Genomic DNA, 55,159 nt, shown 5'->3' with positions numbered 1-55,159 from the left:
CGCGGACTCCTTTCCATGGATCGTTTAGAGACCGGGAGGGTACGCAAGTTCAGCCGCCTTCGTGACGATTCAGCTTGTCCTGTTCGACCTCGACACGCAGGATATTGAATCCGCCATCGTAATAGCCACGGCTTTGCGCCATCTCCCGCGCCTCGTGCGTGCTGAGGAAGTGCCAGGCCAGCGTCTGGTCATCGGTCAGGGAAACGTCGTCCGCGAACGGGTAGAGATAACCGTCTGGAGTCTTGACGATATAGGCGTGCATGCGTCCTCCTTTTGCTGGGCCGCCAGCTTTCCGGCCGGAACAGGCGCCGGCCGGTTGCGCTGGTTTCAGTGTAGTCCAGCCCGCGCAAGGATGCATGCACGGCAATCATGGCATGACTTCCACGTACTCGTACACCTCGCAATTGGCGATCGCGTCGCGCAGCGCAAGCGGCGCGCGGGCAAACCAGCCGCGCGGATCGCGACGGTCGATTTCCTCACCCAGGAACTTGAGCAGCTCGCATACGGGTTCCACCACATTGCGGCGGTAGCCTTCGTCCTTTCTGACATACGCAACATGCAGATTTTTCATACAGTTGCCGCGGCAGAAGGAATAGGCGTCGCAGGATCGGCAAGGCATGTCCGGATGCGGCTGCAGGGGGCTGCGCGCGAGCCAGTTTTCGGTCACGCTGCCGTGCTGCATGCCGGTGTCGTCGGTCATGTCCGGGCAGGGGAAAATCGAACCGTCCGGCAGCACATTGAGGATATGCGTCGACGCGCGGCATTGCGCGTGCCCGGAGCATTGCTCGATGGCGCGCGACGGCAGCACCTTGTTGCGCACGATGCCCATGATCGGGATGAAGGGGTACAGGGTGTCGTTGCTCGCGAAGAAGCGATCCACCAGTTGCGTGAGCACACGCTTTTTCTTCTCCATCGCTTGCGCCGCATACGCGCCATCGCTCTGCACGAACTGCCAGTACACGTAGTCGAAGGATTGCAGCAGTTCGTCCAGTTCTTCGAAGCTGGTGTCCTCGCTGCCCCAGGTCACGCGCGCAGTTAACGAGCCGCCAAGCTTGCCGCGGATGCTTTCGACGCGGTTGATGACGCGGCGGTACACGCCCTTGCCGCGAAAACCGTCGGTGATCTGCTCGCCGCCGTCCACCGACACCAGCACGTTGGACAGCTTCGCCAGCAGGTGATCGGGCAAACGGTGCAGCAGCGTGCCGTTGGTCTGGAGCTGGAAGCGGAAGTGCGGATAACGCTGCATCACCTGCTCCATGAATTCGACATTGAGCGTCGGTTCGCCGCCGTAGAAGGTGACGTACTTCTCATGCTGGTCAAGGTGGGTGCGGATGAAGTTGTCGAGCGCCTCCAGCGAATAGCTGGGCTTGCCCTGCGAATTGACCACCGAACTCTCGGAGCAGTAGGTGCATTTGAGATTGCAGCGCAGCGTGGTGAAGAGGTTCAGCTCGACACGGTTGCCGATGATGGGATGAATGGACGGCAACAAGGAAAGCGGAGAAACGATATCGTTCATATTGTTATGCGATGGGGATGATGCGCGGAATGCGCTAAAAAAGCAGATCTCGCCGGCCGCTTGCAGCGGCGGCGAGTATTACGCGAGGAAGATCAGTTTCATTAGTGCAGGCTCATGAACTTGAGCGGATCCACGCGCCACCTGTCGGGCGATTCGTGGCTCATGATCCGGTCGCCGCCGCCCATGCCGAACGGCCGCGAAAGATCGACCTCTTCCGGCCGGATGTAGGTGTTCGACCGCGTGCTGAAGAAGACGTTGACCTTGGGTTTCAGCAGGTCGGTTTCGTGCGGCTCGACGACCACGCCGAGGCGGCCGGACTGCAGCCTGACCAGGGTGCCGACAGGGTAGATGCCGACGCAATGCATGAAGGCCTGCACCGTCTGCGGATTGAATTCGTTCTTGCTCCACTCGAAGATCTTGCGCAGCGCCTCGGCCGCAGGGATCGCCTTGTGGTAGCAGCGGTCGGACGTGAGCGCGTCGTACACATCGACCAGCGCGGTCATCTGCGCCAGCATGCTGATGCTTTCGCCCGGCAGCTGCTTGGTGTAACCGCTGCCGTCCATGCGTTCATGGTGATGCAGCGTGATGTCGAGCGGAATCTCGCCGACGGACCCGGAACGCAGGAGGATGTCGTAACCATCCTGCGGATGGCGCTTGATGATGGCGTATTCCTCTTCCGTCAGCTTTCCCGGCTTGTTGAGTATCTCGTCCGGCACCAGGGCCTTGCCGACGTCGTGCAGCAAGCCGCCGAGGCCCGCCTGGTGCATCGTTTCCGCATCCATGCCGAGGGAGCGGCAGAAGGCGACGACCAGCGTGCAGACGGTGACGGAATGCAGGAAGGTGTAATCGTCCTTGCTCTTGATGCGCAGCAGTCCGATCAGGGCGCCAGGGTTGCGCAGGATGGATTCCGTGATCTCCTGCACCACCGGCTCGACCTGGTCGAGCTCCACCGCGCGTCCGAGGCGCACATCGCGCATCGCATCGCGCACGATGCGGTGTGCACGATGCTTCACCTGCGCGGCACGGTTGAGCTCTTCTCTCACGGAGATGCGCAGCCGGCTGGTGGAAGGCTGGCTGGCGAGGGATTGCAGTTCGGCTTCGATCACCGCCTGCGCCTGCTCGGCCGTCGGCGCATCGCTGACATCGAGCCCCCTTGCGGTATCGATATAGATTTCGCGCAAGCCCGCAGCCGCAATCTTTTCCAGCAGGGACTCGGACGAAACGAGCCCCCGGTTGGTCAGGAAGGGATGGTTGATCCACGAGCAATTGAAATCATGGACGAACATGCCGACCTTGAGCTGGTCCACTCGGATTTTCTTGATCATGGCAGGCGAACGGAACGCGCGGAAAGGCAATGATGCCGCAAAGCAAATTGCGCAGCCTTGATCTAATACAAGCAAGTCCATCTTGCCTGCATGAAACACCGATCCCGCTCCGCAAAAGTACGTAGGCGGCTATGCCGGCAACCAGGCCTCGAATACCAGCTCGCCGTCGTCGCCTGCGGCGATACCGGCATCGCCGCCGTGCACGCGCAGGATTTCACGCGCGATGAACAGTTCCAGGCCGAGGTCGGCGGGAGGATTGCCGTCGGGGTTGGCCGCCGCGATGGCCAGTTGCGCAAGGGGATCGAACATCGTGCGCAATGTGTCGGGCGACATGGCCTGCCCCTTGCACGTCATCCGGAAGATGATCCGGTCGCCCGCCCTGGATGCATGGAAGAGGATGGGCGCCCCGCGCGCCCTGTTGCGCGCCGCGCTTCCCAGCAGATTGCGCAGCGCCTGGCGCAGGCGCGCGCCGTCGGCAACGCCGTCGAGGCTGCCCGGCTGCGCGAAACGGAATTCGCAGTGCGGATGCTCTGCACGCATGTCCTCCAGCGCCTCATGGCAGGCAGTGCCGAGATCGACCGGCTTCTTCGCGACCGACATGCTCTTGCCCAGGCGCGAGCGCGCGAAGTCGAGCACATCCCGGATCATGCCTTCCATGGTTCGGGCACAGCGGTTTACGCGGGCGACAGCCTCCAGCTTGTGCTCGGGCGGCGCATCGTCGCTCGCAAGGTATTGGCATGTCATGTCGATGGCGGTCAGCGGCGTGCGCAGGTCGTGGCCGAGCATGCCCAGGAACAGGGAGCGTGTGCGTTCCACCTGGATTGCATATTGCGCAATCGCCTCGCTGACAGCGAAGTCGACCGCATCATGGAAACGCCGCCACTCGTCGAAGGCATGTCCATCCTCCGGATTCCACATGGAAGGAACCACTGCACGCAGCAAACGCAGTGCTTCGCCGACCTGCTGGACGTCGAAGTCCGGCGTCGCACGCAGCACGGTTCTTATGGTGACGGCGGAGGAAGAGGTGGACTGGCCGGCGCCGGACTCGATGTCGGCAGCGACAGCCATCAGGATCTGCTTTGCCTGGCCCTCAAGCGGCAGCATGGCAGGAAGGGCCGCGTGTTTCCACTCGGTGATGATCCGATCGATATTGTCGATGATGAAGGTCGGCAGTCTCATCATGTCCCTGCAAGGCTGGCCATGGGGAAAGCAGCGGCCATTGTACCGCCGTTTCCATGCGTGCATCGTCGCCTTTCAGCTAAGCAACCGCAGCGAATTCACCAATGATTGCCCATGCTCAAAGCGGTAACAGCGATGCCCTGCAACATACGCGCATGACCATACGGCAAAGAGGAAAATGTCTGCGAATCCGATGACCTGGATCAACACCGCCCGTGCAATCGCGCTGGCGTCCTTGCTCACTACAGTGCATGCGCATGCTTTCAACTTTGAAGATGTCGCTTCAAAGGCCCGGCGCCTGGCCGCGACCTCTTATGCGAAACCGGAAAAGAATGTCTCGAAAGCACTGGCGAACCTCGATTACGACCAGTACCGGGATATCCGTTTCGACCCTTCCCGGTCCTGGTGGCGCAATGCGAAGCTGCCGTTCGAACTCGCCTTTTTCCACCAGGGACGGACCTTCGATACGCCGGTGAAAGTACACGAAATCGTGGGCAGGAACGTGCAGGAGATCCGCTTCGATCCGAAGTCCTTCCATTACGGCGCCAACGACCTCCAGCCCAGGGACCTGGCCGGCCTCGGTTTCGCCGGCTTCCGCGTGCACTATCCGGTGAACACGACGAAGTACAAGGATGAGGTGCTGGTCTTCCTCGGCGCGAGCTATTTCCGCGCGGTGGGCAAGGGCCAGTTGTATGGGCTCTCGGCACGCGGGCTGGCCGTGGACACGGCGTTGAGTTCAGGCGAGGAATTCCCCCAGTTCACTGAGTTCTGGGTGGAACGCCCCTCCTCCATATCGAAGGAACTCACCATCTACGCCCTGCTCAATTCGCCGCGCGTGGCGGGCGCCTATCGCTTCACGCTGCGGCCGGGCGTCGATACCGCGGTGGATGTGAAGGCGCAACTCTACCTGCGCGAAAACGTGTCCAAACTGGGCATCGCGCCGCTCACCAGCATGTATTTCTTCGGCGAGAACCAGCGCGCGCCGATCGAGGATTACCGTCCGGAAGTACACGATTCCGACGGTTTGGCGATCCAGTCGGGAACCGGCGAGTGGATCTGGCGTCCATTGGTGAACCCCAGGCGGTTGCTGATGACCTCGTATGCGCTGAACAATCCGGCGGGATTCGGATTGATGCAACGGGATCGCCAGTTCAACAGTTACGAAGACCTCGAAGCGCGTTATGAAATGCGCCCCAGCGCCTGGGTTGAGCCGAAGGGGCAGTGGGGTGCCGGACGGGTGGAGCTGATCCAGATCCCGACGCCGGACGAAACCAACGACAACATCGTTGCCTTCTGGGTACCCGACAACCCGCCGCGCCCCGGCGAGCCTTTCGATGTCGAATACCGGTTGCTGTGGCAGAAGGATGCGGAAAAGCGTCCGCCCTCGTCATGGACGGTGCAGACGCGCCGCGGTCATGGCTGGGTGAAAAAGCCGGACGACAGCATTGCGCTGTCGGTCGATTTCGAAGGGCCGGCGCTGAAGAAACTCGCGGCCGGCGACAAGGTCGATGCGGTGGTCAGCGCCGACGCCAACGGGAAGATCATGGAGACGAATACCATCCGCAACGATGCGACGGGCGGATGGCGCATGACTGTCCGGCTGCGCCGCACCGACGAAAAGAAACCGGTGGAGTTGCGCGGTTACCTCAACAGCAACAACAACACCTTATCGGAAACGTGGAGCTATATCCTTCCCCCGGAGTAAGACAAAGATCGTCGTCCGACGCGCCTGCCGGCGACTACCTCGACCGGTTGCCGCTGACCGAAGCGCAACGGCGCGAGATCGAACTGCGCATGGCGGCCCATGCCGAGGAACCGATGACGGGCTTGCATCATGCCCTTGCCGGAAGACTGGCCGACCGCGGCAACCCGGCTTTCGGTTCGATCACGCGGAGACTGCAACTGGCGTTCGACCGCCGCAGCACCGAACCGCAACCTGCAGGCAACGTCCGCCGCCTCGACATCGAACGGCGCAGGCATGTCCGCATGCAATTCACGCCGCCCCTCAATCGCGCACCGATGGCGCCGCATCCGTGGGGGGAACTCAATCCCATCCTTCGCTGGTCAGAAAAGCGCATGCGCCGGCGCAACGAATGGCAGGAGCGCCGCGACGACGATGCACACCGCAAACCGTGGCCGGCGGACATGCCGCTGCCCGATCCGGACGACGGCATCGATGGTCCCGATCCGCGCGGACACTGGCGCTACCTCGGTAATGTCCGCCGCATCATCCTGCTTGCGCTGATGCTGTCGCAGACAGCGGTAGCCACGTGGTTCATGGGCAAGGTATTGCCGTACCAGGGCGAGGCCAAACTGGAAATGCTGCTGCTCGCGCTGTTCGCCATCCTGTTCTGCTGGGTATCTGCGGGATTCTGGACGGCAATGGCGGGATTCCTCGTCCTGCTGCGCGGCAGGGACCGGTATGGCATCGCGCGGAAGGTGGACGACGCGGCGCCCATCCCCGACAAGGCGCGCACGGCAATCGTCATGCCGATCTGCAATGAAGACGTACCGCGCGTCATGGCAGGCTTGCGTGCCACCTATGAATCCATGGCGCGCAGCGGCGATCTCGCGCATTTCGATTTCTTCGTGTTGAGCGACAGCAGCGACAGCGACGTGCGCGCGGCGGAGCTGTCCGCCTGGGCCTCGCTGTGCCGCGCAGTGGACGGCTTCGGCCGCATCTTCTACCGTCACCGCAAGCGCCGCGTGAAACGCAAGAGCGGCAACATCGACGACTTCTGCCGGCGCTGGGGAAAAAACTACCGCTACATGATCGTGCTCGACGCCGACAGCGTGATGAGCGGGACCTGCATCACGCGCCTGGTGCGTCTGATGGAAGCGAACCCGGGTGCCGGCATCATCCAGACCGCACCGGTCGCAGCGGGACGCGAAACCCTGTATGCGCGCATCCAGCAATTCGCCACGCGCGTCTACGGCCCGCTGTTCACCGCCGGCCTGCACTACTGGCAACTGGGCGAATCGCATTACTGGGGCCATAACGCGATCATCCGCGTTGCGCCCTTCATGCACCATTGCGCGCTTGCTCCCCTGCCCGGCCGCGGATCGCTGGCCGGCGACATCCTGTCGCACGACTTCGTCGAAGCGGCGCTGATGCGGCGTGCCGGCTGGGCGGTGTGGATTGCCTACGACCTGGAGGGCAGCTACGAAGAAATGCCGCCCAATCTCCTCGACGAGCTCAAGCGCGACCGCCGCTGGTGCCATGGCAACCTCATGAACTTCCGCCTGTTCACCGCGCGCGGCATGCATCCCGTCCATCGCGCCGTCTTCGTGACCGGTGTCATGGCCTACCTGTCCGCGCCGCTGTGGTGCCTGTTCCTCGCGCTCTCGACCGGCATGCTGGCCATGCACGCGCTGACCGAACCGCAATACTTCACGCAGCCGCGCCAGTTGTTTCCCATCTGGCCGCAATGGCATCCGGACAAGGCGATCGCGCTGTTCTCCGCGACCGCGACCCTGCTGTTCCTGCCCAAACTGCTGAGCGTGCTGCTGGTCTGGGCGCACGGTGCGCAGCAGTTCGGCGGCAAGCTGCGCGTGCTGGGCGGCATGCTGCTGGAAGTGCTGTTCTCCATGCTGCTGGCGCCGGTGCGCATGCTGTTCCACACCTGGTTTGTCGCTGCCGCCTTCCTTGGCTGGGAAATCCACTGGAAGTCGCCGCCGCGCGGCGATTCCGAAACCGGCTGGCGCGAAGCCCTGGCCAAGCACGGATGGCACATGGCGCTCGGGGTGGCGTGGGCGGCAGGCGTCTACCTGCTCAATCCCTCCTTCCTGCCCTGGCTGCTGCCGATCGCAGGCGGACTGGCGTTGTCAGGGCCGCTCTCGGTGCTGTCGAGCCGGGTCTCGCTGGGAAGGCGTTTGCGGAAGGCGAAGCTGTTCGCGATACCGGAAGAACTGGCGCCTCCGGCGGAACTGAAGGCAACCGCGGCGCATCATGCGGAAGCGGAAGCGGCTGCCGATTTTTCCCGCGCTGCCGTCGATCCCGTGCTCAATGCGCTTGCATGCGCAGCTGGCAGGCCGCGCTCGCGCGCGGATGCATCGATTGCGGTGACGCCCGCGCTCGTGCGCGGCGGACCGGCGATCCTCGGCAATGCGCAGAAGAACGCGCTGCTCGACGACCCGTACTCCCTGTCGCAGCTGCACCTGCGCGTCTGGTCCTCTTCCGGATTGCCGCAACGCTGGATCAGTGATGATGATGCATGCCGGGCAGGTGCAGCGGGTGGTGCAGGTCCTTGAAGCTCTTGTCGTGCTCGAGCAGGTGGATCACCGCCTTGACGATCGCATACATGACGGCGCGTTCGCGGTTAGGATGATCGGCGAAGTGGACGATCACCGGCCCTGACTTGACCGAACTGCAGCGGGATTCTCCCGCCTCCTTGTGAAAGCTCAGCGGAATGCCGTACTGGGTCAGCAGCGCGCCGCAGGCATTCCAGTCCCTCGTCCATTGCGGCACCGGCTCGGTGTTGATCCAGAGTGTGCCCGCATTCTCGCAGTACTCCTCCACTTCATGTCCGAGCAGCTGCGCCAGGTGGCGCTCCTTGGCCACACAGCTGCGGAAATATTCTTCATCGCTCATGCGCATGGAATTTCCCCTCGGCAACCTATCGTTCCGGATATGATTAAGAATAGCACCGGGCTGCGGTACGACAACCCGGGTTGAGCTTTCCTTTATGACAACGATCCCGGATAATCTGTTCCCACCATGAACACGCTTTCTCCCGATCCCGTCGAAGACCGCATCTACGTGCTGCGCACGCGCTGGGAGCGTTACGTCGCCGAAGGACGGTTCGAACAGTTCATCGAATTTGCGGTGGCCGTCAACAGCCTGACCGAATACTTCAACCGCCTGCGCCTGCCCGGCCTGGTGCGCTTGTGCGAGGGACTCGAGAACGCGGCGCTGGCGAAGCTGGGAGACCAGGAAACGCACCCTGTCCCGCAACAGGACATCCAGTCCTTGCAGCGCCAGGTCGATACGTTGCTCGGTGCCGTGGCGAGCTCGCGCCCTTCCGCCGCCGGCCGGCGCTCGGACGAACCGCCTTCCACGGCGGATATCGACTGGATCAAGCCGCGTGCGATCTGGATGGTGACCGCGCCCGAAAAGCGCGAGATGGCCGATGCGCTGACCCGCCAGCTCAAGTTCTTCGGCTTCAAGATCTTTGCGCTCGACTGGGATGCGCTGCGCCTTCCCGAAGACATGCCGCTGGCGGTGCTGTTCATTCCCGCCGCCGACGAACCGGGTGAAGTGCAGTTCGATTGCATCGCCGCCATCCGCAAGAGCTGTCCGGCGAGCCAGCTGTTCTATCTCGGCGTGCAATCGGCGATCGAGCCGATCGTCGAACTCATGCGCGCCGGCATCGACGTCACCATTCCCGCCGAAGACCAGCCCGCCATGGTGCTCAATTGCGTGCTCGACCTCGTGCAAAGCAACGAGCAGGAACAATACCGCGTGCTGGTGGTCGAGGATTCCCGCGTCGCGGTGGCGCTGATCCAGCGCACGCTCGCGCAGCACGACATCGACTGCCATGCGATCAACGATCCGGCCAGGCTGCTCGAAGCGCTCGAATCGTACAAGCCCGACCTCGTGCTGATGGACATGCACATGCCGCGCTTCAACGGCGTGGAAGCGACGCGCGTGCTGCGGCAGATGGCCGCCTACAGCGCGCTGCCCATCGTCTACCTGTCCGGCGAATCGGATGTCGGCATGCAGGTGGAGGCGCTGCGGCTCGGCGGCGACCAGTTCCTGGTGAAGCCCTTCAACCCGGTATTGCTGGCGGCGGTGGTCAAGACGCGGATCGAACGCTTCCGCGAAACGCGGCGCTCGACACGCCTCGACGGCCTGACCGGCCTGCTCAACCACACGTCGGCCAAATCGCGCCTGCAAGCGATGGTGCGGGAAACCGAAACACAGGGTGCGCTCACCGTGGCGATGATCGACATCGATCATTTCAAATCGATCAACGACACCTACGGCCACCCGGTCGGCGATCAGGTGATCCGGGGCCTGGCGTGGCTGCTCAAGGGGCGACTGCGCTCGGTGGATTTGATCGGGCGCTATGGCGGAGAGGAATTCATCATCGCGCTGCCCGGCGTAGACCTGGCACGCGCCATGCCGGTCATCGACCGCATCCGCCGCGACTTCTCGGCACTGCCGCATGCGCATCCAGAGGGCGCCCTGCACGCGACCTTCAGTGCCGGTGTTGCGGCCTTCCCGAGCATCCACCACACTGCCCCCGGCCTGACCGAGGCGGCCGACCAGGCGTTGCTGCAAGCGAAGCGCCTGGGGCGCAATCGCGTCGAGACGGCAGATTAGGCTGCGACCAGCCGCCAGAGCGAAGTCACTTCCGCAGATCGTGCGGCATGCAGTGGATCGCTTGCGTCGGCGGCCTTCGGATGCCTCGGCCGAGCATCCAGCTTCCCGATCACCTTCAATCCCGCCTTGTCGATCCAGCCCTGCAACTCGTCGCGCGTGCGCAACCCGAGATGTTCGGCAAAGTCGGAAAGAATCAGCCATCCCTCGCCGCCCGGCGCAAGATGCGCCGCCAGTCCATCGAGGAAGCCGCGCAGCATCCGGCTGTCGGGGTCGTAGACCGCGTATTCGATGGGGGAACTCGGCCGTGCCGGCAACCAGGGCGGATTGCAGACGACAAGCGGCGCCCGCCCCTGCGGGAACAGGTCTGCTGTGACCAGTTCCACCTGCGCCGAGAGACCAAGACGGTCGATATTTTCTCGTGCACAGGCCAGCGCCCGGGGATCCTGGTCGGTCGCGACAACGCGCTCCACGCCCCTTTTCGCCAGCACGGCGGAAAGCACGCCCGTTCCCATACCGATATCGAATGCCAGCGCCATCGACGGCAGCGGCGCCTTCGCCACCAGGTCGACATATTCGCCACGCACCGGCGAGAACACGCCGTACCAGGGATGGATCTTCGCGCCGAGCGCGGGAATGTCGACGCCCTTCTTGCGCCATTCGTGCGCGCCGACCAGCCCCTGCAGCTCGCGCAGCGAGGCCACGTAGGGTTCATGCGCCGGGCCGTAGGCTTCTTCGCACGCCTGCTGCACGTCGGGCGCGCGCCGCAGCGGAACAACATGGCCGGCATCGAAAGGCAGCAGCACCATGCCGAGGATGCGGGCGCGCTGCGCCTGCGCCTTGCGATGCAGATGGAATGCCTCGGCGGGGGTGGCCGGCGCGGCCTTGCCGGTTTTCGGTTTGCGGTCGGTGCGTCGCGCCAGTGCCTGCAGCAACTGCCGCGCATTCTGGAAATCGCCGCGCCACAACAGGGCCGTGCCTTCGCACGCCATGCGGTAGGCGGCATCGGCCGTGGTTCGATCATCGGCGATGGCAACGCGTTTGGGCGGCGGAACGGCGGCTTCGGAGCGCCAGCGGGCGGAGCGTTCCTGGCCTGCCTCGCTCCAGTGAATGACAGGGTATGCGCTCATCGTAGGGAATGGGTTGGATGCAAGAAACCGGCCGCGCATGCCGCGCGTCCGGGGATGGCGCATTCTATCTCACGCGGTCTTTAACGCCGGGTTGTCTTCGCCTTCCACCACGCGCACATTCCCCGCGGTCATCGGCTTGCCGCATTCCGAACATTGCTGGCCCGGCCGGGAAAGCTTGCCGCACTCGGTATGCAGCAGCCGGACCGGCGGCGCATCTTCCCGCGGCAACCATTCGTCCCCCCATCGCATCAGTTCCAGCACGACGGGGAACAGGGCGACGCCGGCAGGCGACAACTCGTACTTGAATCGCACCGGCCGCTCTTGGTAGGGACTCTTTGCGACGAGCCCCCCCTCGACCAGCCTGCCAAGGCGGTTGGTCAGGATGTTGGTCGCCGCGCCGGTCTGCTTCTGCAATTCGTCGAAGCGATGCGCGCCACGGAACAGCGCGCGCAGCACGAGCAGCACCCATTCGTCGCCGATCAGCTTCACGGAACGGACGATCGGGCAGGTCAGCGGTGCGCAGTACTTTTCGGGTTTGTCGGGCTTGTCCATGATTTTCATTGTACTTACTTGCAAAATAAAAGTCACTGGTTTATGATGAATCCGTAGCTTGCATTTTGCAAGTCACTAGCCGGTTCCGGGCAGTGGTTTGCGTAGTGACAAGTTTTCAGGTTGCGGCACCGGTTTTGCCGCCTTTAATTTCTTTGGAGAATACAAATGAACGCCAAACTGTCCAGCATCGCCATTGCCCTGATCGCCACCACCGCCAGCGCGTTTGCGGCGGATCCGGTCCTTACCCGTGCGCAGGTACGCGCCCAAGTCGAGCAAGCCTACGCCCGCGGCGAACTGAATCGCCAGAGCGAATTCGTGGAGCACGCCACCACCGCATCGACAGCGCCGCGCGCCCAGGTCCGCGTCGAACTCGATCGAGCCCATGCGCAAGGCCAGTCGGTGACGCAGCACGCGGAATTTGTCGAACACACCGGCACGACGGGCGGAAAATCCCGCGCCGACGTACGCGCCGAGCTGGAACAGGCCTACGCCCACGGGCAAGTCGGCAACCAGTCCGAATTCGTCGAGCACACCCATGTCGCGACCGGGAAATCGCGTGAAGAAGCGATCCGCGCAGCGGAATCCGTCCGCCCCGGCACCTCGTCCGGCAGCTGATCTGCCATTGCGGCCCGCCTGCCTGTCTCACCCATATCTGCCCAATATGGGTTTGGCCCGCCGTCCCGTGCGGGCTTTTTTTCGCACTCCGTGCCCGCATACATGCGCTTTGCTCCGCGATCCGTGCATTTCGTCGCATTGCCGTGGCAGCGTGCCGGGGTCGGCATTATCGTGGAGCCATCTTGACAAGGAGATCGGCATGAAAGAATCCACGACACAAGGACGCAGCAAGGGCCTTGCCTTCCCGATGATCCTCATCCTGGCCGGAGTGGTCATGTTCCTCACCAGGAACGGGCTGGTTGACCGCCAACTGGTGCTGCAGTTGCTGCCACTGGTGCCGGTTGCCATCGGCGGTTCGCTGCTGTTCTCGCGCTTGCATCGCAGGGCCGGCTAGGACCGGGCATGGACACCGAGATCGTCCTGTTCGTACGGGAGCAGGTTGCCGACACGATGCTGCAGGAGGCGCTTGCCGAAGCGTTCGGCATTGCGCCTGACGCCGGGGACAAGCCGCTCGTCGTCCGCTACGCACAGGGATTTGCCGTCGGGGTCAGCATTCCATGCGACGACAAAGTACCGGTGGAGTATGCCGCGAACATGCTGTCGGAGCGGCTGGACACGGCGGTCCTGCTCGAGTCATGCGCCGGGGCGCAATGGCTCCTGTTCGCGCCGGGCGCCCCTGATCCGCTTGAAGTACAGGTGGTGGAGTTGCGGCATGGACTGGACGTCGCCATGCCCATGCGCGCAGGAAAGCTGCCGGCAGATGCGGCATATGCGTAAGTGAGCTATCGCTTCTGTCCGAAGTAGCGGCCGCCTGTTTCCTGGTGCCGCCGCTCGGCAATCGCCCACAGTTTGTTGCCGCGCGCGTTACGGTCGTCGAAGGCGCGCTTCTTCTCGACAGCACTCGCCTCATCCTCTTCCAGGGCATCGGCAATATCTCTCTTCAGCGCCTCGCGGAACGTACCTGAAGACAGGCACTTGGCATCCTTGCCGACCACGATAGTCATGGCATTGCCGCTGCGCGTGAAGCCGCATTCGGCGAACGCGATCGCAGGCAAAAGCAGCAGGATGGCAATGAGGTGTTTGTGCATTGGCATTCCAAAAAGGCAAGGCATGCCAAAGCATGAAGCTTGACTTCGCTTCAGAAGGCGGCCCCGCTACCATGAGAGACGATGTCCCTGTTAGGTCGGAAGCTTTGCGTCCCGGCCTTTCGACCGGTTTGCCCTGCGGTGGATTGATAGACCCAGTATAGCAGCAAGCGGCAATTTTTGTATCCGCACGGCAACTTTTTGAGAATCCGCTGATTTTCCGCAAACCCTGCACCGGCCGGCAATTTTGTTTACCATTGAAAAGCACGAGTGTTCGCATTTCTCAATCAGACAAGAAAGCCCATGACAACCCACCCATTTGACCAGGCGCTCGCCCTGGAGGCGGAAAGCGACGACCTGTATCGCGGCCATACGTCCGAACATTACTGGAACATGATCTCACCGTTCGGCGGCACCACGGTCGCCACGCTGCTGCAGGCGATCCTGTCGCACCCGCGCCGGCTGGGCGATCCACTGGCCATGACGGTCAACTTCGCGGGGCCGCTCCAGAAAGGCGGGTTCCGCATTCGGGTGCATCCGGTGCGCACCGGCCGGTCGACGCAGCACTGGCAGATGGAAATCCGCCAAGGCGATGATGCCGAGCCGGCGATTACCGGCACCGCGGTGTTTGCGGTGCGGCGCGACGCCTGGTCCGACACCGAATCAACGATGCCTCCGGCCGCGGCGCCGGAAGAGCGCGACCGCTACGCATCGCCGGCCAACGTCCCTTTCCTCCAGATGTACGACGTGCGCTATGTCAACCGTGATCCGCTCGCAGGAGGAAGCGACAGCGACACGCAATGCTGGATCAGCGACGTGCCGCCGCGCGGGCTGGACTTCCCGTCCATCGCCGCGCATTGCGACACCTTCATTCCCCGCCTGTTCGTGCGCAAGGGCGGTCCGACGCCGATCTCGACGGTGACGCTCACGATCAACTTCCATGCGGACAGCGAGGCGCTGCAGAAGGTAGAGGGACACCACACTTTTGCAACGGCAAAGGCGAACGCCTTCAACGGCGGGTATTACGACCAGGAGGGAAAGGTCTGGTCCAGGAACGGCATCCTGCTGGCGACCACGCACCAGATGGTGTGGTACCGGGACCAGTCGTTATAGTCTTCAGCGCTTGGCGGTCTGGCCGTAATACATTTCCGCCTGCTGAACGGGCATCGGCTGTCCCGGCGGACGTGGGTGGCGAGCGACGGCACGGGTGATCACCGGAGAGTTGGCGTCCATCGTCTTGACGGACGCCACGAGGCTGTCACGGAAAGCATTGCGGAACTCTTCCGACTTGAAGCATTTGTTGTCGGACTTCTTGCTGACCACAATCATCATTTCACTGCTGTTGCTGACGAATCCGCATTCGGCCCAGCCGAGAGCGGGTATGAGGAGGAGAGCGGCGATGGCGTACTTCAACATGATTCGGCGTTTTGCAAACAGGGCACGCCGCGATGCTGCGAGACTCCGCTTCAGGAGGCGGCTCCGCTACCATGAGAGTTTCTCTTTTAGGCCGGAAGCTTTGCGTCCCGGTCTTTCGACCGGTTTGCCCTGTATGGGTTATTGTGCGAGCCAGTATAGCAATGGAGCGCAATGCGTGCAGGGAGGCCGCCACCCTCGCCTCGCGATTCCTTGACCCGTATCAGGGAGTCGCGAATCAGTCCTTCAACAGACGCTGTACGGCGCACCAGTCGGGCACCAGTTTCTTCAGCCGGTACAACCTCTGCCGGTACTTGCCTTCCGCTCCGGATGAACAATCGAGACCTTCGAATGCATGCGCGATGCGCTCGATCTCGGCACGGTCGTCATCGCTCGCGACGAGGATCAGGCGACGCCTGCCGCGCGCATAATCCGCCCGGATGTCAACCAGCAGGCAATGCCCGAGATTCGCGGATGCAAGGTCGATCAGCAGGGCCTCCGGCAGCGACAGGCCGAAGCGCGCCGCAAGCGCGATACGCGCGTTCACGACGAGCGGCACCTTGAATGCATGCTGTGCAAGCTGCTGCTGCACTTCCAGTGCCCAGCGGGAGGGCGACGGACGCGATGCCAGTTTTTCCAGCCGCATGGCGGCCTCGCTGCATCCCTGCAGCGCAGCCTTGTGCAGCCAGTAGAGAGCGAGCACGTCCCTGCTCGCATCGCCTTTGCGGGTACGCCAGACCAGCATGCCGAGTTCGCGTTGCGCGACGTGGTAACCGGCGGATGCCGCCTTGCAAAGATAGGCATGTGCCTGCGACAGGCTGCGTTGCGAAAATTCGGCCTTTTGATAAATCCGCGAAATCGCGTACCACGCCTTCTCGATGCCCTGGTCGGCCGCAAGGGTCAGCCAGCGAATGGCCTCCTTGTAGTTGGCGATGCCATCGATGGCGTCACTGCGCTTGCCATCGATATCCATGCGTGCAAGCAGCAGTCCCAGCGACAGCTGCGAATCCCGGTCGCCGGCCGATGCGGCACACTCAAGAAAGCGCATCGCCTCACGCTTGTCGCCATCGGCGCTCAACATCAGCGCGTGCGCTGTGCGCGCGAGCAGGCGTACCTCTTCCGGCGACAGCGGTGGCGCGGCATGCGCGAATTGCAAAGCGGTATTCACGGTCAGCCGGCGCGTTGCACGAGTTCACGTGCCAATGGAAGAGACCAGCGCAGGAACGCGGCGTAATCCGCGACCGCCCACGCGCGCTCGGCGAGCGCATATCGCGCAGCAAGGATGCCGGCATCGGCCGCGCTTGCCGCCCATTCGAGCGGCGATGCCGATGCCTTGCGCGCACCGCGCGCGGCAGGATCGGCAACAGAAAGTTCCCTGGCTCCGGATTGCTGGGCAAGCAGCCATTGCGCATCGGGCATGTTTGCCTGTGCCGCTGCCTGCAAGGCACGCATGGCCTTGTCATGCCACGCCGTACGCAATGCCGCGTCATCCATCACCAGGCGCGCGAGCGTCAGCCCCGCTTGCATTACACCCGCATCGAATGCCTTCTCATACCACGGCAGCACGGCGCCGGCAGAGGCAATATTGCGCACCGTCTCATAGGGGATATGCTCGCCGATCAGCCGCCACGCATCCGCAATATCGCGCCGTGCGGCACGGTCGAGCCAGTGCAGTGCCGACATCGGGTTCCGGGGCAGGCCGCTGCCGCCGAACAGGTAGTGCCTACCGAGTGTCAGTTGCGCTGCGGCGTCGCCGGCGCGCGCCGCCCGGATCACCGGCAATAAGTCACGAGTTGCCATGCTTGCTCTTGGTTGAATGGTGATGCGGCGCAGAGTGCGCACCGCTTGAAAGAGTAGCTAGCGTAGCGATTTGGCAACTTTCGCTGTATTCGTAATTTCACGTAGCTCGCACACTGGCGAAATGCAGCGAAATTTTCTTTTGTCCGTCGAATGGTTTGATGGCGAAAACAAAATTTGCGGAGCGTCGCAATTCCCCCACATGCGCGTTGTGAAAAGGCGACGCAGATACCGACTGTCATTGGCGTTTTGACTATTGCGAGGAAATCAACTTACCAAGCCTCTGGATTGATGCACCGCGCTGCCTCTATCGTTCGATGCATCCGCGCAAGTGGATATGCATACTGGTTTCCCCCTCTCAACTCAAGGACTCAAGAATGAAGAAATCGCTACTCGCGCTTGCCGTGATCGGCAGCTTTGCCGGAACCGCTTCGGCCCAGACCAACGTGAGCATCTACGGTGTGGTTGACGCCGGCATCGTCTTGGAAAAAGGCGGCGCCGCCGGTTCCGTTTCCAAACTGACGAGCGGTGTTGCTTCCGCTTCGCGCATCGGCTTCCGCGGTACGGAAGACCTGGGTGGCGGCCTGTCCGCGAACTTCGTGCTGGAGAACGGCTTCAATGAAGACACCGGCGCGCTGACCGGCGGCCTGCTGTTCGGCCGTCAGGCATACGTCGGACTGAAGGGTGGCTTCGGCGCGACCAACTTCGGCCGCCAGTACACCCCGCATTACCTGGTTTCCGCCGCAGCCGACCCGTTCGGCAACGGCATGGCCGGCCGCTTCACCAACCTGATGGCCAACTCCGGCACCCGCATGGACAACACCGTCAAGTACACCTCCCCGTCCATGGGCGGCTTCACGGGTGAACTGGCTTACGGCTTCGGCGAAGTTGCAGGCAACAACTCCGGCAGCCGTGCAATCGGCGCTTCGCTGAACTACGGCGCAGGCCCGCTGAAGGTCGGCCTCGGCTACCACAAGCTGAACAACGCAGCGGCAACCGACAGCGCGAAGAACACCGTCATCGGCGGCACCTACGACTTCGGCGTCGCCAAGGCTCACCTCGCCTACGGCAAGAACAAGGGCACGGGCACCGTCGACAACAACGACCTGCTGGTCGGCGCAACCGTTCCTTTCGGCCCGCACAAGCTGCTGGCTTCGTTCATCCGCAAGGATGACGACTCCGCGCTGAACCGCGACGCCAACCAGTGGGCGCTGGGCTACTCCTACGCGCTGTCCAAGCGTACCGACTTCTACACCGCCTACGCCCGCATCAACAACAAGCGTGGCGCGACCTTCACCGTCGGTAACAACACCGAAGCCGGTTCCGGCAACAAGGCGTTCAACCTCGGCGTTCGCCACACCTTCTGATGAAGGCCTGCCTGTTCCCGCTGCCTGAACGCAGGGGGAACGGCATCAAGCATTGCATTTGTGCCGCTGCATCCCTCCGGCAGCGGCACTGGTAGTCCCAAGGTGTTGTCTCTACCATATCGCAAGATATGGCTTTGCCCGCGCGCTGCAGCGGGCTTTTTTTCGTCTGTACAATTGCAGCGTTTTGTTTGACGAACTTATCCCAGGTTAAGGAAATCCCGTGCTGCTTTCATTAGCATGGGCCGCGCAGTGTCATCGACAACTTCAGGAGGTGAGCAGTGCAGCATTACTACGTCAACAAGCTGGCCATGCCGAACGGCGAACATGAGGTGCACGTCCCGCGCTGCACCTACCTGCCCGAGGGAGACAACGGGATCTACGTGGGTTCCTTCACCCGATGCAGCGAGGCCGTCGAGGCCGCCAAGGCGCACTTCGACAAGGTGACCGGATGCAGGGTGTGCTGCGGCCCCGGCCACACCAGCTGATCTTTTTCCGTCTGACTTAACCGAATCGCATGTCTGCGACGAAGGGATTGTTTTGCCTTTCGTTGCCGAAGGTCGAGGCCGGACCATGTCCGGGCACGAAGGTGACGTCGTCGCCGAGCGGCCAGAGCTTGTTGCGGATGGAGTCGATCAAGGTGTCGTAATCGCCGCGCGGGAAGTCGGTTCTGCCGATCGATCCCTGGAACAGCACGTCCCCCACCAGCGCAAGGCGGACATCGCGCTGGAAGAACACGACATGCCCCGGCGTATGTCCCGGGCAGTGCAGCACTTCCAGCGTCTGCGCGCCGAAAGTCACGATGTCGCCGTCATTGAGCCAGCGGTCGGGCTCGAAGGCGTCGGCGTGCGGGAAGCCGACACGGCGGCAAGCCTCGGCCAGTTGGTCGATCCAGAACTTGTCCTCGATATGCGGGCCCTCGATCGGCACGCCGAATTCCTTGCGCACGAGGTCGGCCGCCGCGCAGTGATCCATGTGGCCATGCGTGAGAAATACCTTTTCCAGCGTCACGTCCAGCTGCTTGAGCGCGTCGCGCAGGCGCGGCACTTCGCCGCCCGGATCAACCAGTGCGGCGTGCCTGGTCTGTTCACAGACCAGGATGCTGCAGTTCTGCTGATAGGGAGTGACGGGGACGATGGCGCATTTCATGGCAGGAAAATCCGTGGGTGAAAGCCAGAAAGTATGCCACGCTCAAGCGCGGCCTTCGCGAAAACGCCGTATCGCCGCGTCGACCATGCCTTCCGGGCTGCCAGTGCCGGCGCGTTCGCTGCGCAGGAAACTCGCATCGTTGCCCGCATTCGCGGCCTGCCGGATGTGCTCCAGCGCAGACAGGCCGCCGAGCGATGCGGCGTAGGGCTCGATCAGGCGTAGCGTGGCGTGCACGTCGTCACGGATGACCACGGCTTCATGGCTCTTCGGATGCACCATGGCGCCGTCGAGGCCGAAACGGCAGGCCTGGAAGCGGTTGTAGTTGTACACGAGGTAATCGTCTTCGGCGGGCACCGGTTCCGTCCCTTCCATGAGATAGCAGCATAGTGCCTGCAGGTAGCCGGCGAGCGCCGCGGCGCGGTCCACCGTCAGCGGCGTGTCGCAGACACGCAGTTCGATCGTGCCGAATTCGGGCTTGGGCCGGATATCCCAATAGAAGTCCTTCATGCTTTTCACAATGCCGGTGTCTTCCATCCGTGTGAAGTAGTCGCGCTCAAAATCTTCCCATCGCAACAGGAAAGGCGCCCGTCCGCTCAACGGGAAAGCGAATACCGAATTCAGCCGCGCCGAGTTGAACAGTGTGTCGCTCCCCTGGACGTAGGGCGACGATGCCGAGAGCGCGATGAAATGCGGGATGTAGCGGTTCAGCGAATGCAACAGCAGCAAGGCGTCGTCGCCGGACGGGCAACCGATATGGATATGCTGGCCGAAAATAGTGAACTGTTTTGCGAGGTAGCCGTAGAGACCGGAAACCTGCTTGAAGCGCGGCTTGGAAAAAATCCTGCGCTCCGCCCAGCGCTGGAACGGATGCGTACCGCCGCCGCAGACGCCGACGTTCAGCATGTCGCCCGCCTGCACCAGGCAGTCGCGGATGCTGTGCAACTGCGCCAGCAATCCGGCGTGGTCCGATTGCACATCGGTCGACACCTCGATCATGCTTTCCGTGATCTCGGGCACAACATTGCCTGGAAATCGTTTGCGTCCGAGCAGATGCAGCATGTCCGGGCTGGCATCGACGAGGTCGAAGTCGCTCAGGCTGACAAGCTGCAGTTCGAGTTCGACACCGAGCGTCAGCGGACGGGATGACTTGAAGGCTTCCAGCGGCATCATTCCTCCTTGCCGGACGTTTCGCCCGCCAGCTTCAACGCCCATTGCGTGAGCAGCGGGCCGGCGATCGCAAGAAACAGCGTGGCGGCAGCGAGCGGCGCAAGCTGGTCCATCAGGTCGATGCCCATCGCGCGCGTCCGTACCAGCATGGCCAGCACCAGCACCGACATCGGCGACAGTGCAAGCGCGGAGAGCAGGCCCTTGCGCCAGGTTGTCCCGCTGGCACGCGCGAACAGCGTCACACCAGCGATTTTCGCAGCGAGACGCACGCCGAGGACAGCAAATGCAATTCCTATGCCGGCCGCAATGCGCGGCCACGCAAGGGTCGCACCGATGAACACGAACAGCAGCACGGTGAGCATGTCGCCGAGTGCGCCAAAGTTGCGCTGCGCCTGTCCCAGCGTCACGCGCCGGTGACGTGTGACGAAGCCGAAAGTCAGCGCCGCCAGCACGGGCGACATCCTGAGTGCCTGCGACAACGCGCAGAGCAGTATCACCGCCACGGCGAAAGCCAGGGTCGCATCGCCGCCGAGCGTGTCCAGACGGCGCAGCAGGCCTGGGACCGCGATTCCGAACACCACGCCGAGTCCACCCGACACAAGCAGCAGGACAATGCTGTTCGACACCGCGCCCAGCAGGCTGCCGGAATGCTGGAAGGTCCACAGTCCCACAATGATGTTGAACACGAATACGGCGAGAACGCAATTCAGTGCCGACAGGTGCAATGCGCGCTCGGTGACCTGTCCCGAGCTGCGCTGTTCGTTGACGACCCGCAGGATTTCGGCGGGCGAACTCGCCATGGCGAGCGACGCCAGCAGCATCGCGGGCAACGGTGCCATGCCGGCGATCTCGGCGACGGCAAACACGGCAGCGAAGGTCGCTGCCGCTTCAACCAGTCCGCTCGCGCCTATCCATGGGTTGGCGCGCAGCCAGCGCAGGTTGATCCGGTATCCGAACTCGAACAGGATGAGGCCAAAGGCGATATTGGCGAGCAGCATGGCGGCGCTTTCGCCGGGCAAGGGCAGCAGGCCCGCCTGCGCATGGGACAGCAAGAAGCCTGTCAATGCATAAATGGTGATGCGGGGCAGCCCCACAGTTCGGTGGACCAGTTCGCCCAGTACCCAAGCCAGCGCAATCGAAAACGGCCAGACGAGGTCGGCGATGCCTGTCAGGAATTCCGGCATGCATGCTCCTATATTTTTGGCAAATCCCGCGCGGAATGGTTATTACTGTTGGGACGGCGCGGAAAAAAAACGGCCCGTGTGGGATAAGCCAGACGGGCCGAATAGGGAAATCAGATTGACTCTGTCTCGGCTACGAAAGCGTGACTTTCGTTCTGCTCGCGGCTGAGATATGTCATCTTGCACCACAACACTTAGGGGAAACTTAAGAATCGGCGAAATATGCCTTGTCAGGCTGTCATCGCCTCGGGCTCTGCGACATCCGTGTCCTTCGGCAACGGGAAGCTGACCGTGACAGCCAGGCCGCCCAGTTCCGCCTGGCCCAGTTCCACAGTGGCCTCGTGCCGTTCTGCGATCGCCTTCACGATGGCCAGTCCCAGGCCGCTGCCGCTCGGACTGGTACCGGGAACGCGGTAGAAGCGGTCGAAGATGCGAGCGCGGTTTTCCTCGGGAATGCCCGATCCCGAGTCCTGGATGGTCAGGCGTGCGGCCGTGCCATCGGCCACGAGATCGATGCGCACGCGGCCATGCTCCGGCGCATAGCGGACGGCATTGTCGAGCAGGTTGCGCACCAGGATGCGCAGGCCTTCGGCATCGCCCTTGATCTCGGAATGCGCGTAGGCGCCGTATTCGAGCTGGATGTGCCGCGCCAGCGCGATCGGCGCGACATCGCCCGCTGCCTGTTCGATGCAGGCGGTCAGCGGGATCAGGCTCATTTCCGCCGCCTCGGACAAGGGATCCTGACGCGCCAGGGCCAGCAGTTGTTCGACCAGGCGCGATGCGCGATCGACGCCGCCCTGCAGCCTGCCCACCGCCTGCACGCGAGCCAATTCATCCTTTGCGCGCGCAAGCGTCTGCACCTGCAGCTTCAATGCGGTCAGCGGCGAACGCAATTCGTGCGCGGCGTCGGCGACGAAGCGTTGTTGCGCGTGCAGCGCCTGGGCCGTGCGGACGAGCAGCGAATTCAGTTCCGCCACCAGCAGCGACACTTCCTTCGGAACGCCCCTGGCATCGACCGGATCGAGCGAATCGGCAGTGCGCGTGGCAAGGTCGCGGCCGATGCGGTTGAGCGGCGACAGTGCGGCGCTGACCACCCACCAGGCGGCGGCGAACAGCAGCAGCGACACGGGGATGGACGGCCACAGCGAATGGATGGCAAGGGAGATCGCGCGGTCGCGGCGTGTGTCGACCTTTTGCGCGACCTGGATCACGCGCGTGCCGTTCTGCACGTTGTAGATGCGCCATTCGCCGTTGTCGAGATTGACGTTGGAATAGCCGAGCTCGCCGCGTTCGGGCAGGTTGCGGTAGGTGCGCGACTGGTAGACGCGCACACCGTCGTCGGTCCAGATCTGGATCACGAAGTCGAAGCCGGCCATGTCGCCGCCGCTGGAGGACTTGTACCACGATGGCTGCTGGTAGGCGCTGTCCTGCAGCGCCAGCGCAATCTGTTCCATGTGGTAGTCGAACAGGTCGTTGGCTTCCTGCATGGCGGCGCGGAAGGAGGCGGCGAACTGCACCGCGGTCGCCACCAGGATGGCGGCGCCGAGCAGGATCAGCAGGCGGATGCGGAGGGAGCGCATGTTACGTTTTTTCCACCATGTAGCCGAGTCCGCGCACATTCACAATGAATTGCGTGCCGAGTTTCTTGCGCAGGCCGTGGATGTACACCTCGACTGCATTGCTTTCCACGTCGCCGGTCCAGCCATACAGGCGCTCTTCGAGCTGCGCGCGCGAGAGGATTGCGCCGGGCCGCGTAACGAGCGCCTCCAGCACCGCCCATTCGCGCGATGACAGCATCACCTGCTTGTCGGCGGCGAGCACCTGGCGCGTGGCGATGTTGACGATCACGTCGCCGCGGCGGTAGACCGGCTCGGCGCCGCCCTTGGCGCGGCGGATGAGCGCGTTCAGGCGCGCGATGAGCTCTTCCAGGTCGAACGGCTTGATGAGGTAGTCGTCGGCGCCGCTGTTCAATCCCTGCACGCGCTCGGCCACCGTGTCGCGCGCGGTGATGACCATGACCGGCAGGCGGTCGCCGCGCGCGCGCAGGTTGCGCAGCACATCGATGCCGTCGATGCGCGGCAGGCCGAGGTCGAGCAGCATCGCTTCGTATGCGTGCGCGGCGAGCGCCTTTTCGGCGTCGCGGCCGTCCTTCACCCAATCGGTGGCCAGGCCTTCGCCTTCCAGCGCGATCTGGATGTTTTCGCCGATCATGATGTCGTCTTCTACGAGCAGTACCTTCATTGGGAACAGGATGGGGAATTGCGGGATTCCCCGATTGTAGGCGTGCGAACGACCCTGCGGCAATCCTTGCAGAAATATCCTCGAAAACAAAAGGCCCGCATCTTTCGATGCGGGCCTTGCTCTCGTCTCCTTGACTCTTCCCTGGCGGGAAGAATTTTCGCTGCCGGTCAGCGTCCGCCGAAACGGCCGTAACGGTCGCGCCGCTCGCGCTCGGCGCGCTGGCGGTCGGTCATGCGGCTGCGGAAAAGACGGATCATGGCATCGCCGTTGCGCGGCTTGTCGCTGGCGCTGCCGGATTGGCGTGCGGGTGAAATCGATTTGTCTGACATGCTCTACTCCTCCGGTTGACGGCAGTCGTGGCGATGAATGCGGCATGACTGCGATTGACGCGAAGAATGTTCCCACATAAAACTTAGGCCAACCTTAAGATGGCCCGCGATGTTCAGACATGTTGAGATTTTTCCTGTTTGCTCTCTCATGAATATGTGATGCAGTGACGCGATTCTTGCGATTTCTCAACACAAATTATCCGATATTAGCTCAAGGAAATGCGTTGCCGGGTATCGGTCAACTTTACATGGCGGAGGGCTCGGATTTTGGAATTTCTATAATCCGGAACGGCGGCCTGTCCGTGAAGGTACGTTGCAGCAGCGGCTTGGCAACGTTGTACACAGGAATGTTGTTCGCCGTCTTCCCTTCCGGACAACCGCGATGCGCGTGCCCATGCAACACTGCATTGACGGGATAACGGAGCAAGGGATCTTCCAGCCTGCTCGATCCGAGGAAGGGAAAGATTTCGATCGGTTCGCCCTGCACGGTCGCTGCGATCGGCGAATAGTGCAGCAGCGCGATGCGCTGTGTCGTGCGCAGCTTGGCCAGCGCCGCCTCCAGCTTGAGCGCCTCCTGGATCGCCTCGTTGACGAACTGCTTGATCGCCACCTCGCCCCAGGGGCCGAGCGAACCGCGCCCGAATCCGCCGCAGAATCCCTTGGCGCCCGCAATGCCCACGCCGTGGATTTCGCACGGTTCGCCGTCGAGCACACGCACGCCTGCTTCACCGAGGATGCGGCGCACCTGGTCCTGCTGCCCAGACTCATAGTCATGGTTGCCGAGCACGGCAACGATGGGAATACGCGCGACGGAGAGATCGTCCGCCAGGACTTTCGCCTCTTCCGGCAAACCATAGTCGGTGAGGTCGCCGCACAGCAGCAGCGCGTCCGCCGACTCCGCCGCCTGTGAAAAGAAATTGCGCAGGCTGCCTGCCGATTCCTTCTTGCAATGAATGTCGCCTACCGCTGCAAACCGAATAGTTTCCTGTGAGACCACCGTGCGCTCCTTTCAGGCAGATTGTTCCTTTCGCTTCTCGCTACCTGTAAAGACCGTGACTTTGTGGCATAAGTTTTGCTGATTCTTTGTGTCATCACTGTGTCGATTGGGAACCATCATGGATGCCGCCATCTCGATCCTGCGCGCCGCTGAAAACCCCGAGCCTGAGGTCAAGGCGTTCTATCGCCGGGTGCTCGACATCCTGAACGATTCCGGCGTGCCCTTCCTTGTCGGCGGCGCGTATGCATTCAACCGCTATACCGGTATCAACCGCCATACGCGCGATCTCGACATTTTCATCCGCCGCGCCGACTTCGACAAAATCAGCGAGGCCTTGCGGCAGCAGGGACACAAAACCGAGCTGACCTTTCCGCACTGGCTGGGCAAGGTGCGCTTCGACGACGTCTATATCGATCTGATCTTCAGTTCGGGCAACGGCATCGCAGAAGTTGACGATCTCTGGTTCGAATACGCGGTCGATTCCAACGTGCACGGCGTGGATGTGAAGATCTGCCCGGCGGAGGAAATGATCTGGTCCAAGGCCTTCATCATGGAACGCGAGCGTTTCGACGGCGCCGACATCATCCACCTGCTCCATGCCTGTGGCGACAAGTTCGACTGGCCGCGCCTGTTCCGCCGCTTCGGGCCGCACTGGCGCGTGCTGCTGAGCCATCTGGTGCTGTTCGGCTTCGCTTATCCTTCCGCGCGCCATCTCGTTCCCGCGGCGGTGATGGATGAACTGGTCGAACGCTTGCGGCAGGAAACGCACTCGCCCTCGCCAGAACACAGCATCTGCCTCGGCACATTGCTGTCGCGCGAGCAGTACCTGAAGGACATCGAACAGGAAGGCTTGCAGGACGGGCGGATTGCCCCGCTGGGCAACATGACGCCCGAGGACATGGCGCTCTGGACGGAGGCGATCCAGGAGCACCACAAGCCGCATTGATTACAGGAGATCGCGCAACCGGTAGTAGAGCACGCCGAGCGCGACCGCCGGCTGGCGTATCCATCCGCCGCGCGGAAACGGCGCATGGCGGATGCGTCCCAGCAGGTCGAATCGCTCCGCATGGCCGGCAACGGCTTCGGCGACCATCCTTCCCGCCATGCCTGCGAGCGCGAGGCCGTGGCCTGAAAAACCTTGCAGGTAGTAGATGTTGTGCTCCAGCCGCCCGAAGTCGGGCGCATGGTTGATCGTGACGTCGACGAATCCGCCCCAAGCGTAGGGCACGCCGAGATCGGCGAGCTGCGGGAACACGGCGAGCATGCGCGCGCGCACCTGTTCGACAAGATTGCGCGGCGTCGCGCCGCTGAAGGCATCCGCCCCGCCGAACAGCAGCCGGTCGTCGCCGGTGAGGCGAAAATAATCGAGCACGAAATTGGTATCGGACACCGCGGCGCGACGGCGGATAAGCGCATCGGCGCGTTCCTTCGACATCGGTTCGGTGGCAATGATGCAGGTGCCGACAGGGATGATGCGGCGCATGAGTTCCGGTGCGATGCTGCCGCCGAACTGGTCAAGGTAGACATTCCCGGCGAGCACGGCGAAGCGGCATTCGACTTCGCCGCCTGCCGTCTTCACGACGGGGCGTGGGCCGCGGCGAATGGCGGTCACCGCCGAATCCTCGAACATGCGCACGCCGGCGGCGCATGCTGCTTCCGCGAGGCCGAGGCAATACTTCAGCGGATGCAGATGGCCCGCATGCGGATCGAAGGCGCCGGCGTGGAATTGTTCGCTGGCGATCCACTCGCGGATTTCGGCCGTTCCTATCCATTGCATCGGATAGCCGTAGGCGCAGGCGAGATGGTCGACGAAGGCATCCAGGTCGCGCGCCTTGCGCGGCGAGGTCGCCAGCGTCATGCAGCCGGGCGTGTAGTCGCAGTCGATGCCGCAGTGCGCGATGCGTTCCTGCAGCAGCTGGACGGCTTCGATGGAAATGTCCCAGGCACGATGCGCATCTTCGCGCGGCAGCTGCCGTTCCATCGCGGTCTGCCCCGCATAACCGGGCAGCACCTGGCCGCCATTCCTGCCCGAGGCGCCCGAACCGATGCGGCGCGCCTCCAGCAGGGCGACCGAGAAGCCGCGCTGCGCCAGTTCGAGTGCGCTCGACAATCCGGCATAGCCGCCGCCGACGACACAGATATCCGCATGCACATGCCCCTGCAACGGACAACGCGCGGTCGGCCGCACCACACTCGCCTCATGGTAGGAGTTGTCGTTGAGTCCGGATTCTTTCTTCAGCAGCACGGGGAGTCACGGTGTGGGTCGGCGCCGGCGGCGCGGTCCTGCGTCAGGTGACGCGGAAGTTCTTGGCCAGCACGCCCAGCTCATCCATGCCGGACACGATCTCGTCGCGGATGATGCGCTGCATGTGCTGCGGGCGCCAGTTGCGTCCGGCGAGTTCGTGGATGGACAGCATGGCATCGTCGCAGGGATGGTAGGCGTAATGCACGGTCGGGCGGGATACAACTTGGACAAATGAACGACCGGGCGGTTGCACCGGCGCTGTTGCCATGCAGCGAAAGGAAATGCTGCCGCGAAGAATGGCTATCGCCTGTTGCCGTCTTCGGCCTTCTCGGCGGCCGGCTTGAGGAAATCGAAATCGAGCAATACCTCGGCCGGCTTCGCTTCCTCCAGGAGAGACTGCGGAATTTCGAGCGCGGCAACGGGCAGTTCGGGGATCGGTGCGAGATTCCCTTCGGCCGCCTGTGCGTCGGGATTGTCCAAGTCGAAGTCCACTTCGCCCGGCGCCGCCTCCAGCGCGGCAGGCGGGATTTCCTCGACTAGCGCGAGGCCGGGCAAGGGCGCGGAAGGCGGCTCGTCCTCGACCCGTTCAAGCACAAGCCCCGGCTCCGGAGCGGCCGGCGGCTCCGCCTGCACGGCATAAAGCGGGTTGGCGGGGGCGATCTCGCGGCCGAGTTCCGCTGCCTGCCGCCAGTCCTCGCCTTCTCCCTTTGTCATGCGATGCAGTTCGCGGGCAAGCGCATCGAAGCTTGGCAGGTCCTTGCGGCCGGCATAGATCGACAGCAGCTTCACGCGCACCGGATGACGGTCCGGCTGCCTGTCCAGGGCTTCCTTGAGGATGTCCTCGGCCTGCACGTCGCGGCCGTAGGCGATGTAGACATCGGCTTCTGCCAGCGGATCGACTTCGTGCGTGTGTCCGATAGCGGTGGGGAGGAGCATGCCGGTGGCAAGTGCCGTGGTGGCCGTGTCGCCTGCGCCGGTTGCCGTTGCCTTGTCTCCATGCGCATCGTTGCGGATGCCTGACTCGATGGCCTGCTTCGCTTTGCGGCGGCGGCTGGTGTAGATGCCTGCGGCGCCGAGCAAGGCCGCCAGCAGGGCGGCACCGGGAATCAGGTAATCCGTTTCCTCCTCGGGCGGTGGAGCAACGGGCTTCGGCGCTGCGGGAGCGGCTTTCGCGGGCGACGGAACGGCCGGCTGCTCCTGGGCGGCCGGCTTTGCCTCTGCAAAAGGGGCAGCCACCGGTAGCGCAGCGGGCGCTTCCGGCTGCGGTGCAGGCTTTGCCGGTGCCATGCCGGCTTCATTCTGCTTCTGCAGTTCCGCCAGCAGGGTATTGGTGACTTCCAGCAGCTTGTGGAGATCGTTGACTTTCTGCTCGAGCGCCTTGACGCGCGCGTTGGCATCGGCCACCTGCTTTTCCATGGTGGCGTAATCTTCCAGCGCGATGACGGCGGCCTTGTCGTCGGTGGCCGATACGGCAGTGACGCCGGTCAGCGTCAATCGCGGTTTTGTGGAAGCGGCCGGTGCTGCAGCCGGCTTGCTGCCCGATGGCTTTGGCGCGGCCGGCGGCGATGCGGGCTTGCGTGCCGGCGCGGGGGAAGCGCTTGGCGCAGCCACTGCCATCTGCGCACTATCGGCGGCAGGATCAAGGAGGAAGACATATTCGCGCACCACGCGTCCGCTGCTGCTGCCCAGCTCCAGCAGCATGTCGACAAAGGGTTCGTTGACCGGCTGCGTGGAGGTGACGTGGACGAACTGCCGCCCGCCGCGCTGCTCCACGGCGAAGCGCAGGGACATCAGCACGGGGTTGAATTCGATGTTGGCCCGGCGGTAGGCATCGACGCTCGCCAGCTTGACGGTGAGCGGGCCATCGTCCTGCCCTGCCGCCGAGATCAGTTCGATGTCCGCACGCAGCGGCTGGCCGAGGGAAGAGAGGACGGCAAGGTCGCCCCACCCCGCTGCATGTGCTTGTGAAAACAGCATCGCCGTCGCGACCGCCGCACTGAGTTTCTTGAGTTGAAACGCGATCGGTTTCGGTCGGTATGGCGAAAACATCAACGGCCTGCGAGGTGATTGGACGAATTATGCTAAGACGCGGCATGTACCGCGTCAATCATTCGTCCGGCTCACTGCAACAGCCCTTGTTCCATTGACATCAAACGCACGCGCGGGCGTCCGCTTCAGTGCTGACGTTTTGCCATCGTCACGCCCGGGACGAGAACTGGTCGAAAGCGGCGAGCGCATTGGCGGAGTACATCAGCGAGGGGCCGCCGCCCATGTACACCGCCATGGCCAGTGTCTCTTCGAGCTCGGCCTTTGTCGCGCCGAGCCTGACGAGCGCCTGCGCATGGAAACCGATGCAGCCGTCGCAGCGTGCCGCCACGCCGAGCGCCAATGCGATCAACTCCTTGGTCTTCTTGTCGAGCGCACCGTCGGCGGTCGCCGCGCGCGCCATGTCATTGAAGGCCGTCATCAGGCCCTGCTGGTCCTTGCGCAGGACAGCGAGGTGGGACGATATCGTTCTGGTCAGTTCCTGGTAATCGACCGTCGCGCTGCTCATGTCATTTCTCCTTGAGTGATGGGACGTGTCGATGCTAGGCGCGGCAACCGCATTTGTCTGTAACCGAGGTTACAGAACATCCTGCGCGCCGGGGCCGCACTTCTCTTCAGGGCGCAGGCCGGCCGCTCTCCGTCCGGGGAAGGCTGCGGTCCTTCGCAAAGCTTCCTTCATCGAAGCTGACTTCCAGGTCTTCCGCCGTGCCGGCGCCGCCCTGCCGCGTGAACAGTGCGAGCGCATAGTCCTTCAGCATTGCCTCGCGTTCTTCTTCGTTCAGGTCCCGCCAGGGCTTGCCGCGATGCTGCGCGACCACTTCCTCGACGGAAAATTCGACCGAAGTTTCAATGCCGTCTCCACGAATCCAAGCTTTGATGCCGTCCATGCTCAACCCTCCTTGCCAGGTGTTGGACACCCTATGCAAGCGAAAGACATGCCGGCCTGCGTCAACGCTCCCAGTGCACGCGCAGCAGCCGATGCGACTCGCCGAAATGGAATTTCAGGTTGCCCTGGTAGGTGCTGCGCAAGGTTTCGCCGATCGCGCGCGCGAGGCGCACATCGTTGGTATCGATCAGCAGCCTGCTGCCGTCGGCACGAACCGAGACGATCCGTTTTCCCGGTTGCCCAGTGATTTCGCATTCTTCAAACCTGCGCACCAGGTCGATGATTTCGTCATGATGTTCCAGCGCGAATGCGCCGGCAATGGAGACACAAGCCGCGGGCAGGGTTTCGTCTTCGAAACGGTGCCGTTCAGGATGGATAGCTGACAAAGGCGGGCGCCGTGATTTCATCATATCTCCCTGAAGGACATCGTTCACCGGTCAATGCATGTGCCGCAAACGCAGCTGGGGCGACTGCGGCCGCCGGCGTGGAAGTCCGCCGCCGGCGGCGCGTTCGTCCTGCTGCCGCACTGTCGAATCCGAGAGGCAGGAGGCGGCAATCTGGAACCATGCCTCGGTGGACAGCAGCTGGCGCGCGGCCGGAAACAGTTCGTCCTCTTCCAGAGACAGCCGTGCCATCACCTGGCGGCAATAGAGTTCGATGGCCGAGACCAGGGCGATGACGTCGGCGCAGCTTCCGGCGACGGCACGCTCCATCTGGCTGCACACGTGCAGCAGGATGCGCATGGCATCGGTGCACAGCGCATCGAGGCGGTCCAGCAGGCCGGCGAGGTCGGACGGCGTCCGGCGCAGGGCCGGAATCACGTACAGCTCCACTTTCCGCTGGTGACAATACTTGTCGACCTTCATCAGTTTGTGGAGGACGCGTTCAAGCCATACCCGGTCCACGCCGTCGGCGCATAACCAGGATGCATTGTGCAGGTACTGTTCCAGCTTGCCGAGGATGCGGCGCGTGTTCTGCTGCTCGCTGGACAGGACCACCATGGAATAGGTGGTGGTCAGCATGTTCGAATTTCCTATGAATGCAAATATTGCGTGGTGCCCTGCCATCCGGCAGAAACAAGTGGTCGGAGAGTACAACAAGGCCCTTGCCAAAGCACCAACGCTGCTTGACCCGGGTCAACGAAATCGAAGGCCTTGCTGGACTATTTGAAGAAGGTGTTTCGCTGTGGAAAGCGTTTGATTCCGGTCAACGAATCGGAGGGGGAAATGAAGGGAAAAATGCAGGCGCCGCCGGCGGGCGGCAGCCTGCACCGGAGGATGCGCTAAACCAGCCCGAGGATGCGGCCGATCTCGGCGATATAGCGGCTGTCCTGCAGCACTTCGCTTTCGACGCGCGCCGTCATGTCCTGCAGCGTGCCGCGCACGGTGTGCAGTTTTTCCTTTACCAGCACATGTTCGCCGTCGCCGGCGGCGAGGAGTTGTTTCAGGTGGTCGATTTCCTGGCGCAGAGCTTGCACGTCGGGACGGTCGGCGGGCGCGCTGGCGAGTTCCTGCTCCATGGCTGCCACCAGGCTGCGAACCCGGTCGAGGCTGAAATTTTCATTCGTGGTCATGGCTGCTGGTCCTTGATGATGGGTCATGCATTCATTGTAGCCCCGGCGCGGATTTCCGGTAACCACCATTTGCGATTCTTTCCGTCCAGCCTCTTTGCATCTTTGAAGAATGGACTATGTTGATAGGTGAAAGGAGCCTCTCATGAAATCAGTACATCCATCCTCGCCTTCCTTCCAGCCGGGAAGGCATCTGGAGGTCCTGGACGAGCCTGTGCATGATGCGTCGCGCGATGCTGAAAGAATGGCATCGCCGGCGGTGTGCACGGAATGCGGCGCCGTGTACGGCGAGGGCCACTGGAGCTGGACGTCGGCGCCGTCGCATGCGCTGCAGATGCGCTGTCCGGCCTGCCGCCGCATCGCCGAAGGACGTCCGGCGGCGCATGTCACGGTATCGGGACAGTTCGCGCAGGAGCATGCGAACGAGGTCACGCATCTCGTGCGCGATGTGGAACAGCGGGAAAAGACGGCGCATCCCCTGCGGCGGATCATGTCCATCGAGCCCAACGGCGATGAGCTGGAGGTATCCACGACAGATGTCCGGCTGGCGCAGGATATCTGCAATGCGCTGCTGGACACCTATGACGGGAAGCTGAACGTGGATTACGACGAGGGAGAGCGGTTGTTGCGGGTGAAGTGGGTGACGTAAAGGTTACTCCCCTCTCCCGCCTGCGGGAGAAGGGAGTATCTCTTCGATTCAGCTATCGTCCTACTTCAACGCATCCGTAGACTTCACCTGCTGCCTTAACGCGAACTTCTGGATCTTGCCGGTCGAGGTCTTCGGCAGTTCGCCGAACATCACCGTACGCGGCACCTTGAAGCCTGCGAGATGCTGCTTGCAGTGCGCAATGATTTCCTCTGCCTTCACATCCGCTCCCGGTTTCACCTCGACGAAGGCACACGGCGTCTCGCCCCATTTCGCATCGGGCTTCGCCACCACGGCCGCGGCCATGATCGCCGGATGGCGGTACAGCACGTCTTCGACCTCGATGCTGGAAATGTTTTCGCCGCCGGAAATGATGATGTCCTTGCTGCGGTCCTTGATCTTCACGTAGCCGTCCGGGTTCATCACCGCCAGGTCGCCGGTATGGAACCAGCCGCCGGCGAAGGCTTCTTTGGTGGCCTTCTCGTTCTTCAGGTAACCCTTCATGGTGATGTTCCCGCGGAACATGATCTCGCCCATGGTCTCGCCATCCGCCGGCACCGGCTGCATCGTGTCCGGGTCCATCACCGTGATGCCCTGCTGCAGGTGGTAGCGGACGCCCTGGCGCGCGTTCAGGCTTGCGCGATCGCCGATGTCGAGGCCGTCCCAGGATTCATGCTTCACGCATACCGATGCCGGACCATAGACTTCGGTCAGGCCGTACACATGGGTGATGTCGAAACCCATTTTCTCCATGCCTTCGATCATCGAGGCCGGCGGGGCGGCGCCGGCGACCATCGCCTTGACGGTGTGGTTGATGCCGGTCTTCAGTTCCTGCGGAGCGGCCAGCAGCAAGCTGTGCACGATGGGCGCGCCGCAGTAGTGCGTCACCTTGTGCTCGCGGATCAGGTTGAGGATGGCGGGGGCTTCGACACGGCGCAGGCAGACATTGACGCCGGCGCGCGCGGCGATCGTCCACGGGAAGCACCAGCCGTTGCAGTGGAACATGGGCAGCGTCCACAGGTAGACCGGGTGCTTGGGCAGGTCCCATTCGAGGATGTTGGACACGGCGTTGAGCAGCGCGCCGCGATGATGATAGACCACGCCCTTGGGATTGCCGGTGGTGCCGGAGGTGTAGTTCAGGCAGATGGCCTGCCATTCGTCGGCGGGCAGTTGCCATTCGTAGCCGGCGTCGCCGCCGGAAATGAAGGATTCGTATTCGATGGTGCCGATGCGGTCGCCGCTGCCGATGTATTCGGGATCGTCGACATCGATCACCAGCGGCTTGCGGGTGGAGAGTGCCAGCGCCTTTTCCATCACGCCGGAAAACTCGCGATCGACGATGACAACCTTGGCCTCGCCATGGTCGAGCATGAAGGCGATCGACTCGGGATCGAGGCGGGTATTGAGGGAGTTGAGCACCCCGCCCGTCATCGGCACGCCGAAGTGCGCTTCGACCATGGGAGGCGTATTGGGCAGCATGACGGCGACGGTGTCGCCCAGGCCGACACCCGACTTCGACAGGGCGGAAGCAAGCTGCTTGCAGCGCGCGTAGGTGGTGGCCCAGTTGCGACGGATATTGCCGTGGACGACCGCGAGGCGCTCAGGGTACACAGCCGCTGCGCGTTCAATGAAGGTCAGCGGCGACAATGAGGTGTAGTTGGCTGGGTTGCGTTCGAGACCGCTGTCGTACATGTGGGGCATGGCTGTCTTCTCCAGGTTGAACTGCATATCAGGTTGGCGAAGCATACCGATGTTCTTTTGCCAAGACCATACCGTAAAGTTACGACATCGATAGCAGCGAATTTCTGTATGGAAAATGCGGCGCGAGGATGACGCGCCGCATTGTTCCGCTTATTTCTTCACCAGCGCGCAACGTGATTGGGCAAGGGGCTGGAAGGCCTCCGTCGCCGGGATCACGGCCTGCACGTTGTAGTAGTCCCACGGCGTCTTCGACTCTTCCGGCTTCTTCACGCGCAGCAGGTACATGTCGTGCACCATGCGGCCGTCGTCGCGGATGCTGCCGTTGGTGGCGAAGAAATCGTTGACCGGCGTCTTCTTCATCTGCGCCATCACCTTCGTCGTGTCGTCGCTGTTGATTGTCTTCACTGACTTCAGGTAATGCATGACCGCCGAGTACATGCCCGCCTGCACCATCGTCGGCATGCGCTTCTGCTTTTCAAAGAAACGTTTCGACCATGCGCGGGTGGCGTCATTCAGGTTCCAGTAGAAGCCCTCGGTGAGGTACATGCCCTGCGTCGCCTTCAGGCCAAGGGTGTGGATGTCGCTGATGAACATCAGCAAACCGGCCAGCGACTGCTTCGGCGTCAGGCCGAATTCGGCCGCCTGCTTGATGGCATTGATGGTGTCGCTGCCCGCGTTGGCCAGGCCGACGACCTGCGCCTTCGACGTTTGCGCGCTCACCAGGAAGGAGGAGAAGTCCGAGCTCGGGAACGGATGGCGCACCGCGCCCACCACGTTGCCGCCATTGGCCTTGATGACTTCGGATGCATCCTTCTCCAGCGAGACGCCGAAGGCATAGTCGGCGGTCAGGAAGAACCAGCTCTTGCCGCCCTGCTTCACCACGGCGCGCGCGGTGCCGTTCGATACGGCATAGGTATCGTAGGTCCAGTGCACCGTCACGTCGTTACAGTCTTCGTTGGTGATGCGGGTCGACGCCGCGCCGGAGATCAGCGCGATGCGATTCTTTTCCTTTGCGATCTTCATGACGGCGAGCGCAGTCGATGTGGTGACCAGTTCGCTGATCGCATCGATCTTTTCGGTATCGAACCATTCGCGGGCGCGATTGGCCGCGATGTCGCCCTTGTTCTGGTGGTCGGCGGAAACGATCTCTACCTTGAAGGATGGCTTCTCCGATGCCATGAAGTCTTCGACGGCCATGCGCGCCGCGAGCACCGCGCCGCTGCCGGCGATGTCGGAATAGGTGCCGGACAGGTCGGTCAGCACACCGATCTTGACGAGGTTGTCCGATACCTGGGCGGATGCGGGTGCAGCCAGGGCGGCGCAGCAGGCGGCGGCCAGGGCGGTCTTGCGTGCAAGGCGAATCATGTTTGTCTCCTGTTTATCCGCTTTTCTTGGCGGGGAGTCTGGATCTTAGGAAGGAAGCATTGCGCAAGTTTTTCGCAAATGTATCGAATCGTAACGGGGCGCTTTTTCGTCCCCTGTGCCATGATTACAATCGACCTGAACAGTTACGGGGACAACCATGGCCGCACAAGCAGACGACATCTTTGGCGATCTAGAGAACCGGATGGCCATGCTGCAGGCCGGTCTCGACCTGATCGACCAGGGATTTACACTCTTCGACCACGACCTGCGGCTGGTCGCCGGTAACCGCGCCTTTGCGACGCTGCTCGAATTCCCCGACGAACTGATGCGCATCGGCACGCCCTTTGAAGCCTTCATGCGGTACAACGCCGAACGCGGCGAGTATGGTTCCGGCGACGTGGAGACCCTGGTGCGCGAGCGCGTCGATGCCGCGCGCCGCTTCCAGCCCCATTACGCGGAACGCGAGCGGCCCTGCGGCCAGATCATCGCCATCCGCGGCGTGCCGCTGCCGCACCGCGGCTTCGTCACCCTGTACACGGACATCACCGAGCAGCGCAAGGCAGAACGGCTGATCCGCGAGCGCAACGCCGACCTCGAACAGCGCGTCCTCGAACGCACGCGCGAGCTGCGCCGAAGCGAGGAGCGGCTGCGCCTGATCACCGACGCCATTCCGGCATTGATCGCCTACATCGACAAGGACGAGGTCTACCGCTTCGCCAACCGGGGCTACCTGGAGTGGTTCCGGCGCGAACCGCACGAACTGGTGGGCTGCAGGGTCGCGACCGTCATCAGTCCGGCACTGTATGCCGAGGTCAATCCCTACCTGCGCCGCGCGCTCGCGGGCGAGGCGGTGAGTTACGAATACGCGATGCCGGTGGATGGCGAAACCCGGCATGCCCGCAGCGAGATGGTGCCGGAGGTGGACAACGATGGCGAGGTCCAGGGCGTCTTCGTGCTGTCGGCCGACATCACGGAACAGAAGCGCACGCAGGCGACGCTGATGCAGGCGCAGAAGATGGAGGCGGTCGGTCAGCTCGCCGGGGGCATCGCGCATGACCTGAACAACATGCTGACGGTCGTGCTCGGCAATTTGTCGGCACTGGAAGAACGCACGCGCGGCAGCAGCGAATCGCAGGAACTGGTGGAACCGGCGCTGCTCGCGACCCGCCGCGGCGCTGCGCTGATCAAGCGGCTGCTGACCTTTTCCCGCCAGCAGCCGCTGGAGCCGCGGCCTGTGGATGTGGCGGAGCTGATCAATGAATTCAGGACGCTGCTGCGCCGTTCTCTGCCGGAAAACATCGCACTCTCGCTCGAATTGCGGGACGGCCTCGCGCATGCGATGACCGATCCGCACCAGCTGGAGAGCGCCCTGCTCAACCTCTGTCTCAACGCGCGCGATGCAATGACCTCGGGCGGCACGCTGACGCTGTCCACCCAGCTCATGACCGTGGACACGGGCGAAGCGGCGGCACTTGGCATGCATGCCGGACGTTATGTCGGCATCACCGTCGCCGACACCGGCCACGGCATGGACAGCCAGACGCTGATGCGGGCCTGCGAGCCCTATTTCACGACCAAGCGCTTCGGCAGCGGCAGCGGGCTGGGCCTGGCCATGGTGTACGGCTTTGCGCAGCAGTCCGGCGGTGCGCTGCGCATCCGGAGCGCGCCGGGAGAAGGCGCCGTCGTCACACTGCTGCTGCCCGCCACGGACAAGGCTCCCGCGCCACAGTCCGAACCGGATTACATTTCATCTCGCACCAAGACCTCACCGCTGGTGCTGCTCGTAGAAGACGATGCCGACGTGCGGCAGGTAGTGCGGCGGCAACTGCTCGACCTTGGTTACATGGTGGTCGAGGCGGCCGACGGGCGTGAAGCGCTCGACATGCTGGCCCAGATCGACGAAATCCGCTTCGTGATCTCCGACGTGGTGATGCCCGGCGGCCTGGACGGCCCGGCGCTGGCGCGCAACGTGCGGGCGACGCGGCCGGACATCGGCATCCTCCTCATCAGCGGCTATGACCACGGAAGCGCCGGCGCGGATGAGTTTCCGCTGCTGGACAAGCCCTTCACCAAGCCCGACCTTGCCGCGGCGCTTGCAGGTTGCATCACATGACCGCTCAGGACAACGACCGCCTGATCGTCGTGGTCGAGGACGATTACCTTGTCGCGCGCACGCTGCAGACCACGTTGCGCGACTTCGGCTTCATCGCGGAGTGGTGCCGTACCGGCGCGGAACTGATGCGGCTGATGCAGGTGCGCACGCCGGCGCTGTGCATCATCGACCTCGGCCTGCCGGACGGCGACGGCCTCGACCTGGTGCGGCGGCTGCAGTCCGAACAGCGCTGCGGCATCCTGATCGTCACCGGCCGCGGCTTTCTCACCGACCGCGTGATCGGGCTGGAACTCGGCGCCGATGACTACATGACCAAGCCTTTCGAGCCGCGCGAACTGGTGGCGCGCGTACGCAGCATCCTGCGGCGTACCGGCCGGACGGCCCCGTCGGAATCGCATGCGTCGAGGGTGGCGGTGCGCCGAGCCCGCTTCGCCGAATGGCAGTTCGAGCCGGCCAACCTCACGCTGACCGGCAAGGACGGCAAGAGCGAGGAATTGAGCGCGGCCGAGGCGCGCCTGCTTACGCTCTTCCTGGAAAACCCGAACCGCATCCTCGACCGCGAGCGCCTCGCCGGCAGCCGCGACATCTCGCCCTTCGACCGCAGCATCGACGTGCGCGTCTCGCGCCTGCGCAAGCGGCTGTGCGACTCGCCCAGCCACCCGGTGCTGATCAAGACGGTGTATGGCGCGGGCTACCTGTTCGCAAGCCGCGTGGAGTGGGATGAAGGCTGAAGCAGGCCGCCGAAAAGGTTACTCCTTGGGCAACAACAGGATCGCCCGTCGCGCGGTTTCAATACGGAATTGGATTTCCGCGCGGAACCAATTCCAAACCCGTTGGTCTACCGCCAATGCAATGAATTTGCATACTTTCGACAACACGGGTGATGACATGAAGTGGTTTTATGAATGGCGCCTGAAGCGGGTTCGCTCAGAGATTTCGGCACTCGAAAATGCCACCAAGATAAAATTGCAGGATGACTACACGGGCCATTCCAGGCTCCGTGTGCTGCAAAAGGTGGAAGCCAACCTGCAGAAGCGCCTGGGCAAGTATGGCGACAAGCCGGCAAGGAAAGAACTGGCCGAAGCGCCGGGCGATCTCAAGCAGTCGACCTGACACCGACCGCAAGGCCACGGGTACGGGATGAGGGGCAGGCACGTTGTGCCTGCCTCTTTTTTCATCACACTGGAGCGAGACCCATCATGATATTGAAAGCGTTCAAACTGCTGTTCCTGCTGGCGGCGACCGTTGCCACGGTCGCTTTCGCCGCCGATGCCCCGAGCCAGGAAGCGCCGGACGCGCTGGTCAAGCGCATCACCGCGGACGTGATGGAGACGGCAAGGACCGACAAGGAGATCAAGGCCGGCAACCGCAAGCGCATCCTGCAGGTGGTCGAGGAAAAGATCCTGCCGCACGTGGACCTGGAGCGCACCGTCGCAATGGCCGTCGGCCGCCACTGGCGCGAGGCGACGCCGCAGCAGCGCCGGCAGCTGACCGACGAGTTCCGCACCATGCTGGTCCGCACCTATGCCGGCGCGCTGTCGCTGGTGGGCGACCAGAAGCTGGTGTACATGCCCCTGCGCGCGTCTCCGGACGATACGGACGTCACCGTGCGCTTCGAGGTCCGGCAATTGCGCGGGCGCGATCCCGTGCAGGTCAGCTACCGGCTGTACAAGGCGGCGGACGGCTGGAAGGTGTATGACGTGAATGTGCTCGGAGTATGGCTGGTCGAGACTTACAAGAGCAGCTTCAACAACGAGATCGCCAGGAACGGGATCGACGGGCTGATCCGCACGCTGTCCGACAGGAACCGGGAACTGGCGGCACGCTCGACCAGCTGATTCCGCCTGGCTCGTCCGATCGCAGCAGGGGCGCTTCAGCACGGATCCAATGCAGAACAGCGCTGCTCCCTGCCATGCAGCGTTTTGCGAAGGGAAATACGCTCGCGAAATGCCGTAGTCACACGCGAACGGAACCACATGCTGCGTACCGCCTCTATAATCTGGCGCAAGTACGCACGCATGTTGCGCGCCGGAAGAACCTTGCCACGCGAAATCGATCGCATGCAACCACACCGCCACCCGCTCATCCTGCCTCGGCCGTTCCAGGAGCGCCTGGAGGCCGCCGTCAACGAATTCGTCCACGCCGACAAGCAATTCGATGCAGACTTCTCGTCGCCGCAGGGCGAACCCGCGTTCACCGCCCCGGATTCCGTCTCATGGCAGATCTTCAAGAACCCGCTCTCGCTGTTCGTCGGCGGCGTGACCGCGGTCATCCTGGAACTGGCGGAGCCGCGCGTGCGGGCGGGCGTGTGGGGACATACGACGTTCCGCGACGACCCGCTGCAGCGCATCCGGCGCACCGGCCTGTCGGCCATGATGACGGTCTACGGCGCGCGCAGCCGCACCGAGAAAATGATCGCCCGGGTCGGCGCCATGCACGCACGCGTGAGCGGCACGACGGAGGACGGGATGCCCTACCGCGCGGATGATCCGGAACTGCTGAACTGGGTGCAGGCGACAGCACGCTTCGGCTTCCTCGAAGCCTACGACACCTGGGTGCATTCGCTGGACGAGATCGCGCGCAGCCGCTTTCATCATGAGGGCATCGAGTCCGCCCGCCTGTACGGCGCCCACGGCGCGCCCGCCACGGAACAGGAAATGGAACTGTTTTTCATGGCCATGCGCGACCGCCTTGAACCATCCAGCGTGATCTTCGAATTCCTCGACATCGTGCGCAGCGTCAACCTGTTGCCGCGTTCCATGGGCGGCATCCAGGAGTTGCTGGTGAAGGCGTCCATCGACATCCTGCCGGAGTGGGTGCGTGAGCGGCTGGAGCTTGGCGACGCGTGGGACCTGCGGCCGTGGCAGCGGCTTGCCTTGAAGCGGGCAGGCGCGGCGATCGACCGCATCCCGCTGCGCTCCGCGCCGGCGGCACAGGCTTGCCGGCGGCTCGGCCTGCCGGAAGATTATCTTTACATGGCGCGATGAGTTTTTCGGCCGGATCGATAATCCGGGCATGGCTGCGCTTCATCCGTGCAATTCCAATTGATGCACATTGAGCGACAGGCGGAAAACGGAAACCTTTTGCCACGCGCATCCGTCGCACCTGCTCCTCCTCTCCGTACGGACATCCCATGACGCATGACGACGACCGCCGCGTGCTGCTGAAGTGGCTCGGCGCCGCGGCTGCCTATGGCCTTGCCGGCTCGCCATCCTTTGCCGCGAGCGAACCAGCCGTCCCGCTCGACGTCCCCTACGTGCCGACGCCGCAAGGCGTGGTGAACCGCATGCTCGCCCTTGCCAAGGTCGGCAAGGGCGACCTGTTCAAGACCGACCTGTCGCAGGCCACCGTCGTCACGCTCTACCTGCTGACCAGAATCAACAAGCAGTTGCGCCCGCAACTGTGGAAGCAGCTCAAGCCCGGCACGCGCGTGGTATCGCATGCCTTCGACATGGGCGACGAATAGCCGCCGGAGAAGACCGAAATAGTCCTCGGCAGCATCATCTATTACTGGACCATCACCGACGAGCAGAAGCGGGCTGTGTCCTGACGCATCCTGCGGTCATCCGGGCGCCACTGTGCTTTTTTGGCTCTTTTCATGCCAAAATGGACAGATGAAAACCATCCTCGTTCTCGCCCTCGAAGGCATGATGGACTCCTGTCTCGCCATCACGCTCGACACCATCCGCGCCGCGCAGGCGATACAGTCGCGCGGCGGCAAAGGCGGCGCAGTGCGACTGCTTGTCGCCGGCCACCGGAAAACCATTCGCGGCAGCGGCGGCATGCGACTCGACGTGGACATGACGTTTTCCAAGGCGATGGCAGGCGCGGTACGCCCCGACTGGATCGTGATTCCCGGCCTCGGCCTGACTTCGGATGAAGCCATCACCGCGCGCTTCGCGCAGAAGGACGCAATGGCCGCGATGGACCTGCTGAAGCAGGCTCCGCGCGGAACGCACATCGGCGCGTCCTGCTCGTCGGTATTCCTGCTCGCACAGGCCGGTCTCCTTGCGGGGCGGCATGCGACGATGACATGGTGGCTGGCCCCGGTGTTCCGCGCGCGCTTCCCCGATGTGCGCCTGGATGAAACCAAAATGCTGGTGCGCGACGGTCCCTGCCTGACAGCGGGTTCCGCCTATGCGCAACTCGACCTGACGCTGGCCCTGATCGCCGACACGATGGGCACCTCGGTCGCGCACCTGTGCTCGCGCTACCTGCTCATCGACCAGCGTCCCTCGCAGGCGCGCTACATGATCCAGTCGCACACGCAGCATGTTGACCCGACGGTGGTCGCGGCAGAGCGCTGGATCGACGCCAACCTCTCCAATCCGATCAGCATCACGGAACTCGCCGCCGCGCTGGCGGTATCACCCAAGACGCTGTCGCGCCGCATCGATGCTGCTACCGGTGTGTCGCCGGTCAAGTTCATCCAGAGGCGGAGGTTGCTGCATGCGTCGCACTTGATTGAGACGACGACCAAGTCGATTGAAGCGATTGCTTCGGAAGTTGGTTATCAGGATGCGACGGCGCTGAGGAAGCTGGTGAAGAGGGAGTTTGGGACGACGCCTGCGGCGTTAAGGGGGTAGCGCGCGTAGGATGCGCTCCGCGCACCATTTCATTTTCTCGAGTGGTGTTCAATCCCTTGTGCATTCATTTCTTCGGACCGGTGCGCATGGCGCACCCTACGCTTGCTGCTCGACCAGCCACTCCGTTCCCTTCGGGACGAGGCTTCGCAACGCACTTGATCAAAGCCGGCTACAGCGAATCAATATAACCAAGCACTTCCTCCGCCCGCCCCTCGTTAACCAGCTGCGCAGGCGTCTTCCCGTCAAATTCAGCCAACGGCTTCTCCATCCACGCACTCGCAGCGTCATCGTTCCCTGCAACTGCCTTCACCTTGTGCATGACCGTGTAATACGCCTGCGCTTTTCGCGATTGCGCCTGGAACCGTGTCACAAGCGCTTCGATACCCTGCGGTGAAAGTTGTCCGTCTTTAGTCATGATTTACCTGGCGTGGCCGTCGTGGAAGTCGATCGGCCGATTCTACCCTGCAGAAACCCCAGCGTCCCGCAAATCGGTCCGGTTGGAAAAATCCCCCGCCGGACTTACAATCCCTCCTTCCCTCCCGCAAGATCCGGCACGTCCCGCCTTATGCACATCGATTCCCTCCGCCAGCGCCTGCGCGCACTTGGCGCCCTTCCCGTCCACGAGCAGCGCGTGCTGCGCGACTGGGTACAGGTCCGTCCATGGGACCAGGGGCGGCGTCGGCCGAAGGATTTCCTGCCGCAGACCCTGCGCGCGGCGCTGCCCGAGATCGAGGCGGAACTGGGCGGCATCGCGCGCCTGCTGTCCTCTCATCCGGTGGCGGACGATCCGGGATCGGCGCGTCTGCTGGTGGGACTGCAGGACGGGCAGACGGTGGAAAGCGTGCTGCTGCCGCGCGGCGGGCTGTGCGTGTCCAGCCAGGTCGGCTGCGCCGTGGGTTGCCAGTTCTGCATGACCGGGCGCGACGGGCTGCTGCGCCAGCTGACCAGCGGCGAGATCGTTGCGCAGGTGGCGCTGGCCCGCAGCCAGCGTGCGGTGAAGAAGGTGGTGTTCATGGGCATGGGCGAACCGGCCCACAACCTGAACAATGTGATGGAAGCCATCGAGCTGCTTGGCACCGAGGGCAACATCGGCCACAAGAACCTGGTGTTCTCGACGGTGGGCGACCCGCGCGTGTTCGAGCGCCTGCCGCAGGGGCCGGTCAAGCCGGCGCTCGCACTGTCGCTGCATACCACCAAGGCGGAACTGCGCGAGAAGCTGTTGCCGCGCGCGCCGCGCCTGACGCCGAAGGAACTGGTGGAACTGGGCGAGGAATACGGCCGCACCACGGCCTACCCGGTGCAGTACCAGTGGACGCTGCTTGACGGCATCAACGATGGCGAGGATGAGGTCGAAGGCATCGTCGCGCTGTTCAAGGGCAAGTACGGCGTGCTCAACATCATTCCCTACAACACCGTTCCCGACCTGGCCTTCCGCCGGCCGGAAACCGAGCGCTGCCGCGAGATGATCCGCATCCTGCACCGGCGCGGCGTGTTGGCCAAGCTGCGCGACTCGGCGGCGCAGGAAGTGGATGGCGGCTGCGGCCAGTTGCGGGCGCGCGCGCTTGCCGCTGAGCAGCGGAGCATCCCGATCCAGCCTGCCTAAGCGTCGTCCTTTCTATCCTGCTTCGGCTCCTCGTCCTGCAGCTTTTTCCCCGCTGCCTCGTCGACCGGCATTTTCAGCTGGTCGCCGTGCTTCTTGATTTCCTCCGCGGCGGGCTCCGCCACCTGGCGGCGCTTGCTTTCTGTGTCCATGATGTTCTCCTCTGCGGTCATGACCATGAGGCAGGCGCGGCGTCGTTTGGTTCGCGGCCTGCCGGGTCAAGCGGCTGGCTCCGCGAGTCAGTGCGTGCGGCTGGCGGCAGGCAATGCGCGAAACGTACGATATGGATTTTCCCCGTGTCATGTGCGGGCAAGGAAAATCGGACGCAAGGAATCGCATGGACAGCAAGGCAAGGACTCGGATGGCAATGGCATTGCTCGCCGCGCTCGCTGGCGGTTGTGGCGGCGGGGGCAATGCACCGGAACAGGCGACTACGCTTGCGTCGAGCAGCACGAACCCTTCTCCCGCATGGACCATCGATGCGCCCTTTGAGAACGAGGCCGGCAAGGCGGAATATCCGTCCGTCGCCATCGCCGCCAACGGCGATACCATCACCGTGTTCGCCCAGCAGGCAGGTTCGCGCCTTGCCGTCTATGCTGTGCATGGCAATGCCGTCAGCGCGAAGATCGGCACCCCTCGAATAATCGATCGTCCGGACACCAGTGCGCAGCCATCGCTGCGCTCCACCGGAAAATTCCTCACCGCGACGCAAGTCGCCATGAACACCGCCACAGGCGATGCGCTCGCCGTGTGGAGCGCGGCGGCAGGCGCCGCGCCGCAGGTCTGGTCGGCCGGCTACTCGCGCGCATCCGATACGTGGCATGCGCCGGTCCGGCTCGACAATGCGCCTGCCGGCGCTTCCTATCCCGTGATCGCGATGAATCCACAAGGCAACGCGATTGCGGCATGGAGCGAGGCCGGCGCCGTCAGCGCAGCATATTTCACTGCCGGGTCGTGGCGCAGTTCCGTACGGTTATCAACCGGCGCAGCCAGCGCGCCGCAGGCGGGCATCGATTCCGCCGGCAATGCGCTGATCGCCTGGGTGGAGAAGGATGCATCGGGCGGCAACAATATCGTCGCCGCTAGAATGACAGGCACCGGGATGGCATCGCCCGCGCGCATCCTCGATGCCCTCCCGGCACCTGCCGCCATGCCTTCGGTGGCCGTGGCGCCGAATGGCAATGCGCTTGTGGCGTGGCTGCAGGACGACGGCAACGGGAATTCGGTCCACGCCAGCCGGCTTGCGGGCGGAACATGGTCCGCCCCGGCGGCGATCGAATCCCACCCGGGCAGCAGCTACGCGCCTTTTGCTGCGCTGAACGACAGCGGAGGCTTCGTTGCCTGGGAGCAGGAAACCCTGCAGGCGTCGAGCGGCAACGCGTTTGCGGCCCGTGTGGATGCGGCTGGCGCATGGAGCGTGCCGGTGAATGTCTACAACCGGGGCGGCTTCATGCCCGTCGTCCTCCTGCGCGACAACGGCGATGCGATGATGGTGTGGCTGGCCGCGCACACGCAATACGCGATCTGGTCTGCCTTAACAGGCGCCTGGAGCAGCGTCGTCAATCTTGCCCCGTACAACTGCGGCAGCGGGCACGCCGCCGCGATGGATGCGGCAAGCGGGAAGGCCGTCGCGGCATGGATTCCCGTCAATTGCTCGCGCAACAACGACGTATACGGCGCTTTCTACAGATAAGGCTTTCAGAGATCGACCAGCATCTCGAAGCCGCCGTAGATCATCCTCTTGCCGTCGAACGGCATCGCTTCGGGCTTCATCATTTCCGCCATGCGCGGATCCTTCATGACTTTGTCGTTGACGGCGTCGCGGTGCGCGCGCGACTCGTACACGATCCATGAAAAGACCACGGTTTCATCCGGTTCGAGATTCACGCTCTGGGGAAACGAGGTCAGCTTGCCCGGCTTCACATCTTCGGCAATGCATTCTCGAAACTGCAGCGCGCCGTGCTCGCGCCAGATCGCCCCGCATTTGGCAGCGATTTCGCGGTAAGCGTCCACATTCTTCCTGGGGAGAGGCAATACGAATCCGTCGACATAGGGCATGCTTTCCTCCTTTCGGCGAGGTAACCGTTTCAGCTTAGACGGCGGCCATGCGAAAACAAGATCGCCGCAGCGCGTGTATAGTCGTTCCATGCCCCTGTGCAAACGAGAACCCCGGAGCAACGATGAGCAGCACTGACGACCCGCGCGACGAACCGGCAGCGCGTCCCTGGATCCACCTGAAGACCACCTATGACGTCGAAGCATGGATCGACAACTACAACCGTGACCTGCAACGCGCGATAGAAAAGAAGAATGCCGCCGGCTACGGTATCTGCTTCACGCTTGAGGCAGGAGGCGATATCTACCTGCACACCACGCCGGAAGGCGAGATCCTGCTGGACGTGACGCCGGAAGCGGAATGGGTCGCGCCGGTCATCGCCGCGGCGACCCGCGTGCCCGCCCCGCCCTCGCAGATATGGCCCCTGCCCGGTGAAACGCTGACCCAGCTGGTGATGGGACTGAGCCTCCTGATCGGATCGACCAGGATTGTTCTCGAGCACGATTACAGGGTCAGGAAAGTCCGCTAATCTATACTGGCGGCACCAGGACAAGAAACCGTTTCGGGGAGGTGGAAACAGATGCCACAACTTGCGTCGTTCCGGCAATCCATCGCGGCACGCCTGGTCCTCTTGGTCGCCGTCGTGGCGACGCCCCTCGTCGGCCTGCAGTTCTACAACGCCTTTGCCGAGGCCGACGTCGCCCGCACCGAGGCCATCGCGCAGTCGTCGCAGGCGGCGCATACCATGCTCGGACGGATCGAGCAGCAAGTGCGCAACATCGATTCCCTCCTCCACACGCTGGGCGCCACGATGTCTTTCAATGCCGGCGACATCGAACAGGGCAACGAAACATTGCGCCAGATAAAAGCAGGCCTCCCGGAGCATATCGGCAGCATTTCCGTGCTCGACACCGACGGCACCATGCGCTACTCCGCGGAACCGACGCCCCCCGCGTACGGCTCGGTCAATGTGGCCGACCGCAGCTATTTCAAGGAAGCGATCGCCAGCAACCGGCTGGCGGTAGGGGTGCCGGTCGTTTCACGCACCTCCGGAAAATGGATCGTCGTCTTTGCGCGCGCAATCCGCGACGGCGAGCAGGGCCCGGTGCGGGGCGTGGTCAGCACGTCCATCCTGCTGGAAAAATTCCAGGAAAGCTTCACCCGCTCATCCTTGCCCCGCGGCACGCTGATTTCCGTCCTCGACCGCAGCGGCATCGTCGTGGCGCGGTCCATCCAGCCGGAGCAGTGGATAGGCAAGGATTTGTCCGGCGTGCCGGAGGTGCGCACGGCCCTGGAGCAAAGGCAGGGCGCCCGTGAAATCGTCACCGCGGACGGCATACCGCGCCTCTCCGGATTCGTCGCTTCCGAGCATCTGCCGTGGCTGGTGCTGGTCGGCATTCCCTCGGACGCCGCGCTTGCGCCGAGCCGCGCGCAGTTGCAGTTCGCCATCCTGCTGACCGGATTCATGGCCTTGCTCACCGTCGGCATCGCCGCATGGCTGTCGCGCGGGATCGCCGCGCCGCTGCGGCGCCTGGCGCGCGATGCCGCCAAGCTGGCCGGCGGCGAACTCGGCCACCGTTCCAACGTCACCGCCCGCGGCGAGGTGGGCGCGCTGGCGCAAAGCTTCAATGCGATGGCGCAGGAACTCGAACTGCGCAACGAGAGTCTGCGCGCCACCTTCGAGCAGGCGGCGGTCGGCATCGGGCGGGCGCTGCCGGACGGCCGCTGGATCCAGGTCAACCAGCGGCTGTGCGGCATGCTGGGCATGGATCGCGCCGCACTGCTTGCGCGCCCCCTGCCCAGCCTCGTCTGTCCCGAGGATGCCGAAAAGGATTCCGCGCTCGTGCAGCAATTGCTGTCGGGCGCACTCCCGACCTACTCGGTGGAGAAACGCCTGCTGCGCGACAACGGCGATTGCATGTGGGCCAATCTCACGGTGTCCCGGGTGAAGGGCGTCGGCGAACCGGAATACCTGCTGTTCGTCATTGAAAACATCGACGAGCGCAAGAAGAGCGAGGCCCTGGTCTCCGGCCAGAAGCAAGTGCTGGAGATGATCGCGCGCGGTGCCGGGCTGGAGGATACGCTCGACACGCTCCTGCGCGTGATCGAGGCGCAGGAAGCGGGCATGCTCTGCTCCATCCTGCTGCTGGACGCGGACGGATTGCATCTGCGCCATGGCGCCGGACCGAGCCTGCCGGACGGCTACCGCCGGGCGATCGACGGCGGCCGGATCGGCGAACGGGCGGGATCGTGCGGCACCGCCGCGTTCCGCAGGGCGGCGGTTTATGTCGAAGACATTGCGAGCGATCCCTTGTGGGCCGACTATCGCGACGTCGCATTGCAAAACGGCCTGCATGCATGCTGGTCGACGCCGATTTTCGATGCATCCCGGCGCCTGCTCGGCACCTTCGCCATCTACTACCGCACGCCCGGCCTGCCGAACCGGCGCCAGAAGGATCTGATCGACGTCGCCACCCAGACCGCCGCCATCGCCATCACCCGCATCGCATCGGAAAAGGCATTGCGCAACGAACGCGCGCTGCTCGAGCAGGTGACCAACTGCAGTCCGATCGGCATTTTCGCGATGCGGATGGACGGCAGCTTCAGCCTGATCAACCAGACGGCACTGGACATCGTCGGCGAGAAAAGGGAAAACATCATGCGGCGGGCCTACAACTCGCCGGACTGGAAGATCTGCGACGTGGACGGCAACCCCGTGCCGCCGGACCAGTTTCCGTTTGCGCGCGTGAAGGTGACCGGGAAGCCGGTGTTCGACGCCGAGTACTCGATGCCGAAGCCCGACGGCCGCACCGTCCAGCTGTCGGTGAATGCCGCGCCCTTGCGCGACGAACGCGGCAGGATGGAAGGCGTGGTGTTTGCCATGCAGGATATTACCGAGCGGCGGCGGGTCATGGAGACATTGCGCGCGTCGGAAGAAAAGTTTGCGGTGGCCTTCCGCTCCAGCCCGGATGCGATCACCATCACGCGCATCGAAAGCGGCCGCTTCGTCGACATCAACGAAGCCGGCGCGCGGCTGACAGGCTACCTCCCGGACGAACTTGTCGGCCATCGTGTGGAGGAATTCCATTTCTATGAAGACCCGCGCGACCGCGAGCGTTACCTGGCGGCCATGGCCGAGCACGGCAGCGTCGCCGAACTGGAAACCGTCTTCCGCAACCGTGCGGGCGAACGGCGCATCGGAATGGTGGCCGGCGAACTGATCGAACTGGAAGGCAAGCCGCATGTGCTCAGCGTAATCCGCGACATCACCGAGCAGAAGCAGGCCGAAGCGGAAATCCTGAAGCTCAACGCCGAGCTGGAGCTGCGCGTGCTGGAGCGCACCGCCCAGCTTGCCGCGGCGAACAAGGAGCTGGAGGCCTTCTCCTACTCCGTTTCGCATGACCTGAAGGCGCCGCTGCGGGGCATCGACGGCTACAGCCAGCTCCTGGAAGAAAGCGCAAGCGCGCAGCTGGATGACGAAGGCCGCCTCTTCCTGCACAACATCCGCTCCGGCGTGGCGCAGATGAACGCGCTCATCGCCGACCTCCTTGCCTATGCGCGCATGGAACGCCGCAACCTGGACAACGCGGCGCTTGACCTGCGCGCCTGCACCGAGGCCGTGCTGCAGTCCTACCGGAGCGCGCCGCAGAATGCCGGTATCGCGCTGCGCTGCGAACTGCCGCCGCTCACGGTGCGCGGGGACCGGGACGGCCTGGCCATCGTCCTGCGCAACCTGCTCGACAATGCGATCAAGTTCAGCCGCCAGGCTGCCGCGCCGGAAATCGCAATCGGCGCGCGCAAAGAAGGCGGCAAGGTTATCCTGTGGGTTCGCGACAACGGCATCGGATTCGACATGAAATTCCACGAGCGCATTTTCGATATCTTCAGCCGCCTGCACCGTCCCGAAGACTACCCGGGCACCGGCGTCGGTCTGGCGCTGGTGCGCAAGGCAGTGCAACGCATGGGAGGCAAGGTCTGGGCCGAGAGCGCGCCCGGACAAGGCGCCACCTTCTACCTGGAGCTGATGCATGGCTAGTACGATTCCCTTCCCTCGCCCGGTCCTGCTGGTGGAGGACAACCCCGTCGACCTCGACCTGACCCTGCGCGCCTTCGCGCGGCATGCCTTGCTCAACCCGATCGAAGTCGCGCGGGACGGCGAGGAGGCGCTGGCGTGGATTCCACGCTGGGAAGCCGGCGAGACCTTGCCGCTGCTGATCCTGCTCGACCTCAAGCTGCCGCGCGTCGATGGCCTCGACGTGCTGGCCCGGTGGAAGGAAAACGCCGTGAGCCGCGCCATCCCGGTCGTCGTGCTCAGTTCGTCCGCGGAGGACCGGGACATACAGACCGCATACAACCTGGGGGCCAACTCCTACATCGTCAAGCCTGTCGCCTTCGACCGCTTCCTTGAGGTAGCAGCCCAGATCGAGCTCTATTGGTGCGCGCTGAACGAACCGCCGCAGTGATGGAGAGACACATGCTCGCCGACCTGCCAAAGAAAATCCTCTATCTCGAAGACAATCAGATCGACGCGGACCTCGTGCGTCGAGGGCTTGCGCGCCAGGCGCCGGACATGGAAGTGGATGTCGTCTCCAGCGTGGCCGCCGCGCGGGCGAAGATCGAAGGGCCGCAGCCGTCCTACGAACTCATCCTGTCCGACCTGAACCTGCCCGACGGCACCGGCCTGGAGCTGCTGGCCTACGTCCGTGAACGCAACCTTCCGCTGGCGGTCGTTATCCTGACCGGCTCCGGCGACCAGGAAGCGGCGATCGCCGCGCTCAAGGCAGGCGCCGACGACTATGTGGTCAAGCGGGCCGAATACGGCGTCCGCCTGATCCACACCCTGGCCGCCGCCCTCGCGCGCTTCCGCTCCGAGCTGGCCGGCAAGACGCGCCTTCTGCGCGTGCTGTATGCGGAACACAACCAGTTCGACATCGACCTGACACGGCGCCACTTCGCACGCCATGCGCCGCAGGTGCGCCTGCATGTCGTCACCGGCAGCGCGGAGGTGCTGGAAGCACTGCCGCCGGAACTGGCCGGCGACCCGCCGTTCGACGTCGTGCTGCTGGATTACCAGCTGTCCGGCATCAATGCGCTCGAAATCGCCAAGGAGCTGCGCGACGAACGCGGTTACGACCTGCCCGTGGTGCTGGTCACCGGCCAGGGCAGCGAGGATGTCGTCGCCGAGGCGCTGCGCCTGGGCGTGGCGGATTACCTGATGAAGCACGAGGGCTACCTCGTGGAGCTACCCGCCATCCTCGAACACGCCTACCGCCAGGTGCAGCTATCGCGCGAGCAGGCCAAGCTGCGCACCACCTCTGAACGCCTGCGGCACCTGCTGGCCGCCAATCCGACCATCCTCTACTCCCTGAAGGTGGAAGGCAAGCACGTCACGCCGGTATGGATGAGCGAAAACATGGCGCGCCTGTTCGGCTACACGCAGGAAGAATGCCTGAAGCCCGGCTGGTGGATCGCCGGCCTGCACCCGGAAGACCGCGAGCGCGTGTTCGCCGAACACCGGCGCTTGTACATCGACCACAGCGTCACGCACGAATACCGCTTTCGCGACAAGTCCGGCGCGATACGCTGGGTGCGCGACGACACGCGCCTGCTGCTCGATGCATCGGGCACGCCCTGCGAAGTGGTCGGCAGCTGGAGCGACGTCACCGCCAGCCACGAGGCAGGCGAGCGCCAGCGGCTGCAGGCAGCCGCGCTCAACAGCAGCCGCGACGCGGTGATGATCACCGACCTCGATGCCCGCATCCTCTCGATCAATCCCGCCTTTACCGAAATGACCGGCTACACCGAGGCCGATGTGGCCAGGCGGAGCGCCAGCCTGTTGCGTTCCGGACGGCAGGACCGCGCATTCTACGAGGCGTTGTGGGACAGCCTGCGCGAGCGCGGCCAGTGGCAGGGCGAAATATGGAATCGCCGCAAGAACGGCGAAATCTATCCGCAATGGCTGACGATCACTACCGTACGCGACGATGGCGGCATGCCTGCCTACTACGTCGCGGTAGCGACGGACCTGACCCAGCTTCGCCGCAGCGAAGAGCAGCGCGAGCACCTGGCGAACTATGATCCGCTCACCGGCCTGCCCAACCGCGCGCTGCTGCGCTCCCTGCTCCAGCACGCGCTGGAAAAGGCGCAGCACCAGGGTGCGCAGGTGGCGGTGCTGTTCCTCAACCTCGACAAGTTCAAGACCATCAACGACAGCCTCGGCCATGCGTCGGGCGACTCCGTGCTGCTCGGCGTGACAGGCCGGCTCAACCGCCGGCTGGGCGGCCGGCACATCCTCGGACGCCTGAGCGCGGACGAGTTTGTCATCGTGATGGAGGAAGTGCGCGATCCCTCCGACGCGGAAGCGCTCGCCTTCGATCTGCTGGTCACGCTCGATGCGCCCTTCCTGCTGGAAGGCACGTCGGAAGTCTATGCCCGCACCAGCGTCGGCATCAGCCTGTTCCCGCAGGACGCCACGTCCGCGCACGACCTGCTGCATCGCGCCGATGCCGCCGTGCACCGCGCCAAGGAACGCGGCGGCAACCAGATCGCCTTCTATACCAGCGACCTCAGCAAACGTGCGCTGGTGCAACTGGAAATCGATGCCGGCTTGCGGCGCGCCCTGCCGCAGGATGAATTCGTCCTCCACTACCAGCCCAAGGCCGACCTGAAAAGCGGCCGCATTACCGGCGCGGAGGCGCTGCTGCGCTGGATGCGCCCCGGCCATGGCATGGTTCCCCCCGGCGAATTCATCCCGCTGGCGGAAAAGAACGGACAGATCATTCCCATCGGCGCCTGGGTGATCGACGAGGCCTGCCGCCAGATCCGCGCATGGAACGATGCCGGCCTGGCCGGCGCGAACGTCGCCGTGAATGTGTCGGCACGCCAGTTCCACGGCGAAGACCTGGAGCGCGTCGTGGCCGACGCCCTGGAACGGCATGGCGTCCCGGCATGGCACCTGACGCTGGAGCTGACCGAGAGCATGCTCATCGAACGGCCCGACCAGACCATCGAGCGCCTGCAGCGCCTCAAGCAGATCGGCCTGCAACTGTCGCTCGACGATTTCGGCACGGGCTACTCCAGCCTGTCCTACCTCAGCCGCTTCCCGCTGGACCAGATCAAGATCGACCGCTCCTTCGTGATCGACGTGGTCACCAACAAGACCTCGTCGGCGATCGCCAACTCCGTCATCGACCTCGCCCACCGCATGCAGCTCAAGGTCATCGCGGAAGGCGTGGAGACGCGGGAACAGCTGGACTACCTGCGCAAAAATGCCTGCGACGAGATGCAGGGTTATTACCTCAGCAAACCTGTTCCCGCCGAGGAGTTCGCGCACATGCTGCGCGAAGGGCGGAAGCTGGGTTAAAACTACTGCGTTACAAGCTGCCGCTGCATGGCTCCTTCCCCCTTCCCTTGATTTGACGCTGCAGTATTAACGCGCCAATGGGTTCGGCGTCGGCTCCGCCACCTTCGTCAGCAGGTTGCGATCCGTGTGGTGGAAAGGCTCTTCCTTCCCGCGGATCATCATCACCGTGTCCTCGTCGTAGGCCCAGGTGCCGTCGGCGTTGATCGTCACCTTGATGCGGTACTCGACGGTGTGGAAAGCGTAGTCGAGGAAGGGATTGGAGCGGATGCCGAAATTTTCGGACTCGCGCTTCGCCACCAGCTCGAAGCTCGTCGCATCCGCGCTCGCCGCGCCCGATGCCATCGCGATCTGCCCGCGTGGAATGGCGAGCGTCTGGATGATGGTGCCGGTGGCCGGCTCCCACAGCCAGTAGCCGACCTGGTCGTGGTAGGTCTTCACCTGGTCCGGCTTGGTGACGTGGGTGTGGTAGCGCAGCCCGTAGAACAGCTGCGGACCGTTGGTGACGGGATCGATCGGCTGCAGCTCCATGCGTTCGACGAACGCCTGCTTGCGCGGGCCGTCGGCCTTCGGTTTCACGTCCAGCCCGCGCGTGCCCTGCCAGATGCCGGCCATGTGGCGCAACGGGCCGAGGTTGGCGAGGGTATTGACGTCGAGATCGGAAGGTTCGGTGTAGATGTCGGTCGGGAAGTCGCTCATGGAATCATCAGTGAGGTTGTTGCAGGTTGGCTTTCTGATGATTGTAGAGAGAAATGGGGCCGGATGCTCATGCATCAGCCGGCAACGACACGCTCCAGCAAGAACATTTCCTGGCCGGCTTCAGAGGCTCCTGTGCGCAAGGATGGGCGCATCGAGGAACGGTCGCGCATCGACGGGCATGTCGATGATGAAGGTCGTGCCGCGCTCCGCGGCGCTGTCAAGAACGACGCTGCCGCCGTGGCTCTCGACGACCGCGCGCACGAAGGGCAGGCCCAGCCCCCACCCCGGCTTGTCGCCCTCCTCCGCTGCAACGGACCGGCGAAACACCTGAAACACGAACGCCGCCTGCCCGGGAGGAATCGGCTCCCCCTCGTTATGGACCGCCGCGATCATCCGTCCCTGCAGGGCCGACACATGAATGCGGACTGCCGTACCGGGCGTGCGGTACTTCACCGCATTTCCAGCCAGGTTTTCGAGCGCGCGCTTGACCGCCCTTCTGTCCCAGATGCCGGCGACCGTCATTCCCGACACCTCGATGCCGCCATGAAGCGGTTCCAGCTGGTCGCCGACTTCACGCGCCAGCGCCAGCATGTCGAATGTCTCCAGCTGAAGCCGCATGCGTTCTCCGGCCTGGAACACCACTGCATCTAGCATGTCGTTGATCATGCCGTCCATGCGCGCAAGATTGTCCGCGATGCGGTCGGCGAGTTCGCACGTCTTCGGTTCGCCGCTCGAGCGGATGATCAGGTCGGCGGCCATGCTCGCACTTGCCAGCGGATTGCGCAGGTCGTGCGCCAGCCCGGCAACGAAACGTTCGCGCAGCGCGGCCTGCGCCAGCGCGAAGGAATTGGCTGCCTCGCGTATCGCATCGTCGATGGAGGCATTGATGATGGCGGACTCGCTGTTGTCGAGCTGCACGCCGTC

57 protein-coding genes and 2 riboswitches (1 of these 59 cut by a window edge) are annotated in these 55,159 nt (G+C 63.5%); of the genes, 24 read left to right on the top strand and 33 right to left on the bottom strand.

The window, feature by feature from the left end:
• Positions 1–49 precede the first annotated feature (49 nt).
• The 4 genes from AC3WOY_RS15555 to AC3WOY_RS15540 all read right to left on the bottom strand — a co-directional run bounded on the left by AC3WOY_RS15555 (position 50) and on the right by AC3WOY_RS15540 (position 4,023).
• A complete protein-coding gene (locus AC3WOY_RS15555) occupies positions 50–262 on the bottom strand; it encodes a hypothetical protein (protein WP_492425338.1) in 213 nt (70 codons plus the stop codon).
• 105 nt (positions 263–367) lie between these two features.
• The gene (locus AC3WOY_RS15550; RefSeq protein WP_492425336.1) at positions 368–1,516 is read right to left on the bottom strand and encodes a radical SAM protein; all 1,149 of its coding nucleotides are present in this window, start codon (positions 1,514–1,516) and stop codon (positions 368–370) included.
• A gap of 101 nt (positions 1,517–1,617) precedes the next feature.
• Positions 1,618–2,841: an HD-GYP domain-containing protein gene (locus AC3WOY_RS15545; RefSeq protein WP_492425334.1), complete on the bottom strand. Its 1,224-nt coding sequence runs from the start codon at positions 2,839–2,841 to the stop codon at positions 1,618–1,620.
• Between the two features lie 129 nt (positions 2,842–2,970).
• On the bottom strand, positions 2,971–4,023 hold the full coding sequence (locus tag AC3WOY_RS15540; RefSeq protein WP_492425332.1) for a sensor histidine kinase: 1,053 nt from the start codon (positions 4,021–4,023) through the stop codon (positions 2,971–2,973).
• A gap of 175 nt (positions 4,024–4,198) precedes the next feature.
• Between AC3WOY_RS15540 and AC3WOY_RS15535 the strand changes: the two genes are divergently transcribed.
• Together AC3WOY_RS15535 and mdoH are read left to right on the top strand one after the other, a co-directional pair.
• Positions 4,199–5,725 (top strand): glucan biosynthesis protein G, encoded by a 1,527-nt coding sequence (locus AC3WOY_RS15535; RefSeq protein ID WP_492425330.1) that lies wholly within the window; start codon positions 4,199–4,201, stop codon positions 5,723–5,725.
• Entirely contained in the window at positions 5,698–8,271 is a 2,574-nt protein-coding gene (gene mdoH, locus AC3WOY_RS15530; protein ID WP_492425328.1) for a glucans biosynthesis glucosyltransferase MdoH, read from the top strand. The genes AC3WOY_RS15535 and mdoH overlap by 28 nt, the downstream gene beginning before the upstream one ends.
• Here the strand turns inward: mdoH and AC3WOY_RS15525 are convergent.
• Positions 8,219–8,611, bottom strand: a complete 393-nt coding sequence (locus AC3WOY_RS15525) for an aminoacyl-tRNA synthetase (protein WP_492425326.1) — start codon at positions 8,609–8,611, stop codon at positions 8,219–8,221. The two genes, mdoH and AC3WOY_RS15525, sit on opposite strands and share 53 nt — an antisense overlap.
• A 126-nt stretch (positions 8,612–8,737) precedes the next feature.
• Between AC3WOY_RS15525 and AC3WOY_RS15520 the strand changes: the two genes are divergently transcribed.
• Entirely contained in the window at positions 8,738–10,345 is a 1,608-nt protein-coding gene (locus AC3WOY_RS15520; protein WP_492425324.1) for a GGDEF domain-containing response regulator, read from the top strand.
• Here AC3WOY_RS15520 and AC3WOY_RS15515 read toward each other — a convergent pair.
• Complete coding sequence (locus tag AC3WOY_RS15515; protein ID WP_492425322.1) at positions 10,342–11,472, bottom strand: methyltransferase; 1,131 nt, start codon at positions 11,470–11,472, stop codon at positions 10,342–10,344. The genes AC3WOY_RS15520 and AC3WOY_RS15515 overlap by 4 nt on opposite strands.
• Positions 11,473–11,541: 69 nt before the next feature.
• Positions 11,542–12,024, bottom strand: coding sequence for a winged helix-turn-helix transcriptional regulator (locus AC3WOY_RS15510; protein ID WP_492425320.1), 483 nt, complete (start codon positions 12,022–12,024; stop codon positions 11,542–11,544).
• 165 nt (positions 12,025–12,189) lie between these two features.
• Here AC3WOY_RS15510 and AC3WOY_RS15505 point away from each other — a divergent pair, with 165 nt between their 5' ends.
• From AC3WOY_RS15505 to AC3WOY_RS15495, 3 genes are all read left to right on the top strand, one after another.
• The gene (locus AC3WOY_RS15505) at positions 12,190–12,639 is read left to right on the top strand and encodes a DUF4148 domain-containing protein (protein ID WP_492425318.1); all 450 of its coding nucleotides are present in this window, start codon (positions 12,190–12,192) and stop codon (positions 12,637–12,639) included.
• A gap of 199 nt (positions 12,640–12,838) precedes the next feature.
• Positions 12,839–13,033, top strand: a complete 195-nt coding sequence (locus AC3WOY_RS15500) for a hypothetical protein (RefSeq protein ID WP_492425316.1) — start codon at positions 12,839–12,841, stop codon at positions 13,031–13,033.
• Between the two features lie 8 nt (positions 13,034–13,041).
• Complete coding sequence (locus tag AC3WOY_RS15495; RefSeq protein ID WP_492425314.1) at positions 13,042–13,416, top strand: hypothetical protein; 375 nt, start codon at positions 13,042–13,044, stop codon at positions 13,414–13,416.
• Positions 13,417–13,421: 5 nt separating this feature from the next.
• On the opposite strand, the gene AC3WOY_RS15490 is transcribed toward AC3WOY_RS15495, so the two are convergent.
• Positions 13,422–13,727 (bottom strand): hypothetical protein, encoded by a 306-nt coding sequence (locus tag AC3WOY_RS15490; protein ID WP_492425312.1) that lies wholly within the window; start codon positions 13,725–13,727, stop codon positions 13,422–13,424.
• 53 nt (positions 13,728–13,780) lie between these two features.
• A riboswitch (cyclic di-GMP riboswitch) is annotated at positions 13,781–13,870 on the bottom strand.
• A 157-nt stretch (positions 13,871–14,027) separates the two neighbouring features.
• On the opposite strand from AC3WOY_RS15490, the gene AC3WOY_RS15485 reads away from it, so the two are divergent.
• Entirely contained in the window at positions 14,028–14,837 is an 810-nt protein-coding gene (locus AC3WOY_RS15485; RefSeq protein WP_492425310.1) for an acyl-CoA thioesterase, read from the top strand.
• 3 nt (positions 14,838–14,840) lie between these two features.
• Here AC3WOY_RS15485 and AC3WOY_RS15480 read toward each other — a convergent pair whose 3' ends face one another.
• From AC3WOY_RS15480 to AC3WOY_RS15470, 3 genes are all read right to left on the bottom strand, one after another.
• On the bottom strand, positions 14,841–15,140 hold the full coding sequence (locus AC3WOY_RS15480; protein ID WP_492425308.1) for a hypothetical protein: 300 nt from the start codon (positions 15,138–15,140) through the stop codon (positions 14,841–14,843).
• A 53-nt stretch (positions 15,141–15,193) separates the two neighbouring features.
• A riboswitch (cyclic di-GMP riboswitch) is annotated at positions 15,194–15,279 on the bottom strand.
• A gap of 96 nt (positions 15,280–15,375) precedes the next feature.
• Positions 15,376–16,305, bottom strand: coding sequence for a tetratricopeptide repeat protein (locus AC3WOY_RS15475; protein WP_492425306.1), 930 nt, complete (start codon positions 16,303–16,305; stop codon positions 15,376–15,378).
• Positions 16,306–16,307: 2 nt separating this feature from the next.
• Complete coding sequence (locus AC3WOY_RS15470; RefSeq protein WP_492425304.1) at positions 16,308–16,937, bottom strand: SEL1-like repeat protein; 630 nt, start codon at positions 16,935–16,937, stop codon at positions 16,308–16,310.
• A gap of 374 nt (positions 16,938–17,311) precedes the next feature.
• On the opposite strand from AC3WOY_RS15470, the gene AC3WOY_RS15465 reads away from it, so the two are divergent.
• On the top strand, positions 17,312–18,301 hold the full coding sequence (locus AC3WOY_RS15465) for a porin (RefSeq protein ID WP_492425302.1): 990 nt from the start codon (positions 17,312–17,314) through the stop codon (positions 18,299–18,301).
• A 278-nt stretch (positions 18,302–18,579) separates the two neighbouring features.
• Positions 18,580–18,786 (top strand): hypothetical protein, encoded by a 207-nt coding sequence (locus tag AC3WOY_RS15460; protein ID WP_492425300.1) that lies wholly within the window; start codon positions 18,580–18,582, stop codon positions 18,784–18,786.
• 16 nt (positions 18,787–18,802) lie between these two features.
• Here AC3WOY_RS15460 and AC3WOY_RS15455 read toward each other — a convergent pair whose 3' ends face one another.
• From AC3WOY_RS15455 to AC3WOY_RS15425, 7 genes are all read right to left on the bottom strand, one after another.
• Complete coding sequence (locus AC3WOY_RS15455; protein ID WP_492425298.1) at positions 18,803–19,447, bottom strand: MBL fold metallo-hydrolase; 645 nt, start codon at positions 19,445–19,447, stop codon at positions 18,803–18,805.
• A gap of 42 nt (positions 19,448–19,489) precedes the next feature.
• Positions 19,490–20,614, bottom strand: coding sequence for a YbdK family carboxylate-amine ligase (locus tag AC3WOY_RS15450; RefSeq protein WP_492429323.1), 1,125 nt, complete (start codon positions 20,612–20,614; stop codon positions 19,490–19,492).
• Complete coding sequence (locus AC3WOY_RS15445) at positions 20,614–21,798, bottom strand: cation:proton antiporter (RefSeq protein WP_492425296.1); 1,185 nt, start codon at positions 21,796–21,798, stop codon at positions 20,614–20,616. The genes AC3WOY_RS15450 and AC3WOY_RS15445 overlap by 1 nt, the downstream gene beginning before the upstream one ends.
• Positions 21,799–22,025: 227 nt before the next feature.
• A complete protein-coding gene (locus tag AC3WOY_RS15440; protein WP_492425294.1) occupies positions 22,026–23,375 on the bottom strand; it encodes an ATP-binding protein in 1,350 nt (449 codons plus the stop codon).
• 1 nt (position 23,376) lies between these two features.
• The gene (locus AC3WOY_RS15435) at positions 23,377–24,036 is read right to left on the bottom strand and encodes a response regulator (RefSeq protein ID WP_492425292.1); all 660 of its coding nucleotides are present in this window, start codon (positions 24,034–24,036) and stop codon (positions 23,377–23,379) included.
• 167 nt (positions 24,037–24,203) lie between these two features.
• Positions 24,204–24,365, bottom strand: coding sequence for a hypothetical protein (locus AC3WOY_RS15430; protein ID WP_492425290.1), 162 nt, complete (start codon positions 24,363–24,365; stop codon positions 24,204–24,206).
• 244 nt (positions 24,366–24,609) lie between these two features.
• Complete coding sequence (locus AC3WOY_RS15425; RefSeq protein ID WP_492425288.1) at positions 24,610–25,362, bottom strand: metallophosphoesterase family protein; 753 nt, start codon at positions 25,360–25,362, stop codon at positions 24,610–24,612.
• Between the two features lie 118 nt (positions 25,363–25,480).
• Between AC3WOY_RS15425 and AC3WOY_RS15420 the strand changes: the two genes are divergently transcribed.
• Positions 25,481–26,308, top strand: a complete 828-nt coding sequence (locus AC3WOY_RS15420) for a nucleotidyltransferase (protein ID WP_492425286.1) — start codon at positions 25,481–25,483, stop codon at positions 26,306–26,308.
• Here AC3WOY_RS15420 and AC3WOY_RS15415 read toward each other — a convergent pair whose 3' ends face one another.
• The 8 genes from AC3WOY_RS15415 to AC3WOY_RS15380 all read right to left on the bottom strand — a co-directional run bounded on the left by AC3WOY_RS15415 (position 26,309) and on the right by AC3WOY_RS15380 (position 32,112).
• Positions 26,309–27,607 carry an NAD(P)/FAD-dependent oxidoreductase gene (locus tag AC3WOY_RS15415; protein ID WP_492425284.1) on the bottom strand — a complete coding sequence of 433 codons (1,299 nt, stop codon included), beginning with the start codon at positions 27,605–27,607 and terminating at the stop codon, positions 26,309–26,311.
• A 43-nt stretch (positions 27,608–27,650) separates the two neighbouring features.
• Entirely contained in the window at positions 27,651–27,812 is a 162-nt protein-coding gene (locus AC3WOY_RS15410; protein WP_492425282.1) for a hypothetical protein, read from the bottom strand.
• Positions 27,813–27,907: 95 nt separating this feature from the next.
• A complete protein-coding gene (locus AC3WOY_RS15405) occupies positions 27,908–29,656 on the bottom strand; it encodes a type IV pilus assembly protein FimV (RefSeq protein ID WP_492425280.1) in 1,749 nt (582 codons plus the stop codon).
• A gap of 148 nt (positions 29,657–29,804) precedes the next feature.
• Positions 29,805–30,161, bottom strand: a complete 357-nt coding sequence (locus AC3WOY_RS15400; RefSeq protein WP_492425278.1) for a carboxymuconolactone decarboxylase family protein — start codon at positions 30,159–30,161, stop codon at positions 29,805–29,807.
• A gap of 106 nt (positions 30,162–30,267) precedes the next feature.
• The gene (locus AC3WOY_RS15395) at positions 30,268–30,540 is read right to left on the bottom strand and encodes a hypothetical protein (RefSeq protein ID WP_492425276.1); all 273 of its coding nucleotides are present in this window, start codon (positions 30,538–30,540) and stop codon (positions 30,268–30,270) included.
• Positions 30,541–30,601: 61 nt separating this feature from the next.
• Positions 30,602–30,949, bottom strand: a complete 348-nt coding sequence (locus AC3WOY_RS15390; RefSeq protein WP_492425274.1) for a hypothetical protein — start codon at positions 30,947–30,949, stop codon at positions 30,602–30,604.
• Positions 30,950–30,976: 27 nt separating this feature from the next.
• Positions 30,977–31,561, bottom strand: a complete 585-nt coding sequence (locus AC3WOY_RS15385; protein WP_492425272.1) for a hypothetical protein — start codon at positions 31,559–31,561, stop codon at positions 30,977–30,979.
• Positions 31,562–31,821: 260 nt separating this feature from the next.
• Complete coding sequence (locus AC3WOY_RS15380) at positions 31,822–32,112, bottom strand: hypothetical protein (protein WP_492425270.1); 291 nt, start codon at positions 32,110–32,112, stop codon at positions 31,822–31,824.
• Positions 32,113–32,254: 142 nt separating this feature from the next.
• On the opposite strand from AC3WOY_RS15380, the gene AC3WOY_RS15375 reads away from it, so the two are divergent.
• The gene (locus AC3WOY_RS15375) at positions 32,255–32,758 is read left to right on the top strand and encodes a BCAM0308 family protein (protein WP_492425268.1); all 504 of its coding nucleotides are present in this window, start codon (positions 32,255–32,257) and stop codon (positions 32,756–32,758) included.
• Positions 32,759–32,818: 60 nt separating this feature from the next.
• On the opposite strand, the gene AC3WOY_RS15370 is transcribed toward AC3WOY_RS15375, so the two are convergent.
• Both AC3WOY_RS15370 and AC3WOY_RS15365 read right to left on the bottom strand, forming a co-directional pair.
• Positions 32,819–34,456, bottom strand: a complete 1,638-nt coding sequence (locus tag AC3WOY_RS15370) for an acyl-CoA synthetase (protein ID WP_492429321.1) — start codon at positions 34,454–34,456, stop codon at positions 32,819–32,821.
• A gap of 150 nt (positions 34,457–34,606) precedes the next feature.
• Complete coding sequence (locus AC3WOY_RS15365; RefSeq protein ID WP_492425266.1) at positions 34,607–35,821, bottom strand: ABC transporter substrate-binding protein; 1,215 nt, start codon at positions 35,819–35,821, stop codon at positions 34,607–34,609.
• A gap of 157 nt (positions 35,822–35,978) precedes the next feature.
• On the opposite strand from AC3WOY_RS15365, the gene AC3WOY_RS15360 reads away from it, so the two are divergent.
• The 7 genes from AC3WOY_RS15360 to AC3WOY_RS15330 all read left to right on the top strand — a co-directional run bounded on the left by AC3WOY_RS15360 (position 35,979) and on the right by AC3WOY_RS15330 (position 42,520).
• On the top strand, positions 35,979–37,934 hold the full coding sequence (locus tag AC3WOY_RS15360; protein WP_492425264.1) for a PAS-domain containing protein: 1,956 nt from the start codon (positions 35,979–35,981) through the stop codon (positions 37,932–37,934).
• On the top strand, positions 37,931–38,665 hold the full coding sequence (locus AC3WOY_RS15355; protein ID WP_492425262.1) for a response regulator transcription factor: 735 nt from the start codon (positions 37,931–37,933) through the stop codon (positions 38,663–38,665). The genes AC3WOY_RS15360 and AC3WOY_RS15355 overlap by 4 nt, the downstream gene beginning before the upstream one ends.
• Positions 38,655–39,047 (top strand): hypothetical protein, encoded by a 393-nt coding sequence (locus tag AC3WOY_RS15350; RefSeq protein WP_492425260.1) that lies wholly within the window; start codon positions 38,655–38,657, stop codon positions 39,045–39,047. Before AC3WOY_RS15355 ends, AC3WOY_RS15350 begins: the two co-directional genes overlap by 11 nt.
• A gap of 92 nt (positions 39,048–39,139) precedes the next feature.
• Complete coding sequence (locus AC3WOY_RS15345) at positions 39,140–39,772, top strand: MlaC/ttg2D family ABC transporter substrate-binding protein (protein WP_492429319.1); 633 nt, start codon at positions 39,140–39,142, stop codon at positions 39,770–39,772.
• Between the two features lie 222 nt (positions 39,773–39,994).
• Positions 39,995–40,921, top strand: a complete 927-nt coding sequence (locus AC3WOY_RS15340; protein WP_492425258.1) for an oxygenase MpaB family protein — start codon at positions 39,995–39,997, stop codon at positions 40,919–40,921.
• A 146-nt stretch (positions 40,922–41,067) separates the two neighbouring features.
• Positions 41,068–41,400 (top strand): hypothetical protein, encoded by a 333-nt coding sequence (locus AC3WOY_RS15335; RefSeq protein ID WP_492425256.1) that lies wholly within the window; start codon positions 41,068–41,070, stop codon positions 41,398–41,400.
• A gap of 148 nt (positions 41,401–41,548) precedes the next feature.
• Positions 41,549–42,520, top strand: a complete 972-nt coding sequence (locus AC3WOY_RS15330; RefSeq protein WP_492425254.1) for a GlxA family transcriptional regulator — start codon at positions 41,549–41,551, stop codon at positions 42,518–42,520.
• Between the two features lie 169 nt (positions 42,521–42,689).
• On the opposite strand, the gene AC3WOY_RS15325 is transcribed toward AC3WOY_RS15330, so the two are convergent.
• Positions 42,690–42,935, bottom strand: a complete 246-nt coding sequence (locus AC3WOY_RS15325) for an MbcA/ParS/Xre antitoxin family protein (RefSeq protein WP_492425252.1) — start codon at positions 42,933–42,935, stop codon at positions 42,690–42,692.
• Positions 42,936–43,085: 150 nt separating this feature from the next.
• Between AC3WOY_RS15325 and AC3WOY_RS15320 the strand changes: the two genes are divergently transcribed.
• Entirely contained in the window at positions 43,086–44,123 is a 1,038-nt protein-coding gene (locus AC3WOY_RS15320) for an RNA methyltransferase (RefSeq protein WP_492425250.1), read from the top strand.
• Here the strand turns inward: AC3WOY_RS15320 and AC3WOY_RS15315 are convergent.
• Positions 44,120–44,272 carry a hypothetical protein gene (locus tag AC3WOY_RS15315; protein ID WP_492425248.1) on the bottom strand — a complete coding sequence of 51 codons (153 nt, stop codon included), beginning with the start codon at positions 44,270–44,272 and terminating at the stop codon, positions 44,120–44,122. The two genes, AC3WOY_RS15320 and AC3WOY_RS15315, sit on opposite strands and share 4 nt — an antisense overlap.
• Positions 44,273–44,487: 215 nt before the next feature.
• On the opposite strand from AC3WOY_RS15315, the gene AC3WOY_RS15310 reads away from it, so the two are divergent.
• On the top strand, positions 44,488–45,813 hold the full coding sequence (locus AC3WOY_RS15310; RefSeq protein WP_492425246.1) for a hypothetical protein: 1,326 nt from the start codon (positions 44,488–44,490) through the stop codon (positions 45,811–45,813).
• 5 nt (positions 45,814–45,818) lie between these two features.
• Here the strand turns inward: AC3WOY_RS15310 and AC3WOY_RS15305 are convergent, their stop codons facing one another.
• Positions 45,819–46,178 (bottom strand): DUF1428 domain-containing protein, encoded by a 360-nt coding sequence (locus AC3WOY_RS15305; RefSeq protein WP_492425244.1) that lies wholly within the window; start codon positions 46,176–46,178, stop codon positions 45,819–45,821.
• 122 nt (positions 46,179–46,300) lie between these two features.
• Between AC3WOY_RS15305 and AC3WOY_RS15300 the strand changes: the two genes are divergently transcribed.
• The 4 genes from AC3WOY_RS15300 to AC3WOY_RS15285 are packed head-to-tail and all read left to right on the top strand — an operon-like array spanning position 46,301 to position 53,539.
• The gene (locus AC3WOY_RS15300) at positions 46,301–46,705 is read left to right on the top strand and encodes a hypothetical protein (protein ID WP_492425242.1); all 405 of its coding nucleotides are present in this window, start codon (positions 46,301–46,303) and stop codon (positions 46,703–46,705) included.
• 51 nt (positions 46,706–46,756) lie between these two features.
• Positions 46,757–50,212: a PAS domain S-box protein gene (locus AC3WOY_RS15295; protein ID WP_492425240.1), complete on the top strand. Its 3,456-nt coding sequence runs from the start codon at positions 46,757–46,759 to the stop codon at positions 50,210–50,212.
• Positions 50,205–50,639, top strand: coding sequence for a response regulator (locus AC3WOY_RS15290; protein ID WP_492425238.1), 435 nt, complete (start codon positions 50,205–50,207; stop codon positions 50,637–50,639). The genes AC3WOY_RS15295 and AC3WOY_RS15290 overlap by 8 nt, the downstream gene beginning before the upstream one ends.
• Positions 50,640–50,650: 11 nt before the next feature.
• Positions 50,651–53,539: an EAL domain-containing protein gene (locus tag AC3WOY_RS15285; protein WP_492425236.1), complete on the top strand. Its 2,889-nt coding sequence runs from the start codon at positions 50,651–50,653 to the stop codon at positions 53,537–53,539.
• A 66-nt stretch (positions 53,540–53,605) separates the two neighbouring features.
• Here the strand turns inward: AC3WOY_RS15285 and AC3WOY_RS15280 are convergent, their stop codons facing one another.
• Entirely contained in the window at positions 53,606–54,235 is a 630-nt protein-coding gene (locus AC3WOY_RS15280) for an FABP family protein (RefSeq protein WP_492425234.1), read from the bottom strand.
• 120 nt (positions 54,236–54,355) lie between these two features.
• On the bottom strand, positions 54,356–55,159 hold the 3' portion of the coding sequence (locus tag AC3WOY_RS15275) for a sensor histidine kinase (RefSeq protein WP_492425232.1). Its footprint extends 351 nt past the window's final position; 804 of the gene's 1,155 nt are visible here — the last part of the coding sequence; the start codon falls outside the window, past its right edge; it ends in the stop codon at positions 54,356–54,358.

The organism is Noviherbaspirillum sp. FW303-A3, from assembly GCF_058788695.1.
Note: the sequence above shows the minus strand (reverse complement) of the source record. Positions and strands in the feature narration are given on the sequence as shown.

Coding starts and splice junctions, on each gene's coding strand:
- AC3WOY_RS15380 (WP_492425270.1), bottom strand. CDS start 32,112: ATGACCACGAATGAAAATTTCAGCCTCGACCGGGTTCGCAGCCTGGTG.
- AC3WOY_RS15385 (WP_492425272.1), bottom strand. CDS start 31,561: ATGCTGACCACCACCTATTCCATGGTGGTCCTGTCCAGCGAGCAGCAG.
- AC3WOY_RS15285 (WP_492425236.1), top strand. CDS start 50,651: ATGCTCGCCGACCTGCCAAAGAAAATCCTCTATCTCGAAGACAATCAG.
- AC3WOY_RS15300 (WP_492425242.1), top strand. CDS start 46,301: ATGAGCAGCACTGACGACCCGCGCGACGAACCGGCAGCGCGTCCCTGG.
- AC3WOY_RS15365 (WP_492425266.1), bottom strand. CDS start 35,821: ATGATTCGCCTTGCACGCAAGACCGCCCTGGCCGCCGCCTGCTGCGCC.
- AC3WOY_RS15395 (WP_492425276.1), bottom strand. CDS start 30,540: ATGGACGGCATCAAAGCTTGGATTCGTGGAGACGGCATTGAAACTTCG.
- AC3WOY_RS15420 (WP_492425286.1), top strand. CDS start 25,481: ATGGATGCCGCCATCTCGATCCTGCGCGCCGCTGAAAACCCCGAGCCT.
- AC3WOY_RS15325 (WP_492425252.1), bottom strand. CDS start 42,935: ATGACTAAAGACGGACAACTTTCACCGCAGGGTATCGAAGCGCTTGTG.
- AC3WOY_RS15335 (WP_492425256.1), top strand. CDS start 41,068: ATGACGCATGACGACGACCGCCGCGTGCTGCTGAAGTGGCTCGGCGCC.
- AC3WOY_RS15430 (WP_492425290.1), bottom strand. CDS start 24,365: ATGTCAGACAAATCGATTTCACCCGCACGCCAATCCGGCAGCGCCAGC.
- AC3WOY_RS15485 (WP_492425310.1), top strand. CDS start 14,028: ATGACAACCCACCCATTTGACCAGGCGCTCGCCCTGGAGGCGGAAAGC.
- AC3WOY_RS15350 (WP_492425260.1), top strand. CDS start 38,655: ATGAAGGCTGAAGCAGGCCGCCGAAAAGGTTACTCCTTGGGCAACAAC.
- AC3WOY_RS15470 (WP_492425304.1), bottom strand. CDS start 16,937: ATGGCAACTCGTGACTTATTGCCGGTGATCCGGGCGGCGCGCGCCGGC.
- AC3WOY_RS15340 (WP_492425258.1), top strand. CDS start 39,995: ATGCAACCACACCGCCACCCGCTCATCCTGCCTCGGCCGTTCCAGGAG.
- AC3WOY_RS15545 (WP_492425334.1), bottom strand. CDS start 2,841: ATGATCAAGAAAATCCGAGTGGACCAGCTCAAGGTCGGCATGTTCGTC.
- AC3WOY_RS15495 (WP_492425314.1), top strand. CDS start 13,042: ATGGACACCGAGATCGTCCTGTTCGTACGGGAGCAGGTTGCCGACACG.
- AC3WOY_RS15440 (WP_492425294.1), bottom strand. CDS start 23,375: ATGCGCTCCCTCCGCATCCGCCTGCTGATCCTGCTCGGCGCCGCCATC.
- AC3WOY_RS15505 (WP_492425318.1), top strand. CDS start 12,190: ATGAACGCCAAACTGTCCAGCATCGCCATTGCCCTGATCGCCACCACC.
- AC3WOY_RS15455 (WP_492425298.1), bottom strand. CDS start 19,447: ATGAAATGCGCCATCGTCCCCGTCACTCCCTATCAGCAGAACTGCAGC.
- AC3WOY_RS15480 (WP_492425308.1), bottom strand. CDS start 15,140: ATGTTGAAGTACGCCATCGCCGCTCTCCTCCTCATACCCGCTCTCGGC.
- AC3WOY_RS15305 (WP_492425244.1), bottom strand. CDS start 46,178: ATGCCCTATGTCGACGGATTCGTATTGCCTCTCCCCAGGAAGAATGTG.
- AC3WOY_RS15515 (WP_492425322.1), bottom strand. CDS start 11,472: ATGAGCGCATACCCTGTCATTCACTGGAGCGAGGCAGGCCAGGAACGC.
- AC3WOY_RS15535 (WP_492425330.1), top strand. CDS start 4,199: ATGTCTGCGAATCCGATGACCTGGATCAACACCGCCCGTGCAATCGCG.
- AC3WOY_RS15500 (WP_492425316.1), top strand. CDS start 12,839: ATGAAAGAATCCACGACACAAGGACGCAGCAAGGGCCTTGCCTTCCCG.
- AC3WOY_RS15555 (WP_492425338.1), bottom strand. CDS start 262: ATGCACGCCTATATCGTCAAGACTCCAGACGGTTATCTCTACCCGTTC.
- AC3WOY_RS15310 (WP_492425246.1), top strand. CDS start 44,488: ATGGCATTGCTCGCCGCGCTCGCTGGCGGTTGTGGCGGCGGGGGCAAT.
- AC3WOY_RS15400 (WP_492425278.1), bottom strand. CDS start 30,161: ATGAGCAGCGCGACGGTCGATTACCAGGAACTGACCAGAACGATATCG.
- AC3WOY_RS15295 (WP_492425240.1), top strand. CDS start 46,757: ATGCCACAACTTGCGTCGTTCCGGCAATCCATCGCGGCACGCCTGGTC.
- AC3WOY_RS15355 (WP_492425262.1), top strand. CDS start 37,931: ATGACCGCTCAGGACAACGACCGCCTGATCGTCGTGGTCGAGGACGAT.
- AC3WOY_RS15510 (WP_492425320.1), bottom strand. CDS start 12,024: ATGGACAAGCCCGACAAACCCGAAAAGTACTGCGCACCGCTGACCTGC.
- AC3WOY_RS15375 (WP_492425268.1), top strand. CDS start 32,255: ATGAAATCAGTACATCCATCCTCGCCTTCCTTCCAGCCGGGAAGGCAT.
- AC3WOY_RS15435 (WP_492425292.1), bottom strand. CDS start 24,036: ATGAAGGTACTGCTCGTAGAAGACGACATCATGATCGGCGAAAACATC.
- AC3WOY_RS15320 (WP_492425250.1), top strand. CDS start 43,086: ATGCACATCGATTCCCTCCGCCAGCGCCTGCGCGCACTTGGCGCCCTT.
- AC3WOY_RS15315 (WP_492425248.1), bottom strand. CDS start 44,272: ATGGACACAGAAAGCAAGCGCCGCCAGGTGGCGGAGCCCGCCGCGGAG.
- AC3WOY_RS15540 (WP_492425332.1), bottom strand. CDS start 4,023: ATGATGAGACTGCCGACCTTCATCATCGACAATATCGATCGGATCATC.
- AC3WOY_RS15370 (WP_492429321.1), bottom strand. CDS start 34,456: ATGCCCCACATGTACGACAGCGGTCTCGAACGCAACCCAGCCAACTAC.
- AC3WOY_RS15360 (WP_492425264.1), top strand. CDS start 35,979: ATGGCCGCACAAGCAGACGACATCTTTGGCGATCTAGAGAACCGGATG.
- AC3WOY_RS15520 (WP_492425324.1), top strand. CDS start 8,738: ATGAACACGCTTTCTCCCGATCCCGTCGAAGACCGCATCTACGTGCTG.
- AC3WOY_RS15490 (WP_492425312.1), bottom strand. CDS start 13,727: ATGCACAAACACCTCATTGCCATCCTGCTGCTTTTGCCTGCGATCGCG.
- AC3WOY_RS15450 (WP_492429323.1), bottom strand. CDS start 20,614: ATGCCGCTGGAAGCCTTCAAGTCATCCCGTCCGCTGACGCTCGGTGTC.
- AC3WOY_RS15290 (WP_492425238.1), top strand. CDS start 50,205: ATGGCTAGTACGATTCCCTTCCCTCGCCCGGTCCTGCTGGTGGAGGAC.
- AC3WOY_RS15330 (WP_492425254.1), top strand. CDS start 41,549: ATGAAAACCATCCTCGTTCTCGCCCTCGAAGGCATGATGGACTCCTGT.
- AC3WOY_RS15390 (WP_492425274.1), bottom strand. CDS start 30,949: ATGATGAAATCACGGCGCCCGCCTTTGTCAGCTATCCATCCTGAACGG.
- AC3WOY_RS15280 (WP_492425234.1), bottom strand. CDS start 54,235: ATGAGCGACTTCCCGACCGACATCTACACCGAACCTTCCGATCTCGAC.
- AC3WOY_RS15550 (WP_492425336.1), bottom strand. CDS start 1,516: ATGAACGATATCGTTTCTCCGCTTTCCTTGTTGCCGTCCATTCATCCC.
- AC3WOY_RS15465 (WP_492425302.1), top strand. CDS start 17,312: ATGAAGAAATCGCTACTCGCGCTTGCCGTGATCGGCAGCTTTGCCGGA.
- AC3WOY_RS15525 (WP_492425326.1), bottom strand. CDS start 8,611: ATGAGCGATGAAGAATATTTCCGCAGCTGTGTGGCCAAGGAGCGCCAC.
- AC3WOY_RS15445 (WP_492425296.1), bottom strand. CDS start 21,798: ATGCCGGAATTCCTGACAGGCATCGCCGACCTCGTCTGGCCGTTTTCG.
- AC3WOY_RS15405 (WP_492425280.1), bottom strand. CDS start 29,656: ATGTTTTCGCCATACCGACCGAAACCGATCGCGTTTCAACTCAAGAAA.